54 protein-coding genes and 4 pseudogenes (1 of these 58 running past the window's edge) are annotated in these 56288 nt (G+C 62.1%); 37 read left to right on the forward strand and 21 right to left on the reverse strand.

The features are described from left to right. Positions 1–386: 386 nt before the first annotated feature. Complete coding sequence (locus P3T23_RS40270; protein ID WP_429321629.1) at positions 387–944, forward strand: BON domain-containing protein; 558 nt, start codon at positions 387–389, stop codon at positions 942–944. 957 nt (positions 945–1901) lie between these two features. On the opposite strand, the gene tnpA is transcribed toward P3T23_RS40270, so the two are convergent. From tnpA to uraH, 5 genes are all read right to left on the reverse strand, one after another. Further along, the gene (tnpA, locus tag P3T23_RS40275) at positions 1902–2294 is read right to left on the reverse strand and encodes an IS200/IS605 family transposase (protein ID WP_429321681.1); all 393 of its coding nucleotides are present in this window, start codon (positions 2292–2294) and stop codon (positions 1902–1904) included. A 634-nt stretch (positions 2295–2928) separates the two neighbouring features. Then, positions 2929–3201 carry a hypothetical protein gene (locus tag P3T23_RS40280; protein WP_429321630.1) on the reverse strand — a complete coding sequence of 91 codons (273 nt, stop codon included), beginning with the start codon at positions 3199–3201 and terminating at the stop codon, positions 2929–2931. A 512-nt stretch (positions 3202–3713) separates the two neighbouring features. Further along, positions 3714–4178 carry a septal ring lytic transglycosylase RlpA family protein gene (locus tag P3T23_RS40285; protein ID WP_429321631.1) on the reverse strand — a complete coding sequence of 155 codons (465 nt, stop codon included), beginning with the start codon at positions 4176–4178 and terminating at the stop codon, positions 3714–3716. Positions 4179–4898: 720 nt separating this feature from the next. Further along, positions 4899–6092 (reverse strand): urate hydroxylase PuuD, encoded by a 1194-nt coding sequence (locus tag P3T23_RS40290; protein WP_429321632.1) that lies wholly within the window; start codon positions 6090–6092, stop codon positions 4899–4901. 199 nt (positions 6093–6291) lie between these two features. After that, complete coding sequence (gene uraH / locus P3T23_RS40295) at positions 6292–6645, reverse strand: hydroxyisourate hydrolase (RefSeq protein ID WP_429321633.1); 354 nt, start codon at positions 6643–6645, stop codon at positions 6292–6294. Positions 6646–7254: 609 nt separating this feature from the next. On the opposite strand from uraH, the gene P3T23_RS40300 reads away from it, so the two are divergent. Beyond that, positions 7255–8604, forward strand: coding sequence for an 8-oxoguanine deaminase (locus P3T23_RS40300; RefSeq protein ID WP_429321682.1), 1350 nt, complete (start codon positions 7255–7257; stop codon positions 8602–8604). 125 nt (positions 8605–8729) lie between these two features. Here the strand turns inward: P3T23_RS40300 and P3T23_RS40305 are convergent, their stop codons facing one another. Continuing rightward, complete coding sequence (locus tag P3T23_RS40305; protein ID WP_429321634.1) at positions 8730–9662, reverse strand: LysR substrate-binding domain-containing protein; 933 nt, start codon at positions 9660–9662, stop codon at positions 8730–8732. A gap of 253 nt (positions 9663–9915) precedes the next feature. Between P3T23_RS40305 and P3T23_RS40310 the strand changes: the two genes are divergently transcribed. From P3T23_RS40310 to P3T23_RS40325, 4 genes are all read left to right on the forward strand, one after another. After that, complete coding sequence (locus P3T23_RS40310; protein ID WP_429321635.1) at positions 9916–11529, forward strand: ABC transporter ATP-binding protein; 1614 nt, start codon at positions 9916–9918, stop codon at positions 11527–11529. Between the two features lie 70 nt (positions 11530–11599). Then, entirely contained in the window at positions 11600–12703 is a 1104-nt protein-coding gene (locus tag P3T23_RS40315; protein WP_429321636.1) for an ABC transporter permease, read from the forward strand. Between the two features lie 14 nt (positions 12704–12717). Then, the gene (locus P3T23_RS40320) at positions 12718–13647 is read left to right on the forward strand and encodes an ABC transporter permease (RefSeq protein WP_429321637.1); all 930 of its coding nucleotides are present in this window, start codon (positions 12718–12720) and stop codon (positions 13645–13647) included. Between the two features lie 76 nt (positions 13648–13723). Further along, positions 13724–14815, forward strand: a complete 1092-nt coding sequence (locus tag P3T23_RS40325) for a BMP family ABC transporter substrate-binding protein (protein ID WP_429321638.1) — start codon at positions 13724–13726, stop codon at positions 14813–14815. A 130-nt stretch (positions 14816–14945) separates the two neighbouring features. Here P3T23_RS40325 and P3T23_RS40330 read toward each other — a convergent pair whose 3' ends face one another. Next, entirely contained in the window at positions 14946–15161 is a 216-nt protein-coding gene (locus tag P3T23_RS40330) for a dodecin (protein WP_429321639.1), read from the reverse strand. A gap of 168 nt (positions 15162–15329) precedes the next feature. Between P3T23_RS40330 and P3T23_RS40335 the strand changes: the two genes are divergently transcribed. Continuing rightward, the gene (locus P3T23_RS40335) at positions 15330–16238 is read left to right on the forward strand and encodes an NAD(P)-dependent oxidoreductase (RefSeq protein WP_429321640.1); all 909 of its coding nucleotides are present in this window, start codon (positions 15330–15332) and stop codon (positions 16236–16238) included. 114 nt (positions 16239–16352) lie between these two features. Further along, positions 16353–17945 (forward strand): ABC-F family ATPase, encoded by a 1593-nt coding sequence (locus P3T23_RS40340; RefSeq protein ID WP_429321641.1) that lies wholly within the window; start codon positions 16353–16355, stop codon positions 17943–17945. Between the two features lie 80 nt (positions 17946–18025). Here P3T23_RS40340 and P3T23_RS40345 read toward each other — a convergent pair whose 3' ends face one another. Continuing rightward, positions 18026–18121 carry an IS3 family transposase gene (locus P3T23_RS40345; protein ID WP_429321683.1) on the reverse strand — a complete coding sequence of 32 codons (96 nt, stop codon included), beginning with the start codon at positions 18119–18121 and terminating at the stop codon, positions 18026–18028. A 79-nt stretch (positions 18122–18200) separates the two neighbouring features. Next, entirely contained in the window at positions 18201–19904 is a 1704-nt protein-coding gene (locus tag P3T23_RS40350; protein WP_429321642.1) for a porin, read from the reverse strand. A gap of 556 nt (positions 19905–20460) precedes the next feature. Between P3T23_RS40350 and P3T23_RS40355 the strand changes: the two genes are divergently transcribed. Both P3T23_RS40355 and P3T23_RS40360 read left to right on the forward strand, forming a co-directional pair. Next, a complete protein-coding gene (locus P3T23_RS40355; RefSeq protein WP_429321643.1) occupies positions 20461–21651 on the forward strand; it encodes an NAD(P)H-dependent flavin oxidoreductase in 1191 nt (396 codons plus the stop codon). A 118-nt stretch (positions 21652–21769) separates the two neighbouring features. Continuing rightward, positions 21770–22366 carry an OmpW/AlkL family protein gene (locus P3T23_RS40360; RefSeq protein ID WP_429321684.1) on the forward strand — a complete coding sequence of 199 codons (597 nt, stop codon included), beginning with the start codon at positions 21770–21772 and terminating at the stop codon, positions 22364–22366. 86 nt (positions 22367–22452) lie between these two features. Here P3T23_RS40360 and P3T23_RS40365 read toward each other — a convergent pair whose 3' ends face one another. Together P3T23_RS40365 and P3T23_RS40370 are read right to left on the reverse strand one after the other, a co-directional pair. Beyond that, positions 22453–22656: a DUF1289 domain-containing protein gene (locus P3T23_RS40365; RefSeq protein ID WP_429321644.1), complete on the reverse strand. Its 204-nt coding sequence runs from the start codon at positions 22654–22656 to the stop codon at positions 22453–22455. A gap of 155 nt (positions 22657–22811) precedes the next feature. Further along, a pseudogene (locus tag P3T23_RS40370) lies at positions 22812–23344 on the reverse strand (divalent metal cation transporter); the annotation flags it as partial. Positions 23345–23672: 328 nt separating this feature from the next. On the opposite strand from P3T23_RS40370, the gene P3T23_RS40375 reads away from it, so the two are divergent. The 9 genes from P3T23_RS40375 to P3T23_RS40415 all read left to right on the forward strand — a co-directional run bounded on the left by P3T23_RS40375 (position 23673) and on the right by P3T23_RS40415 (position 29993). After that, the gene (locus P3T23_RS40375) at positions 23673–24773 is read left to right on the forward strand and encodes a polyamine ABC transporter substrate-binding protein (protein WP_429321645.1); all 1101 of its coding nucleotides are present in this window, start codon (positions 23673–23675) and stop codon (positions 24771–24773) included. A gap of 94 nt (positions 24774–24867) precedes the next feature. Next, positions 24868–26031: an ABC transporter ATP-binding protein gene (locus P3T23_RS40380; protein WP_429321646.1), complete on the forward strand. Its 1164-nt coding sequence runs from the start codon at positions 24868–24870 to the stop codon at positions 26029–26031. Further along, positions 26028–26960 carry an ABC transporter permease subunit gene (locus P3T23_RS40385; RefSeq protein WP_429321647.1) on the forward strand — a complete coding sequence of 311 codons (933 nt, stop codon included), beginning with the start codon at positions 26028–26030 and terminating at the stop codon, positions 26958–26960. Before P3T23_RS40380 ends, P3T23_RS40385 begins: the two co-directional genes overlap by 4 nt. Then, positions 26957–27775: an ABC transporter permease subunit gene (locus tag P3T23_RS40390; protein ID WP_429321648.1), complete on the forward strand. Its 819-nt coding sequence runs from the start codon at positions 26957–26959 to the stop codon at positions 27773–27775. The genes P3T23_RS40385 and P3T23_RS40390 overlap by 4 nt, the downstream gene beginning before the upstream one ends. A 151-nt stretch (positions 27776–27926) precedes the next feature. Then, a complete protein-coding gene (locus P3T23_RS40395; protein WP_429321685.1) occupies positions 27927–28160 on the forward strand; it encodes a hypothetical protein in 234 nt (77 codons plus the stop codon). A 69-nt stretch (positions 28161–28229) separates the two neighbouring features. After that, positions 28230–28487, forward strand: a complete 258-nt coding sequence (locus P3T23_RS40400) for a hypothetical protein (protein WP_429321649.1) — start codon at positions 28230–28232, stop codon at positions 28485–28487. Positions 28488–28744: 257 nt separating this feature from the next. Further along, positions 28745–29047 (forward strand): hypothetical protein, encoded by a 303-nt coding sequence (locus tag P3T23_RS40405; RefSeq protein WP_429321650.1) that lies wholly within the window; start codon positions 28745–28747, stop codon positions 29045–29047. Positions 29048–29053: 6 nt separating this feature from the next. After that, a complete protein-coding gene (locus P3T23_RS40410; protein WP_429321651.1) occupies positions 29054–29299 on the forward strand; it encodes a DUF6900 domain-containing protein in 246 nt (81 codons plus the stop codon). 301 nt (positions 29300–29600) lie between these two features. After that, positions 29601–29993, forward strand: a complete 393-nt coding sequence (locus P3T23_RS40415; RefSeq protein WP_429321652.1) for a hypothetical protein — start codon at positions 29601–29603, stop codon at positions 29991–29993. A 256-nt stretch (positions 29994–30249) separates the two neighbouring features. Here P3T23_RS40415 and P3T23_RS40420 read toward each other — a convergent pair. Further along, positions 30250–30375 (reverse strand): annotated as a pseudogene (locus P3T23_RS40420) (IS30 family transposase); the annotation flags it as partial. Positions 30376–30379: 4 nt separating this feature from the next. Between P3T23_RS40420 and P3T23_RS40425 the strand changes: the two are divergent. Continuing rightward, positions 30380–30779: pseudogene (locus P3T23_RS40425) on the forward strand (SDR family oxidoreductase); the annotation flags it as partial. A gap of 207 nt (positions 30780–30986) precedes the next feature. Here the strand turns inward: P3T23_RS40425 and wrbA are convergent. The 7 genes and pseudogenes from wrbA to opgC form a co-directional block, all read right to left on the reverse strand. Then, positions 30987–31589, reverse strand: a complete 603-nt coding sequence (wrbA, locus tag P3T23_RS40430; protein ID WP_429321653.1) for an NAD(P)H:quinone oxidoreductase — start codon at positions 31587–31589, stop codon at positions 30987–30989. An 860-nt stretch (positions 31590–32449) separates the two neighbouring features. Continuing rightward, positions 32450–33517 (reverse strand): annotated as a pseudogene (locus P3T23_RS40435) (cyclic nucleotide-binding domain-containing protein); the annotation flags it as partial. Positions 33518–33885: 368 nt separating this feature from the next. Further along, a complete protein-coding gene (locus tag P3T23_RS40440) occupies positions 33886–34206 on the reverse strand; it encodes a hypothetical protein (protein WP_429321654.1) in 321 nt (106 codons plus the stop codon). 116 nt (positions 34207–34322) lie between these two features. Next, a complete protein-coding gene (locus tag P3T23_RS40445) occupies positions 34323–35351 on the reverse strand; it encodes an alpha/beta hydrolase (RefSeq protein WP_429321655.1) in 1029 nt (342 codons plus the stop codon). A gap of 58 nt (positions 35352–35409) precedes the next feature. Further along, on the reverse strand, positions 35410–35835 hold the full coding sequence (locus P3T23_RS40450) for an organic hydroperoxide resistance protein (RefSeq protein WP_429321656.1): 426 nt from the start codon (positions 35833–35835) through the stop codon (positions 35410–35412). A gap of 224 nt (positions 35836–36059) precedes the next feature. Beyond that, a complete protein-coding gene (locus tag P3T23_RS40455) occupies positions 36060–36626 on the reverse strand; it encodes a TetR/AcrR family transcriptional regulator (protein ID WP_429321657.1) in 567 nt (188 codons plus the stop codon). A gap of 114 nt (positions 36627–36740) precedes the next feature. Beyond that, positions 36741–36992, reverse strand: a complete 252-nt coding sequence (gene opgC / locus P3T23_RS40460) for an OpgC domain-containing protein (protein WP_429321658.1) — start codon at positions 36990–36992, stop codon at positions 36741–36743. Positions 36993–37509: 517 nt separating this feature from the next. On the opposite strand from opgC, the gene P3T23_RS40465 reads away from it, so the two are divergent. The 8 genes from P3T23_RS40465 to P3T23_RS40500 all read left to right on the forward strand — a co-directional run bounded on the left by P3T23_RS40465 (position 37510) and on the right by P3T23_RS40500 (position 44194). Continuing rightward, a complete protein-coding gene (locus tag P3T23_RS40465; protein ID WP_429321659.1) occupies positions 37510–38682 on the forward strand; it encodes an alpha/beta hydrolase family protein in 1173 nt (390 codons plus the stop codon). Positions 38683–38901: 219 nt separating this feature from the next. Next, positions 38902–39237 (forward strand): hypothetical protein, encoded by a 336-nt coding sequence (locus P3T23_RS40470; RefSeq protein WP_429321660.1) that lies wholly within the window; start codon positions 38902–38904, stop codon positions 39235–39237. Between the two features lie 207 nt (positions 39238–39444). Next, entirely contained in the window at positions 39445–40359 is a 915-nt protein-coding gene (locus P3T23_RS40475) for a dioxygenase (RefSeq protein WP_429321661.1), read from the forward strand. A gap of 14 nt (positions 40360–40373) precedes the next feature. Next, the gene (locus tag P3T23_RS40480; protein WP_429321662.1) at positions 40374–41123 is read left to right on the forward strand and encodes an SDR family NAD(P)-dependent oxidoreductase; all 750 of its coding nucleotides are present in this window, start codon (positions 40374–40376) and stop codon (positions 41121–41123) included. Between the two features lie 16 nt (positions 41124–41139). Further along, a complete protein-coding gene (locus P3T23_RS40485) occupies positions 41140–42018 on the forward strand; it encodes a 3-keto-5-aminohexanoate cleavage protein (protein WP_429321663.1) in 879 nt (292 codons plus the stop codon). Between the two features lie 45 nt (positions 42019–42063). Then, positions 42064–43041 carry a quinone oxidoreductase family protein gene (locus P3T23_RS40490; RefSeq protein WP_429321664.1) on the forward strand — a complete coding sequence of 326 codons (978 nt, stop codon included), beginning with the start codon at positions 42064–42066 and terminating at the stop codon, positions 43039–43041. Further along, positions 43038–43388: a cupin domain-containing protein gene (locus tag P3T23_RS40495; RefSeq protein WP_429321665.1), complete on the forward strand. Its 351-nt coding sequence runs from the start codon at positions 43038–43040 to the stop codon at positions 43386–43388. Before P3T23_RS40490 ends, P3T23_RS40495 begins: the two co-directional genes overlap by 4 nt. Then, a complete protein-coding gene (locus P3T23_RS40500) occupies positions 43385–44194 on the forward strand; it encodes a helix-turn-helix domain-containing protein (RefSeq protein ID WP_429321666.1) in 810 nt (269 codons plus the stop codon). Before P3T23_RS40495 ends, P3T23_RS40500 begins: the two co-directional genes overlap by 4 nt. A 41-nt stretch (positions 44195–44235) precedes the next feature. Here P3T23_RS40500 and P3T23_RS40505 read toward each other — a convergent pair whose 3' ends face one another. Next, positions 44236–45309: a LacI family DNA-binding transcriptional regulator gene (locus P3T23_RS40505; protein WP_429321667.1), complete on the reverse strand. Its 1074-nt coding sequence runs from the start codon at positions 45307–45309 to the stop codon at positions 44236–44238. A 473-nt stretch (positions 45310–45782) separates the two neighbouring features. Between P3T23_RS40505 and P3T23_RS40510 the strand changes: the two genes are divergently transcribed. The 6 genes from P3T23_RS40510 to P3T23_RS40535 all read left to right on the forward strand — a co-directional run bounded on the left by P3T23_RS40510 (position 45783) and on the right by P3T23_RS40535 (position 53001). Continuing rightward, on the forward strand, positions 45783–46781 hold the full coding sequence (locus tag P3T23_RS40510; protein WP_429321668.1) for a sugar ABC transporter substrate-binding protein: 999 nt from the start codon (positions 45783–45785) through the stop codon (positions 46779–46781). 67 nt (positions 46782–46848) lie between these two features. Then, positions 46849–48363 (forward strand): sugar ABC transporter ATP-binding protein, encoded by a 1515-nt coding sequence (locus P3T23_RS40515; protein ID WP_429321669.1) that lies wholly within the window; start codon positions 46849–46851, stop codon positions 48361–48363. Beyond that, entirely contained in the window at positions 48363–49343 is a 981-nt protein-coding gene (locus P3T23_RS40520) for an ABC transporter permease (protein WP_429321670.1), read from the forward strand. Before P3T23_RS40515 ends, P3T23_RS40520 begins: the two co-directional genes overlap by 1 nt. Further along, a complete protein-coding gene (locus tag P3T23_RS40525; protein WP_429321671.1) occupies positions 49340–50347 on the forward strand; it encodes an ABC transporter permease in 1008 nt (335 codons plus the stop codon). Before P3T23_RS40520 ends, P3T23_RS40525 begins: the two co-directional genes overlap by 4 nt. A 353-nt stretch (positions 50348–50700) precedes the next feature. Further along, on the forward strand, positions 50701–51795 hold the full coding sequence (locus P3T23_RS40530; protein WP_429321672.1) for a porin: 1095 nt from the start codon (positions 50701–50703) through the stop codon (positions 51793–51795). Positions 51796–51870: 75 nt separating this feature from the next. Continuing rightward, complete coding sequence (locus P3T23_RS40535) at positions 51871–53001, forward strand: YncE family protein (protein ID WP_429321673.1); 1131 nt, start codon at positions 51871–51873, stop codon at positions 52999–53001. 102 nt (positions 53002–53103) lie between these two features. On the opposite strand, the gene P3T23_RS40540 is transcribed toward P3T23_RS40535, so the two are convergent. Further along, positions 53104–53328, reverse strand: coding sequence for a hypothetical protein (locus P3T23_RS40540; protein WP_429321674.1), 225 nt, complete (start codon positions 53326–53328; stop codon positions 53104–53106). A gap of 278 nt (positions 53329–53606) precedes the next feature. Here P3T23_RS40540 and P3T23_RS40545 point away from each other — a divergent pair, with 278 nt between their 5' ends. From P3T23_RS40545 to P3T23_RS40555, 3 genes are all read left to right on the forward strand, one after another. Next, entirely contained in the window at positions 53607–54152 is a 546-nt protein-coding gene (locus P3T23_RS40545) for a GlcG/HbpS family heme-binding protein (protein ID WP_429321675.1), read from the forward strand. Between the two features lie 37 nt (positions 54153–54189). Continuing rightward, a complete protein-coding gene (locus P3T23_RS40550) occupies positions 54190–55398 on the forward strand; it encodes an acetamidase/formamidase family protein (RefSeq protein ID WP_429321676.1) in 1209 nt (402 codons plus the stop codon). A 92-nt stretch (positions 55399–55490) separates the two neighbouring features. After that, a protein-coding gene (locus tag P3T23_RS40555) for an MFS transporter (RefSeq protein WP_429321677.1) crosses the window boundary here: on the forward strand, positions 55491–56288 show its 5' portion. It continues 486 nt past the right edge of the window; 798 of the gene's 1284 nt are visible here — the first part of the coding sequence; it begins with the start codon at positions 55491–55493; its stop codon lies off the right edge, out of view.

A 56288-nucleotide genomic window follows, 5' to 3' on the forward strand; every position in this document is an offset into this window, starting at 1 on the left:
GTTGAAAAACTGTCTGAGCGGGCTGCTCCTATGGCCGTTGTGCCTCCGAAACCTGTCGCCGAAGGCGCGCCGGGTCAAAGGGCGGGTGTGGGTCGATCTCGACCGTTCGGTCTGGGGCTCGACGAACTGGTCCGGCACGGTGGAGGGCTAATGCGAAAAAGCGCACAGACCAAAGGTCAGTGCGAAGTGGGGATGACCCGGCACCGTGGACGGTTAGGCAGTTGAGTCAGTTGGCCGGACCGGACAAGTCCGGTGATCGCGGTGGCGCCTGCCGGTGTGGATTTCGAGTAAAACCAGATATGGAGACATGGCAGGACTTGGCCCTTCGGGGGCGGAATGCTACGGGGGGGGGCTCCTCGCATCAAGCCGGGCTCAGGAGGACATCGATGACGATCGACTACCGCTGCATGCTGTGCGCGCTGATGCTGGTGACGCCCGGCACGCATGCCGAGGACGACCTGCAGAACCGCGGTCATGACCCGTTCTTCCAGGCCTCCTCTGCGATTCCCAACTGCCCGGAGCCCGCCGGCCCGCGCGTGAATGAAGCCGAGTGGATGCGCGAATCGCATCACCGCATCGAGCACGGCAACCACTGTTGGCTGGAAGGGCGCTGCCGCCTGCCGAACGCCTTCGCTTACGACGAGGAGATTGCCGACAGCACGCACCGCCGGCTGCAATGGCTGTCGGCCAACCTGCCGGGGTGGCGGCAGAGTACCTTGTGGGTGACGGTGTGGCAGCGTTGGGTGCTGGTCCAAGGCTGCGTGGCACCGGACTTTCCGGTGGCGCCGTTCATGGCCGCGCTACACGAGGTTCCCGATGTCGAGAGCGTCATCGATGAAACTACTGCGCATCCGGAGCGGGGTGTGCCTTATGCGCAATTCCGCAAGGGCCCGTCATCGCAAGGCAGCATGAAAGCGGGCGCGGTCCACAGCCCGGTGCCGTAGACCGGATAACGCATGTCCATGCCGGTTCAGCCTCGCGGAACAAGGGTTTCGAGACGCGAAATCATTGTGTCACCGGCGAAAACCGGTCGCGCAGGCTGGCAGGGACGCAGAGCAGCAAGGTCTCAGCCCGGCCATGAAGGGTCATTCGCCGGTGTCGCGAACCTGAGATTGAAGCGTCGGCTTTGCTCAGTCTCCGGTTGTTCGCACCATGCTCAGGCCGGGCCCGCTGCCCACCTGGGCCAGCGCTCGCCCTTCCCGATTCGCGTAACCCAATTGAATCAGCAATTAACCGGCATCCCCGAAAAGGATAGGCATCGCTATCCCTCCCTGGGATCAATATGATGAATAGGTGACTGCCATGAAGCGCGTGACTCATCCGGCGGGTTGGCGCGCTGGACCAGAAGAGTGTGCACCTCATCATGGAGTGCTGCCACCACCGTGGCATCCCACGACCAGCATGGTCATCAGAATCAGATGCTAATATTTACACATGCCGCGTCGTCCTCAGCTTGCCGCGACGCGCTACGTGTCGCAGATACAATTTTCGTGCACCTTTTCCTAGCCGGTATTCAAATGGCTCGGTGTCCATGTTCGAACGGGTGAGAATCGATGGAAAGAATCGACTCGTACAAAGGCTTTGAGATCACCGTGGAGCTTGAGTCTGTGCGGGCTGTGTCGAGCAAATTCACATTTGGGCCCCCGGTGGGGTACATCGCAGTTGTGAGTATCTGCACAGTGGACCCGAAAAGACCAGTAGGCGTTCCAGTTCGGCTCGTCACAGAGGGAAAGTGCGTCTTCGGTACGGTGGACGAAGCTTTGACTGCAGGATTTAGCGCCGCACAGCGTGTGATAGACGACAAGGTTGGCCGTTGAGTCAAATACCACCGGCAAAGCCGGTGGCTTGAAATTGTGAGCGCCTCAAAGGCGCCCATAAAACCGTGAGCCGCCGGTGGCGGCTTACTCCATGACCAGCTTCATCTGGTCGTATCGCTCATCCTCTTCCTCCTGATTGCGGATGTATGCTCGCACCACGTGCTCGTCCAGCCCCACCGTGGAAACGAAGTAGCCTCGGGCCCAAAAGTGCTCGCCGGTAAAATTTCGCTGCCGGGCTACGTACTTCCGGGCTATCTGAATTGCGCTCTTGCCCTTGATGTACCCGACCACATTCGATACCGCATACTTCGGCGGAATGCTCAAACACATGTGAACGTGATCCCCCATCAGGTGCCCTTCGACAATCTTCGATTCCTTAGAACGTAATCCAGCTTGATCCAACCGGCGCTCTGGCCCGGACATCGCCAATCGATGCGGCGCGGTGAGGCATGATCGCCGCCGTGCATCGATATTAATTCCGTGTGCTGGATTTCACGCTTACGTTGATCAGATGTCACACAGCAAGCGTAACTCCCATGGACCTACGCCAGCCAGCGCCGTGTGTGACGGCCTGACGCGCCAGGGCTTACCGTGCTGTTTCGTAGCGCATCGCAGCAAACCCCCACGCAATCAAACGCTTACAGCCGTTGCCCTATAAGTTGTCCACAGGCTCATCCACCTTTTCGGTGCATAACTTTCACATGACTGTCATGTGACAAGAAGAAATGACAACGGAAACAGGCAACTAAGCCGATACGAAAATGGTGGATAACTATCGACCCTCGGTTATCCCGCACCCGCCCGTGCACAACTGCGCTGTCCACACTGGCGTGTGGACAGTCCCGGCTCGCTGGCCGGGGTGCCGCAGTTGCACACAGTCTCCTCGCGGCGTTTTGCCAACGGCCTGGGACGCGATTTGCTTGCCGCGTTCTGATAGTCGCCGATCTATCAAGCGGGATAGCTCGGGCCGACTGCGAAGCGCACCGACCCAAAGGCTTTGCTTAGCAATAAAGTGAAACGATGCCTGTGAATCGGACATGTCATGCCACTGCCGCAGCCAATTTCCTGCAGCAAGTCCTCGCATGAGATGCCAGTGCGCAGCGAATACGTCTTACTGGCTCACGCCGCTGTGGGCGACTTCAACCGCAGCGTCGCGCTTCTTTTTGGCTTCCGCTTTCTTGTGGTCATAAACCTTTTTTGCAGCCGCGACTTCCCTGTTGTATTCGCGATTCGCCGCAGCAACCTGCTGGTGCATTCTCACGATCTCATCCGGATGTTCGGTGGCTGTCGATGGGCTCGCTCCAGGATTGCCTTGCGCCCAGACGCATGAAACGGGTACCAGTGCGAGGGAAGCGGTCATCACGGCCGCAATCGTGTTTTTCATGACGAACTCCCGATATTGTGCCTACGTCGTTGGTCTGCCGGTGGAAAGCTGGCGAGCTTCCAGCCTATACACGTAAAAATAATTGTTGTATTGGACTTTGGTCCAATGACTGGTCGCGTGCCTTCTGATGCTTTCAAAGGCCTGACAGGCGGGCAATCCATTTTCAGCGCAATCGATATGAGTTGCGTCTGGCCGATCGCGACGGATGGTTCGCTTTCATGAATCCGTATCCTTCGGTGATACGGCTCCCGTCTCGCGCGCGAACCAGGCCTGGGTGAGAGAGGATGTCGCGTCCCAAAAGGTTGGGGACATCATGATGGATCTGTTGCAGGCTTTTGTGGAAGTGGATCTGTTGGAAGAAACGCGCGCAGCCGCCATTCGCATCTTCCGCTCGCTGCCACGCGATGAGACGACGTTGGAACGTTTCGCCCAGACCGGTCGTGACGAACCTCTGCTACGCAGTCTTGCCGATGCCTTGAGCCAGCAACTTGCTCAGAGCACCGTCCAGGACTTCACCGCTCTGTCGTCAAGGTTCCGCCCTCGTCCGACCCCGTCTGTGTCTTCTCCACACGTTCAATCTGCACGCGCATCGACCGCGCGTCTGGCAAACCCAGGACTTCCGCCGCAGCGTAAGAGAGATCGATAATCCGGCCTTTGACGTATGGTCCGCGATCGTTGATGCGAACGACAACCGACTTTCCGGTAGCCGACGATCTGACGCGCACATAGCTGCCGAGCGGTAATGTTCGATGGGCGGCAGTCAAGGCGCCGCCATCGTAGCGTTCTCCGTTTGCGGTCAGATGTCCCTGGAACGTTGCCGAATACCATGACGCCTCGCCGGATTGCAACATCTCGTGCTCGTGCCGAGGGCGACAGGAATCAGCTCTGCACGCAGCATGCCTGGACGGAATCTGTCCGCAAGCAGTGAACAAAGCGCAGATTCCCAAGACTCCCAAATAGCGAAGTGATAGCACCATAGACCACCCGTCAGTCAATGTGACGTGGTTCTAACGGTCTCCAAAAGTTCGCGTTGGCGGCGTACACGACCGAAGCATCGCGTTCGGTCAGCCCGGAGGGTGCCTCCAAGAGAGTGCTGCTGCCACCACCGTGGCATCCCACCACCATGGTCAGCGGAATCAGGCAAACGCACAGGAGACTTTTTGTTCGCATGGCCAGGAACTCCTACCTGTCTCATCACAAGATAGGTCACGCGGTATCGGATCGCGAATGTCGCGCTAGCCGGCTTCGTGCCAGGATGGTGGCTACATCGGCATGGCGCGCCGCACAAAAATGATCAATGCGCCACGATCGTAACGGCAGAGCGTGTAACTTTATTGGCGCAGTCGGGACCGCCTTCAGAAACGGCCATTAACAATTCGTTCCAGATGTCGGAAACGGGTCTGACAATTTCGTCAGCGAGCGGCGAGACTGGTCATTGTGAACGGCTGTTATACGTTGGAAGCGGCCGCCGAAGCCGTGCCGGATCGAATGACGCAAACGGGTCGATCAGCGACGGTCGGCCCGACCACACATGTGGGTGGCCAATTGTTGCGATGCAGTATGCAACATGAGCGTTCAACCCACGTAATACGGATACCTGAAAAACGGACCTTCACGCAAGTGAAGGTCCGTCATCAGCCAGGACATCCAGAAGCCGGACAAAGACCACTGTCCGGCGATCAACCATCCCTATCCACCTACTTCACGGCTCCGCCCTGAAACCACGAAGCGATCTGTTGCCGTTCGCCATCGGTCATATGCGTGACGTTGCCAAGCGGCATCGCCTTCAGCGTCACGGCCTGCTGATAGATCCGCTGGGCGTTCTGCGAGATCTCGTCGGGCGTGTCGAGCAGGACGCCGGCAGGCGCGCTGCCCATCAACGTCGGATGCACAGAATGGCACGCGGCGCAACGTTGCTGCAACACGGGCGCAATGTCTGCAACCCTGACAACAGGCGCATTGGCCGCCTGCGCCTGAGCGACGACCGGCTTCGGCATCGTCCAGGCGAGCGCGACGAACATCAGCGCGACGCCCGCGAGCGGCAGATACCACAGCACCTGGCCACGATGGCGCATCACGAAGAACTGACGGATCAGCGCGCCGGCCAGCATGATCACGACCAGCACCGCCCAGTTATAGGGATGCGTATACGTCATCGCATAGTGGTTCGACAGCATCGCGAACACGACCGGCAGCGTGAAATACGTGTTGTGCACCGAGCGCTGCTTGCCGCGCTTGCCGTAGATCGGGTTCGGCACGTCGCCCTTGAGCATCGCGTCGACCATCTTGCGCTGGCCAGGAATGATCACGAAGAACACGTTCGCCGACATGATCGTCGCGAGCATGGCGCCCATGATCAGGTACGCGGCGCGGCCCGCGAAAATGTGGCAGGCGAGCCATGCGGCGATCAGCACGTAAACGCCGACGCAGATGCCGAGCACCTTGTCCTTGCTGCCGAGCAGGCGGCACAGCGAGTCATAGACGATCCAGCCGGCAGCGAGAAATCCGAGCGCCGAAAAGATCGCCACGACCGGACCCATGTCGAGCACGTTTTTGTCGATCAGATAGGTGTTCGGCGCGAACAGGTACAGCACCGTGAAGAGCCCGAAGCCGGACAGCCAGGTTGTGTAGGACGGCCACTTCGACCAGTGCAGGTCTTCGGGCATTTCAGGCGGTGCGACGGTGTACTTCTGCATGTTGTAGAAGCCGCCGCCGTGCACGTGCCACAGTTCGCCGAACACACCGCGGCGGCGCTGGTTCGGGTCCGTCGGCGGTTTCAGGCTGTTGTCCAGTGCGACGAAATAGAACGATTCGCCGATCCATGCGATTGCGGCGATGACGTGAAACCAGCGAATCGCGAGATTCAGCCAGTCGGTAATAAAGCCTTCCATGAAACTCCTCCACTTCCGATGCAATGTGCGCGTTGCGTCATGCTTTTAGAGTCGGCGTTTTGCAGGTGCGTCTCCTTCCATCTGCAAAACGCGGCGGGATCGCGCGTGACCTCTGATGGCTGTGCAGTTGCGGTGCAGTGCGGGGTCCGGCAGACATTCCGCTGTCCCTCAGCCATCCCTGCTGCCCCTCAGTTGCCCCTCAGCTGCCCCGGTAGGTGCTCCAGGACCACGGCGAGACCAGTAGCGGCACGTGCCAGTGCGCCCCCGCATTCGCGACGCCAAAGCGCAGCACGACGCGATCGACGAAACGCGGCTCGGGCACGTTCGCGCCGGCGGCGGCGAAATAGTCGCCGGCATGGAACACGAGTTCGTACTCGCCGGCGACGAGCGCGGCGCCTTCGAGCAGCGGCTCGTCGCAGCGGCCGTCGTTATTGGTGGTAGTGGTTTTGAGCGCCCGGCGCGAGTCGCCGGAGAGCGCGAAGAGTTCGACCTTGATGCCCGCGCCGGGACGGCCGTTTGCGGTGTCGAGCACATGGGTAGTGAGCTTTCCCATTCGCAGTTTTCCTTGTGTGAATTGCGAGGTTTCAGCGGCGGCCCGATCCAGAATACGTTGCGGCGGATCGAGGCTCCACGTCAGTGGCTACATACCCGTCGGCGAATTGAAGCGAGCGCCGTGACAGCCATTGTAAAAAGGATGCTCCCATCCGCGCGCGACCGATAGGAAAGATAATACCTGGCGCATGACCCTTGCCTGGCGGCCGTGTCCGGCGATGTGCGGCTTGCAGTTTGCCGACAGGGGATCCTGCACCGCGCGCCTTACTGAAACGGGGCTTGAGGCGCGCGCGAGATGGATCGCGTCCCGGTTTCGATGCTACTGGCGACAAAAAAGCCGGATATATTGGGTTTGTGAAGGTGGGTATGGCGGCTGGGTGAATTGCCAGCGCAATTTTGGCCCCTGAAGGTTACGTCCATGCGCAGCTCGTCTGCGCGTCCCGAAGACGGCGCAATACGCTGGGTAACCGGGCCAACGGCGTTCGAACGAACGCGGCGGCACCGGGAGCGTGCTGGCCGCAGCGCGTTCGGACGGTTTCATGTTCGTGAGAATCGTTGCAATCGGGAGAACAGGGTGACGACAGAACAACAGGGCCGGCGCGCGAAGACGATGCTGGTCAGGCACGCCGAGGTGCTCGTGACGATGGACGGCGCAAGGCGCGAACTACGCGACGGCGGCCTTTTCATCGAGGACAACCGCATCGTGGCCGTCGGTCCAACGGCCGAACTGCCGGAAACGGCCGACGAAGTGCTGGACATGCGTGGCCACCTGGTGATTCCGGGGCTCATCAACACGCATCATCATATGTACCAGAGCCTGACGCGCGCGATTCCCGCTGCGCAGGACGCTGAGCTCTTCGGCTGGCTGACGAATCTGTACAAGGTATGGGCGAACCTGACGCCCGAGATGATCGAGGTGTCGACGCTCACCGCGATGGCGGAGTTGCTGCTGTCGGGCTGCACGACGTCGAGCGACCATCTGTACATCTATCCGAACGGCAGCCGGCTGGACGACAGCATCGCGGCGGCCAGGCGGATCGGCATGCGCTTTCATGCGAGCCGCGGCAGCATGAGTGTGGGTCAGAAGGATGGCGGTCTGCCGCCGGATTCGGTGGTGGAGAACGAAGCCGACATTCTGCGCGACACGCAGCGGCTCATCGAGACGTATCACGATGACGGGCGTTACGCGATGCTGCGCGTGGTGGTCGCGCCGTGTTCGCCGTTTTCGGTGAGCCGGGATCTGATGCGCGAGTCGGCGACGCTCGCGCGGCAATATGGCGTTTCGCTGCACACGCATCTGGCCGAGAACGTCAACGATATCGCCTACAGCCGCGAGAAGTTCGGGATGACGCCGGCGCAGTACGCGGAAGATCTCGGCTGGGTGGGGCGCGACGTGTGGCACGCGCACTGCGTGCAGCTGGACGATGCGGGAATCGAGCTGTTTGCCCGCACAGGGACTGGCGTTGCGCATTGCCCCTGTTCGAACATGCGGCTCGCTTCGGGCATTGCGCCCGTGCGCAGGATGCGGCTGGCCGGCGTGCCGGTGGGGCTGGGCGTCGACGGATCGGCTTCGAACGACGGCGCGCAGATGGTGGCCGAGGTACGTCAGGCGCTGCTGTTGCAGCGCGTCGGCTTCGGACCCGATGCGATGACGGCTCGCGAAGCGCTCGAGATCGCCACGCTCGGCGGGGCGAAGGTGCTGAACCGGGACGATATCGGCGCCTTGGCGCCCGGCATGGCCGCAGACTTCGTCGCGTTCGATCTACGTCAGCCGCTGTTTGCAGGCGCGTTGCACGATCCGGTCGCGGCGCTGGTGTTCTGCGCGCCGTCGCAGGTGGCCTGCAGCGTGATCGGCGGGAAGGTGATCGTGAAAGACGGGGTGTTGACTACCGTCGAACTGGGAACGGTAGTCGAGCATCACAACCGGCTGTCCAGGACGCTTTTTGAAGCCGCGGGCTGAACGCGGTTATCGGCGGTTTTTTCGTGTCGGTTCCGCGAGCGAGCGGGCAGGTGGGCCGCTGCGAAAACCAGAAAAGACAATCTCAACGCCGACAGCCAGTGCTGCCGGCGCGTAGTGCGAAAGCCTCAGGGCTTGTCGATGAGCGTACGGGTTGCTTCAGCGACGAGGCTGCGCAGCCAGCGGACTTCGTCTGAGTAGTGACAGCGTTCGTGCCACAGCTGGTAGTACTGCATCGGCGGAAAGTCGAGCGGTGCGGGCACGACGGTCAGCGGCAGGAATTTGGCGTAGTGATCGGCGAAAAGCCGCGTAGTCGTGAAGATCAGATCCGACTTGATGAGCACGTAAGGCGCGAGATTGAAGTACGGCAAAGTGACGACGACATGCCGCTTCAACCGCTCACGTGCAAGATGGACATCGATCGCACCACGTTGGCCAACCGAATAAGGAGTCGGCGCAAGATGCGGGGCATTCAGATACTGATCGAGCGTCAACCCGCCGCGTTTGGCGAACGGATGCGCGTTGCTCATCAGGCAGACGATCTGGTCGACGAAAAGGTTCGACAGATGCAGTTGCTCAGGCGGCTCCGGCCAGTTGCCGACGACGATATCGAGCTTGCCGTCCTCGAGCGCGAGTTCGTAATCGAACGAGGGCCCAAGCGAGTGAAATTCGAGCGTCGCGTTCGGCGCGGCCAGCCGGAAGCGTTCGACGACCGTCGGCACGAACAGCACGTTGAGGTAGTCGGGGCAGCCGATGCGGTAGCAACGGATCGACGTCGCCGGGTCGAAGTTGTGCTGCTGGAACTTGATCCGCTCGATTTCGCGCAGCGCGTTCTGCACGGGTTCGAGCAGGCGCAGCCCGTACTCGGTCGGCACCATGCCGGATTTGCCGCGCACCAGAAGCGGGTCGCCGGTGATGTCGCGCAGACGCCGCAGCGCCGCGCTGATAGCCGGCTGGGACTGGTTGAGCTTGACCGCCGCGCGCGTCACGCTGCGCTCCATCAACAGCGTGTGCAAGACGCGTAGTAAATAGGTATCGATCGCCTCGCGTTGCTGACTCATGACTTCTCCGGGTTATATGTTCGGGCTGATCGACTGGGCTTGTGGGTATATGCGTTTTAATATGGACAGAAAGAGCCGTCAAGGGTGGCTTACCCGCAAGAGCTCGCTGTGGCGCGGGTTTGCGGGAATTTTGATGGCTCGACGGGCGGTAGCGAATTAGGTATTGTCACCCGGCTGCAACGCCACAGAACAAGGCGCTCGCGAGCCGACCGGCTTCATTGCAAAGTGCAGTCACTGCGTACTACGGAATCACATGGGCGACTCTTCTTCCTCTGGCGGCTCTGCCGCTACCTGGCCTGCGGCTGTTTCGTCCGCGGTGCCCCGTCTCGCGCTGTCGGGCATCAGCAAACAATATCCGGCGGTGCGCGCCAATGACGACGTCACACTCGTCGTCGCCCCTGGCGAGATTCATGCCGTGCTCGGTGAAAACGGCGCGGGCAAGAGCACGTTGATGAAGATCATCTACGGCTCGGTGCGCCCCGACGCGGGGGAGGTCCGCTGGGAAGGGCAGCCGGTCGAGATCGCGAGCCCGGCTGCGGCGCGCAAGCTTGGCATCGGCATGGTGTTCCAGCACTTCTCGCTGTTCGAGACGCTGACCGTCGGCGAGAACATTGCGCTCGCGCTCGACGAGCCATTCGATCTGAAGACCCTGTCGAAACGCATCCGCGAAGTGTCGGCCGACTACGGCCTCGACATCGACCCGCAGCGGCACGTGCACAGCCTGACCGTGGGCGAGCGGCAACGCGTCGAGATCGTGCGTTGCCTGCTGCAGAATCCGCGGCTGCTGATCATGGACGAGCCGACTTCGGTGCTCACGCCGCAGGCGGTCAGGAAGCTCTTCGAGACGCTCAGGCGGCTCGCATCCGAAGGCTGCAGCATTCTCTACATCAGTCACAAGCTCGACGAGATCCAGGAGCTGTGCGATACGGCGACCGTGATGCGCGGTGGGCGCGTCACCGGCAACGTGAAGCCGCGCGAAGAAACGCAGGCGTCGCTCGCGCAACTGATGGTCGGCCATTCGTTGCCCGACTATGAGCGCCGCGCCCACAATCCCGGCGACGTGCTGCTCGACGTGAAACATCTGTCGGTGGCAAGCGACGATCCGTTCGGCACCTCGCTCGACGATGTGTCGTTTTCGGTTCACGCGGGCGAGGTGTTCGGTATCGCGGGCGTGTCGGGCAACGGCCAGGCCGAGTTGCTGGCGGCGTTGTCCGGCGAACAGCGCGGTGGGCGCGCCGACGCGATCACGATCTGCGGCAAGGCGGCAGGGCGTCTCGGTGCGGGCGGCCGCCGTTCGCTGGGTTTCGCGTTCGTGCCCGAGGAGCGCCTTGGCCGCGGCGCGGTGCCGGCCATGTCGCTGGCCGACAACGCGTTGCTGACCGCGCATCGGCAGAACATGGTGCGCTCCGGCTGGATCAACGCGAAGGCGATGCGCGCCTTCGCCGAGCGCTGCATCGGCTCGTTCGACGTGCGCTGCGGCGGCCCTGACGCGCTTGCGCAGAGTCTGTCGGGCGGCAATCTGCAGAAATACATCGTCGGCCGGGAGATCCTGCAACAGCCGAAAGTGCTGGTCGTCGCGCAGCCCACGTGGGGCGTGGACGTCGGCGCGGCCTCGTTCATCCGTCAGCAGCTGCTCGATCTGTCGGCAGGCGGTGTAGCGATTCTGGTGATCTCCGAAGAGCTCGAAGAACTGTTCGATATCTGCGACCGCATTGCCGTGCTCGCGCGCGGCCGTCTTTCGCCGGTTCGGGCCACCGGCGACACCAACGCCGAAGAAATCGGCCGCTGGATGGCGGGCCTCTTCGGGGAGCGCGGCAGCGGCGCCGGAGGCACGCCGCCGTCGGCGGGACAGCCCGCGCACGCCTGAAAGCGCGCTCCGGGCGAATCGAAAACGCACTCAAAACACACTGACAACACCACGCAAACCACGCCTACCCATGATTTTTCCGTATCGACTCGAAGCGCGCACGACGCCCTCCCGCACGATGCAGCTGGCGGTCCCGCTGATCGCCGCGCTGCTGACGCTCGCGATCGGCTTCCTGATTTTCAGCCTGGTGGGCCGCGACCCGCTGCAGGCGATGCACGCGTTCTTCATCGAACCGCTGTCGAGCGTCAATGGCTGGTCGGAACTGCTGCTCAAGGCGTCGCCGCTATGCCTGATCGGCCTCGGCCTGGCGATCGGCTATCGTGCGAACGTCTGGAACATCGGCGCCGAAGGGCAGATGGTGCTCGGCGGGATCGGTGCGAGCGGCGTCGCGATCTACTTCGACCAGGCGAGCGGCTGGTGGATCCTGTTCCTGATGATGATCGCCGGCGTGCTGGCCGGCATGGCCTGGGCGGCGATTCCCGCATTCCTGAAAAGCCGCTTCAACACCAATGAAATCCTCACGAGCCTGATGCTCACCTACGTCGCCACGCAGTTGCTGATCTGGCTGGTCAGCGGCCCGTGGCGCGATCCGCAGGGGATGAACTTCCCGCTTTCGGAAATGTTCAGCGGCGACGCGCTCTATCCGACCTTCGGCGGCGACTGGCACTGGAAATTCCTGCGCGGCACGCGGCTGAACGCGTCGATCTTCGTCACGCTGGTCGCGATTCCGCTGGTGTGGGTATTCATGCGCAAGAGCTTCGCGGGCTACCGGATGAACGTCGGAGGCCTTGCGCCGCTCGCCGCGCGCTATGCCGGCTTCTCCGACAAGAAGACGATCTGGACGTCACTTCTCATCAGCGGTGGGCTTGCGGGACTCGCCGGCATGGGCGAGATCGCCGGGCCGATCGGTCAGCTGCAGGCCACCTGGTCGCCGGGCTACGGCTTTACCGCGATCATCGTCGTGTTCGTCGGGCGGCTGCATCCGGTTGGCATCGTGCTCGCCAGCCTGCTGATGGCGCTGCTGTATCTCGGCGGCGAGGCGGTGCAAACCTCGATGCAGTTGCCGCAGGCGCTGTCCGGCGTGTTCCAGGGGCTGTTGCTGTTCTGCCTGCTGGGCGCCGACCTGTTCGTGAACTACCGCGTGCGCCGCCATACGGTGGCAGCACATCACTGATTCCCTACAATCACATGGATATCCAGCAAGCCAGCGCGCTGACCTCGAGCGCCGTCGCCGCCGCCATTCCGCTGATGTATGCCGGCGCGGGCGAGCTCGTCACCGAGAAGTCGGGCGTCCTCAACCTCGGCGTCGAAGGCATGATGCTGATGGGGGCGGTCAGCGGGTACGCGGTCACTGCGATCACCGGCAGCCCGTGGCTCGGCGTGCTTGCCGCCATCGCTGCGGGCCTCGCGATGTCGCTGCTGTTCGCCTTCCTGACGCTGACCATGCTCGCCAACCAGGTCGCCACCGGCCTTTCGCTGACGATCTTCGGCATCGGTCTGTCGGCCTATGTCGGCAAGCCGTACACGTCGGCGGCGGTACGCGCGTCGATCGACGCGTGGGTGATTCCGGGCCTCTCCAAGATCCCTGTCATTGGGCCGGCGTTTTTCAGCCTGACGCCGCTCGACTATCTCGCCTTCGCGATGTTCGCTGTGATCGGCTGGTTCCTGTACCGCACACGCGCGGGACTGGTGCTGCGGTCGGTCGGCGAATCGCCGCAGGTCGCGCATTCGGTCGGCTTCCCGGTGATCGGCGTGCGCTACGGCGCGACCCTCTTCGGTGGTGGCATGGCGGGTCTGGCGGGTGGCTATTATTCGATCGTCAACCTGCATCTGTGGCAGGAGCAGCTGACTTCCGGCCGCGGCTGGATCGCGCTCGCGCTGGTCGTGTTCGCGACGTGGCGGCCCGGGCGCCTGTTGATCGGTGCGCTGCTGTTCGGCGCGGTGAGCGGCCTGCAGTTCTACGCCCAGGCGATCGGCGTGCCGGTTCCGACGCAGTTCCTTGCGATGACGCCGTACGTGGCGACGATCGTTGTGCTGGTGATCATTTCGCGCAATCCGAATACGATCCGCCTCAATGCGCCGGCCTCGCTCGGCAAGCCGTTCTTTGCGGCGGGTTGACCCGGCCCGATGCACCGAGCTCCCAGATGGTTTGAACAAGCTTGAACAATTCAGTTACACGACAGGAGAAGCAACGATGAGAAGAAAAATGCTGACCGCACTCGCGCTGGCCGCCGCCTCGCTGAGTCTGGGCGCGACCCTGACGCAGACCGCGCGCGCGGCCGACGCGCCGGGCGTCGCATTCGTCTACCTCGGCAACCCGGGCGACGCCGGCTGGACTTTCGCGCACGACCAGGGCTCGAAGGAAGCCGAGGCGCACTTCGGCAACAAGATCAGGATCACGCGAGTGGAAAACGTGCCGGAATCGGCCGACTCCGAACGCGTGTTCCGCGATCTCGCCAACAAGGGCAACAAGATCATCATCGGTTCGAGCTTCGGCTATCAGGACTTCATGTTGAAGGTGGCGAAGGACTTCCCGGATACGGTGTTCCTGCACGCCACCGGCTACAAGAAGGCCCCGAACTTCGGCACCTATGACGTGCGGATGTACCAGGGCGCCTATCTGGCCGGCGTCGCGGCGGGCTATGTGACGAAGACCAACACGCTCGGCTTCGTGGCGTCGGTGCCGATTCCCGAGGTGGTGCGCAATATCAATGCGTACACGCTCGGCGCGCGTTCGGTGAATCCGAAGATTCATACGAAGGTTATCTGGATCAACAGCTGGTTCGATCCGGGCAAGGAAAAGCAGGCCGCCGAAACGCTGATCGGGCAGGGCGCCGATGTGCTGCTGCAGAACACCGACTCCAGCGCGACGCTCGCGACGGCTTCGGAAAAGCACGTACACGCGTTCGGCTGGGATTCGGACATGAAGAAGTTCGGTCCTGACGCGCACCTAGGTTCGGTGGTCGCGCACTGGGGCGTGTATTACATCGCGGCGATCCAGCAGGTGCTGGATGGCAAGTGGAAGAACGACCCGGTGTGGTGGGGCATTCCGCAGAAAGCCGTCAACCTTGAAGATCTGAACACCGGCGCGATTCCCGCCAATGCGCAGAAGGAAGTCGAAGGCAAGCGCGAGCAGCTGGCGAGCGGCAAGTGGGATGTGTTCACCGGCCCGATCAAGGATCAGTCGGGCAGCGTGAAGGTGCCGGCCGGCAAGACGCTGACCGACCCGGAACTGCAGCGGCTCAACTGGTACGTCGAAGGTGTCGACGGCTCCTTGCCGAAATAGCGGGACTGTTCAAGGCACAGTCAGTCCGGCCACCATCGACCATGCAGCGGCCCGCGCCGCTGTTTTCAAGGGTTGCGCTCGATGCGGGCGCAACCCTTTTTTGTCGCCTTGCGCGGCCTGCTGCGATGCATCACTCCTCGATGCGCAGCCCGACCTTGATGGTCACCTGCCAGTGGACGACCTTATCGTCCTCGATCTGGCCTCGGGTCTCGGTCACTTCGAACCAGTGCAGGTTGCGCAATGTCTTCGAGGCTTTTTCTATCGCGGTGCGGATCGCATCGTCGCTCGATTTCGTCGACGAGCCGGTCAGCTCGATCTGCTTGTAGACGTGGTCTTTTTCTTTCATGAGCTCCTCCAGAGGTTGAAAAAAGTATAGGCAATGCCGCGACCATCGGCGGGCCGGCTTGCGCGATGCAAGTGGGTGACGCACGTCGCGTGCCCGGCATGGCGACTCGCATGGCGGCCGGTATGATGACGAAGACTGCCAACACCCTTCGAAAACGAGGTACCCAGAGTGGAAATCGGCTTTTGTGGACCGGGCCTGATGGGCGGGCCGATGATCCGGCACCTGCTGCGCGCAGGTCATGCCGTGCATGTGTGGAACCGCACGCGGGCGAAGGCCGAAGCGCTGCAGGAAGACGGCGCGAAGGTGGTCGACACGCCGCACGAACTTGCCGCCCACGCTGAGGCGGTGCTGCTGTGTGTCGCCGATGCGGCCGCCGTCGAAGATGTGATTTTCGGCGTGAATGGCCTGCTCGGGCCCGATGCTGGCGATGATGTCGGCGCGAGCGCGGCCGGCAAGGTTCGCTGGATCGTCGATCATTCGAGCATTCCACCGTCCGCGACCCGCGCGCTGGCGGAGCGGGCTGCTGCGGCTGGCGTCGGCTGGGTCGATGCGCCCGTATCAGGCGGTGTCGGAGGGGCGACGGCGGGCACGCTGGCGATCATGGCGGGCGGTGACGCGGCCCACGTCGCAGCGGTAACGCCGGTGATCAACGCTTATGCCTCGCGCGTCACCCACATGGGCGCGGTCGGCGCGGGTCAGACCACCAAGCTGTGCAACCAGGCAATCGTCACATCGACGGTGGCCGCGATCGCCGAAGCGGTCACGCTCGCGCAAAGGAGCGGCATCGACGCCGCGCGTCTGACGGAAGCGCTGGCCGGCGGCTGGGCGGATTCGGTGCTGTTGCAAACCTTCGTCCCACGCATGACGCAAGCCGGTCTGCCGCCGCTCGGTGCGCTGAAGACCTTTCAGAAGGACGTCGATACGGTCGCCGCGACGGCGTTCGAGACCGGCACGCCGATGCCGGTTTCGGGCACGGTCCAGCAACTGCTGAGGCTCGCCGCAGCGATGGGGCTCTCGAATGCCGACTTTGCCGCGTTCGTCGACGTGCTCCAGCCTGATCGCCGTTCGGCGCAGTAATCAAACCGGGCCGGATCAGGTGGGGAGAGCCCGCGGTCTCCAGTCAGAAAAGACCGGCGATAACCTGCTAAAATACTGGGTTTTTCGCCGATATATCATTCAAAGGGACGCGCCGTGCTGTCTACCGCCAACATCACCATGCAATTCGGGCCTAAGCCCCTCTTCGAGAACATCTCGGTCAAATTCGGGGAAGGCAACCGCTATGGCCTGATCGGAGCGAACGGTTGCGGCAAGTCGACCTTCATGAAGATCCTCGGCAGCGACCTCGAACCGAGCTCGGGCCAGGTCATGCTCGAACCTGACATCCGCCTCGGCAAGCTGCGCCAGGACCAGTTTGCGTACGAAGACGTGCGCGTGCTCGACGTCGTCATGATGGGTCACACCGAAATGTGGGCCGCGATGACCGAGCGCGACGCGATCTATGCGAACCCCGACGCCACCGACGACGACTACATGCACGCCGCGGAGCTCGAAGCGAAGTTCGCCGAGTACGACGGCTACACGGCCGAAGCGCGCGCAGGCGAACTGCTGCTCGGCATCGGCATCGCGATCGATCTGCATGACGGTCCGATGAGCAATGTCGCGCCCGGCTGGAAGCTGCGCGTGCTGCTGGCGCAGGCACTCTTCTCGAAGCCCGACGTGCTGCTGCTCGACGAGCCGACCAACAACCTGGACATCAACTCGATCCGCTGGCTGGAAGACGTCCTCAACCAGTACAACTCGACGATGATCATCATCTCGCACGATCGACACTTCCTGAACCAGGTCTGCACGCACATGGCGGACATGGACTACGGCACGCTGAAGGTCTACCCGGGCAACTACGACGACTACATGCTGGCCAGCACGCAGGCCCGCGAGCGTCAGCAGGCGGCGAACGCGAAGGCGAAAGAGCGCGTCGCCGACCTGCAGGACTTCGTGCGCCGCTTCTCGGCGAACAAGTCGAAGGCGCGTCAGGCAACCAGCCGCGCGAAGCAGATCGAAAAGATCAAGATCGAGGAATTCAAGCCGTCGTCGCGGCAGAATCCGTTCATCCGCTTCGAGTACGAGAAGAAGCTGCACAACATCGCGGTGGTCGCGGACACGATCACGAAGAAGTACGACCGCACGATCTTCCAGAATTTCAATCTGAGCGTGCAACCCGGCGAGCGTATCGCGATCATCGGCGAGAACGGCGCGGGCAAAACCACGCTGCTGCGCTCGCTGCGCGGCAACGTCGAGCTGGATCACGGCACGGTCAAGTGGGCGGAAAACGCGAACGTCGGCTACATGCCGCAGGACACGTACGAAGAGTTTCCGGACGACGTCACGCTGATGGACTGGATCGACAACTACCGCAAGGAAGGCGACGACGAGCAGTCGGTGCGTGGCACGCTCGGCCGGCTGCTGTTCAATGCGGACGATATCCGCAAGTCGGTGAAGGTGCTCTCCGGTGGTGAGAAGGGCCGCATGATCTGGGGCAAGCTGATGCTGGGCCGTCACAACGTGCTGCTGATGGACGAGCCGACCAACCACATGGACATGGAGTCGATCGAATCGCTGCAGATCGCGCTCGAAAAGTATGAAGGTACGCTGATTTTCGTGTCGCACGACCGTGAGTTCGTGAGCGGCCTGGCTAACCGGATCATCGAAGTGAAGACCGACGGCACGCTGAACGACTTCGGCGGCAATTACGAGGACTTCCTCGGGAGCCAGGGCGTGCAGTAAGCTTCTTTGCTGCGCGTTGATTCGCTGCAAAAGCCCGCTTCGTTCGATGAAGTGACCCCGCAAAATTGGACAGTTTTCGGCTAGGGCCGAGGGGGCTGGGTTCTGTACATCACAGGACTCAGCCCGTTTAACTTCAGCCTGATGCGTTTGTAGTTGTAGTTGCTGACCCTCGCGATTCACCACTGATTCATGATGAGAGGCGCGATAGCCCAGTGGCAGGCTGCCGCGTCTCTCATCCGTGCAACCCTGTCTTGCTCAGAACTTGTAATTCAGGCCAACGGAGAAACCCATTGGTCTGCCTCCCGCGTAGCAGAACGGCGCACCATTCGAGATCGAACTGCCGTCATGGCAATCAATGGAGACGGCTCGCCCACCTGCGCCCAAGGCATAGTGGCCAAGCTGCTGATTGAATGCCACCGCATAAACTGCATAAAGCGTGGCGTGTTTGTCGACAGAATGTCTGTACATCGCGGTGAGCATATTGGCGCCGTTGGAAGGATTCGGGATACCAATAGCGTTCGGGTCGGCCGGAGCCGTGTTGTGTTGCCCCGGGTCGCCCGGCGTGCGACCGGCGTGTGCCCAACCCACGCTCGCGGTATCTTTAGGGGTGAATTCCTGTGTCACGGCAAGCCAGAAGCCATTACGGCTCCGCTCGTTCTGTGATTGCAGGTAGGCCGGAATGTTTCTGCGCATCACTTCAAAAATTGCGCTCACGGTGGTAAGCGTGGGAAGCTTGTATTGCGCACCGACCTTGAATGCCCATTCGTTGCCGATATCGTTGGGGTCCGTCCCATCAGGCGAAGCCAGCGCCGCGGGACTGTTCGTCACATCGCTTGAGCGATTCACGTCGCGGTGCAACTCATAGGCTGTCGTAAAGTACAGCGGCCCGTTGGTATAGGCGAGGTTCGCGCTGTAGGCCGACCCATAGCTGCCATCGTTACACGCGATCGGGTTCCCGCCGCTACCGGGCACGTTGCCGCCCGTGCAGTTAGACTCGCCGGCGGCCTGCACCGAATTTTCAAAACCGCGGTTTTGACCCGGCGAGACGAGGGCGTTGAAAGACCAGCCGTGAAAACTGGGCGACTCATACCAGATCGCGTGGTCCAGCCGCGTGCCGAATTCAACGCGATTGTCGCCGCCCGTATTACCCATGATGATGGAGTAATCGCCCCACGTGCCGGAAAATGGATTCATGCGTGCAGTCGACGTTTTGTAGGGAGCATCGGTCTTGCCGATCTTCAGTGCTCCCCACTTCGACGAATCCACGCCAATGAAGCTGTTACGTGACGTAAGAGCGCCCTTGACGGTGGAGTCCTGCGCGGAGTTCGAATTGGAAGTTCCGGCGGTCGCTGAGATATCAAGTTGAGTTTCCAGTTGATAGACGAACGAGAGCCCGCTTGAACCGAATGGTCGCTTGCCGCGAATCCCGACATAGGAAAGATTGGTCGATATGTCTGGCTGCCAGCCCATATGGCCTTGAGGCGAGACGACAGTCCCGCCTGGCGTGACGTATGAGGAACTGAGGCCTTTGGTCGCGTAGTCCACAGAGAGATCAAGGTTTCCGTAGAATTCCATATCGCCTAGCGCAGCCAGCAACGACTTCAGCCGGGGCGGCATGCCGGCACCCCATCCGGAGGATGCGTCCGCATCGGACGTCTGTTGCACGCCTGACGATGCGCTTGTGCCTGGGCCTGCGCTTGCGTTTGTGTTCGTGCTTGCGCTTACGACGCCTGGATTCGCTACTTGCTGACTGCTCGCCGATTGAGCTTGCCTGGCAGTCAGCGCATCGAGCTTTTTATTGAGCACTTCCATTTGCTGTTTCAACAGCTGGATCTCTTGCGCCTGATCATTCGAAGTAGTTGCCTGACCAAATGCTCCGCCTGAACAGGCAACACTGCCGGCCGCCAAAAACAACAGCCGGAGTGACCCGCAAAGCGGCTTCAGCTTCGTTGCTTTCAATGCTATCTCCTATATAATTAGTTTTACTTATTATTAATAATAGTTAAAGCGACTTCTGGCATCTTTCTCTTATAACAAAGAGATCATATTTTTGATTGACCTTCCGGGTGAGCCGCTGTCTCCTTGATGCGGCTCATATTGAAAATCTTGTTGCCATGATGCGTGCGCTATCTCAGGTAACAAATCCCCCGAGATAGATGGTCAATTTGTCTATTGAAGTAATGTATTTGTAACTTGTTGCGATCGAAGTGCGCCCCTAATTTGAGGCCATCTGATCGTTTAAGACAGTTAAATTTTTTTATGATATCCATTACCTGCAGCCTGGGCAGACACTGATTCAGCCGTTGTGCGTGCATTGCCGGGCGTTGGAGCATTCTGTCTCAGCACGGTTGTTCGTCTGCAGATGGTCAGGCGGCAACGCTATATCAGCAGCAGATGACGCAGATCAACAAAGCGTGCGCTTCATCCCGCGCACGCTCCGTTCTTTGACCTGCCGCAATACGCGGCGCGCCCCATTCGCGACCATCGACGTTTTTCTGTCGACGAGGTCGCCATCATGTTTCCATCCCACTCCTTTGCGCCGCTCGTCATCCGTGGCCGAACCCTGTTGCCTGTTGTGCAGGGCGGCATGGGGGTTGGCGTGTCGGCGCATCGTCTGGCTGGCAGCGTTGCACGTGAGGGCGCGCTCGGCACGATCGCGAGTATCGACCTGCGCCATCATCATGCTGATCTGGTCGAGCTGTGCCGTGTGAATCCGGAACGCGCGACGCTCGAACGCGCGAACCTCACCGCGCTCGCGCGCGAAATTGCGTCCGCTCGCGCGTTGAGCGAAGGGCGGGGGATGATCGCGGTCAATGTGATGAAAGCGGTCAATGCGCACGCGGACTATGTGCGGGTCGCATGCGAGAGCGGCGCCGATGCGATCGTGATGGGCGCGGGCTTGCCACTCGATCTGCCCGATCTCACGCAGGGCCATGACATCGCGCTGATCCCGATTCTCTCCGATAGTCGCGGTGTTGCCCTCGTGCTGAAGAAGTGGATGAAGAAGGGCCGACTGCCCGACGCGATTGTGATCGAGCATCCTGGGCACGCTGGCGGCCATCTCGGCGTGACGAATCTCGCGGACATGCAGGATGAACGTTTCTCTTTTTCCCGCGTGCTGGAAGAACTCGCATCCACCTTTGCTTCACTCGGATTGCGTCGCGAAGACGTGCCATTGATTGTCGCGGGCGGCATCAACAGTCACGAGGTCGTTCGTGCGTGTCTTGCAGCCGGAGCAAACGGCGTACAACTCGGCACGCCATTCGCAGTCACCGAGGAAGGCGACGCGCATCCGAACTTCAAGCGCGTCCTCGTCGACGCGGCGCCGGAAGACATCGTCGAGTTCGTCAGTGTCACCGGCTTGCCCGCACGAGCGGTCAGGACTCCGTGGCTTGCGCGCTATCTGCGCAACGAGACCAGCATACGAGCGAAGATCGGCGCGGTGAGGCACGCGTGCCCGACTGCGCTCGAGTGCCTGAGCGCATGCGGTCTGCGCGACGGTATCGCGAAGTTCGGGCATTTCTGTATCGATACGCGCCTTGCCGCCGCGCTGCGTGGCGATGTCACTAATGGACTCTTCTTTCGCGGCCGCGAGACGTTGCCGTTCGGCAATGCGATCCGCAGCGTGCGAGATCTGCTCGAACTGCTGCTGACGGGCGTGGCGCGACCTCCTGTCGCACGGCGCTGTGCGTTCTCCCTGGGTTGATCGGGGTCAACGCGGCATGTCGCGAGGCCTTTGAAAATGCGAAGGCTTGACGACAACGGGGAAACACAACATGAAGAACTGGATCAACGGGGTGGCTGCGGCCTCGTGCGCCCTTGCCATGTGTCTGGCTGCAACGCCGGCGAGTGCGGCAGACGATGTAACGATGGGGGGCATTCACGCCGGCGACGTACTCGTCCGCCTGCGGGCGATCAGCATCATGCCGCAGGTCGGCACGAACAACACGCTGTCCGCGCTGAATGTCGGCGTGAACAACGCGATCGTTCCGGAACTGGACTTCACCTACATGATTCGCGACAACATCGGTGTCGAGCTGATTCTCGGCACGTCGCGACATCAGCTGACATCGAATCCCGGCAACCTTGGCGGCGTGAACGTGTTGCCGCCGACGCTACTGCTGCAATATCACTTCAATCATCAAGGGCGCGTGCGGCCCTACGTAGGCACGGGTTTGAACTACACGTATTTTTATAACAACGGTCTGAACGTCGGCGGTCAGCCGATCTCGATCAGCAATCACAGTTTCGGACCGGCGCTGCAGGCGGGCGTCGACGTGCAGGTCGCGAAGAACCTCTTCATCAACGCCGACATCAAGAAGATCTGGATGCGGACCGATGCATCGCTCGGTGGCTCATCGCTGGGCACGCTGCATATCGATCCGCTCGTGGTCGGGCTGGGTGTCGGGATGAAGTTCTGAGGCCCGCCGACGCGTATCCGTGCAGCGTGTCCATGGAAACGAAACGCCGGCAGGCCGGCGTTTTTTTCGTCGGGGAAGAAGAGGCGTCAGAGGTGGTCGTTCTGGAACCGCATCGCCGTGCCTTCACGCTTGATGCGCTCCCAGACGAGGCGCTTTTCGTCGTCGCTGAGAAAGACCCAGTTCGACACTTCGGTGGCGGTGCGTCCGCAGCCCTTGCAGATTTCGTCGAAGAGCGTGGAGCAGACGCCGATGCAGGGGCTGTCGGGCAGGTCGTGAAGGTTTGAAGCCATTGAAAACCTTGGGCGGAAAGCGGAAGCGGTCCGATATGTTAACCGATCCGGGTTATGCGCCCGGTGAACCCATGCGGCGCGCACGGCTGGCTTTCCGGACGAGCGCGGAACCCGCGGGCCGCTCAGGATCGCCGCGCGGCGCCGGAGCGGATGCTTCATTGCGCCATGGCCACCTGCCAGAGCAGCGCGCCGTTGAGCGTCAGGACGCATCCCACGGCGCGCCACGGCAGCACGAGCGGGACGCCGCGCACGCACCAGCTTCCCACCAGGCGCGAGTCCGACACGAATCGGACGAGCGGCAGGACGGCGAGGGGCAATTGCAGGCAGAGCACCACCTGGCCTGCAACCAGCAGCTGATTGGAGCCGCGCGGCCCGAACAGCGAGACGGCGAGACGGCGAGAAGCGCCGCGTTGATCACGAACGCAAATGACAGCGAGCCGAAAGTATCGTAATTGACCCTGCGCAGCGCGTTCGCGATGCTGGCGTCGTCGCCATCGGGCGCATGGCGATTGACCAGCTTCGAATGCAGATACAGATTGTGCGGCATGACCGTCGCGCCGAGAATCCCCGCCGCAAGCCATACCATCCCGGCATCGCGCAGCAGGTCGCCATCCGGGGCCACGCCCCCAAGCATCGCCTGCCAGTTGGGCCGCGCGAGTGCCAGTTCGACGACGAAACACAAGCCGACGAGGGGCGCCGTCGGCGGCGATCGGGGCCGTCCAGAACCACCTGACCGTCATGCGCTGAAACTTGCAGGTCCCTTGCGAGACCCGGTAGCCGGTTTTTTTACGGGTAGACACGCGCCGATAACCCGATAAAATTGCGCCGGTTTGTTCAATGGTGTCAGATGGACAGGTCGCGTGCCGTGTACCGTTTGCGCGACATCACGGCGATTTTTTTTAAAGCGTGCAATATTTAGTGGTAGCTTTCGGGTTTTTCAGGGGAGCCGTGCGCCAGGCGCGTTGCGGCGTGAAGGGGTAGTGGTCCGCGAGGGCCGATCCGGATGGGAGAACGGGATGAAAAAACTGATGGCGCGCCGGCTGGCGGCGCTCGTATTGTGTGCGGCTCCGTGGGTGACGGCCGCAGCGAAGGATACGCAGCTCAATGTGTACAACTGGTCGGATTACATCGCCAAGGACACGATCCCCAACTTCTCGAAGCAGACCGGCGTCAAGGTCAAGTACGACAACTACGATAGCGACGACACGCTGCAGGCCAAGCTCCTCACGGGCAATTCCGGCTATGACATCGTCGTGCCGACCAGCAATTACGCGGGCAAGCAGATCGCAGCGGGCATCTTCGCACCGCTCGACAAGTCGAAGCTCCCCAATCTCAAGTATCTGGACCCGTCGCTGATGGCGCTCGTCGCGGGCGCCGATCCGGGCAACAAGTTCTCGGTGCCCTGGGCATACGGCACGACAGGTCTTGGCTACAACGTCACCAAGGTCCAGCAGATTCTCGGCAAGGACGTCCCGCTCAACAACTGGGACATCCTTTTCAAGCCGGAATATATTTCGAAGCTGAAAGCCTGCGGCGTGTCGGTGCTCGACGCGCCGGACCAGATGTTTGCGGCCGCGCTGCACTATATCGGCAAGGATCCGATGAGCACGAATCCGGACGACTATCGCGCCGCGCTCGCGATGATGAAGAAGATCCGTCCGTACATCACGCAGTTCAACTCGTCGGGTTACATTAACGATCTGGTGGGCGGCGACATCTGCTTCGCATACGGCTGGTCCGGCGACGTGGTGATCGCGAAGCATCGTGCGGTCGAGGCGAAGAAGCCGTACAAGATCGAGTATTACATTCCGAAGGGCGGCGCTCCGGTCTGGTTCGACGTGATGGCGATTCCGAAGGACGCGAAGAACAAGGAAGCCGCGCTCGAGTGGATCAACTACATCGAAACGCCGCAGGTCCACGCAGCGATCACGAACGAGGTCTACTACCCGAGCGCGAACGTCGAGGCGCGCAAGTACGTGGATAAGGACGTCGCCAACGATCCAGCCGTCTATCCGCCGGCCGACGTCATCAAGACGCTGTTCCTGTTGAAGCCGCTGCCGCCGGAAATCCAGCGTCTGCAGACGCGGTTGTGGACCGAGTTCAAGTCCGGCCGCTGATGCCCGCGTCGGCAGGGCAATAACCCATCATCATGAAGCCCCCGGTGTTCACCGGGGGCTTTGTTCGTCAAACGCAGGAGTGAAGCAGGAAATCATGAGTGACCAGTCGGGCGCGCTGACAGGGGCCGGTACGCTGTCCCCAGGCAATTCCTTCGCTGCGGACCACGCAGCGGAAAACTTCGTGCAGATCGTCGATGTCGTCAAGAAGTTTGGCGAGACATTCGCAGTCAAGGGCGTGAGCCTGTCGGTCAAGAAGGGCGAGCTGTTTGCGCTGCTCGGCAGCTCCGGTTGTGGCAAGTCGACGTTGTTGCGCATGCTCGCGGGGCTCGAATCCGTGACCTCGGGCAAGATTCTGATCGACGGTGAAGACCTCGCGCAGATGCCGCCGTATCGCCGGCCGGTGAACATGATGTTCCAGTCGTACGCGCTCTTTCCCCACATGACGGTCGAGGCGAATGTGGCGTTCGGCCTCAAGCAGGAAGGCGCCGCCAAGGCAGAGATCAAGGACCGCGTCCACAGCGTGCTCGAACTCGTACAGATGGGGCGCTATGCGAAGCGCAAGCCGCACCAGCTGTCCGGCGGGCAGCAGCAGCGCGTCGCGCTCGCACGCAGTCTCGTCAAGCGGCCCAAGCTGCTGCTGCTCGACGAACCGATGTCCGCGCTCGACAAGCAGATCCGCCAGCGCACGCAGATCGAACTCGTCAATATTCTCGACAAGGTCGGTGTCACCTGCATGATGGTCACGCACGATCAGGAAGAAGCGATGACGATGGCTGCGCGCCTCGCGGTGATGAGCGAAGGCGAAATCGTCCAGCTCGGCACGCCGCACGAAGTCTACGAATATCCGAACAGCCGCTTCTCGGCGGAATTCATCGGCTCGACCAATCTGTTCGACGGCAACGTCGTCGAAGACGAGCCGGACCACGTCTTCATCGAAACGCCCGATCTGCCGTCGCGCCTGTACGTGAGCCACGGGATCACCGGGCCGCTCGGCATGCCTGTCACGATCTCGGTGCGGCCGGAGCGCATGGCGCTCACCCGCAAGCCGCCCGAAGGCGCCTACAACTGGGGCAAGGGCATCATCACAAATGTCGCTTACATGGGCGGCTATTCGCTGTATCACGTCAAACTCGATGGCGGCAAAACCGTCATCGCGAATGTGTCGAGCCTTGCGCTGTCGGAAATCGAAACGCCGACATGGGGCGACGAGATCTATGTGCGCTGGAGCGCCAATGCCGGCGTGGTGCTGACGTCATGAAGAAGTGGCTGAATTCGTTCCTGTCGTGGCCCGTGCGGCGCTTTGGCCTCACGGGACTCACGGCCGTGGTGGCGGGGCCGTTCGTCTGGCTGCTGCTGTTTTTCCTCGTGCCGTTCCTGCTGGTGGTGAAGATCAGCTTCGCCGACCTGCAACTGGGCATTCCGCCGTACACCGGGCTGACGTCGTTCGCGGATGGCGTCCTGCACATTTCGCTCGACCTGTCGCATTACGCGTTTCTGCTAACCGACAGCCTGTATTTTGCGACCTATGTGAATTCGGTGGTGGTGGCGGCAATTTCGACGCTCCTGTGCCTGCTGCTGGGCTATCCGATGGCGTACTACATCGCCCGCTCGAATCCGGCGACGCGCAACCTGTTGATGATGGCCGTGATGCTGCCGTTCTGGACGTCGTTCCTGATGCGCGTGTATGCGTGGATCGGGATTCTGAAGAACAACGGCCTGCTGAATAATTTCCTGATGTCGATCGGGATCATCCATGCGCCGATCGAGCTGTATCACACGAATACGGCCGTCTATATCGGCATGGTGTATTCGTATCTGCCGTTTCTCGTGATGCCGTTGTATGCGCACCTTGTGAAGATGGACCTGACGCTGCTCGAGGCCGCGTACGATCTCGGCGCCAGGCCGTGGAAGGCGTTCATGCAGATTACGCTGCCGCTGTCGAAGAATGGCGTGATCGCCGGCTGTCTGCTGGTTTTCATTCCGGCGGTGGGCGAGTACGTGATTCCAGAACTGCTGGGTGGCGCGAACACGTTGATGATCGGCCGCGTGATGTGGAATGAGTTCTTCGATAACGCCGACTGGCCAATGGCTTCGGCGGTGACCTGCGCGATGGTCGTGCTGCTGCTGGTGCCGATGGCGCTGTTTCAGTATGCGCAGGCGAAGGAACTGGAGGAAAAGCGCCGATGAAGCCGAATCGCTTTCTGCAAATCGTTGCGCTTGGCATCGGTTTTTTGTTTCTCTATGTGCCGATCGTCAGTCTGGTTGTGTACTCGTTCAATGAGTCGCAACTGGTCACGGTATGGACACGGTTTTCGACGAGATGGTACGCGGCGTTGCTCGATGACGACGAGTTGATCCATGCTGCGTGGCTGTCGTTGCAGATCGGCTTGCTGACGGCGTTTGCGTCGGTGTTCATCGGTACGTGGGCGGGGTTTGTGCTGGCGCGGATGGGGCGATTTCGCGGTTTCACCCTTTACACGGGGATGATCAATGCGCCGCTTGTGATTCCCGAGGTGATCCAGGGGATTTCGCTGCTGCTGCTCTTTATCGAAATGGGGAAGTGGCTGGGGTGGCCCGCCGGGCGGGGGATATTCACGATCTGGATCGGGCATGTGATGCTGTGCATTTCCTACGTCGCGATCATCGTGCAGTCCCGGGTTCGGGAGTTGAATCCCTCGCTCGAGGAGGCCGCGCTTGATCTTGGCGCGACGCCTTTCCGGGTGTTTTTTGCCATTACGTTGCCGTTGATTTCTCAGGCGCTGGTTGCCGGCTGGCTGCTGTCGTTCACGCTTTCCATCGATGATCTCGTGCTGTCGGCGTTTCTTTCCGGGCCTGGGTCGACGACGTTGCCGCTGGTCGTTTTTTCTCGGGTGAGGTTGGGGTTGAATCCTGAGATGAATGCTTTGGCGACGTTGTTCATTGCTGTTGTTACCGTTGGCGTTGTGGTTGCCAATCTTTATATGCAACGGGCCGAGAAGAAGCGGATGGCGATGGCGGTTTGACGGGTTTGGGTTCTTTGGTTCTGGCCGATGGCCTTTCCCTGTTTTGTTAGTGGTTTATTGGCGTCGCCCCTGTACGGGGTGATGCTCTGAACCTAAGCCCCGTTCCGTCAAGCGAGCTTGTCTGCGCGATGGAGACGGGGCCTGAGAGGGTGTGTACGGCACCGAGGTGTCGCCCACGCTCATCTCGATCACCGGCACGCAGTACGCCGTCTTCCAGGTACGCGATCGATCGCCGGGATCGCGGCACATCCAGACCAATGATGCGCATAACCGTTCTCCCATGGAAAAACACAGGGAGCCGGTGGGACAGCACGACAACTACGAATTCGCGCTCACAGCGCAACCGGGCGGGGTCGCACGGGCGGCCAGAGCCTGCGCGAGGTGATCAAGACCCGCAGCTCGTTCCCGACCGACGAGGCCGTGACCAGGCTGTTCTATCTGGCACTGAGCAATCATGGTGCGTGGATCGATCGTCGGGACGCGGCTGGATCTTCAGGAGTGGCTGATGTTCGCCGATGAGGGCAGGGGCAAGGGGGCGGTCGCCACAGAGCGCCTGGACAACATCAACCACGTCGCATCCGCCGCACCAAAAACGCCGCTCACTGGCGGCTATCCGCGGCAAATGACAGATTCATCAGACCATTCATCCCCAGCGGATCGCCACGCATTCACCCTTCGCACCGCCGTGCGTGGCGCGGCCGTCCGACGCTAGCTAGCCGCCCTCCGATCGTGCGGCGGCGAACTGGACGAGGCTCTACACGGCCGGGCCGCGCTCGCCGCGCGCCAGCCGGGCTTTTGTAAGGAAACGCTTCATGTACCGAGGGTCAGCCGCCTTTCGCGGTTGTCTACAAGGACCAGGCGTTTTGGAGTAGAGCCTCGACTTGCGTCATCTCACCACGTACTGCACAGGCCCAACCTTTCTATATTGAAAGAAATGGGGTGTGTATGCCCCGTCAACTGAGATCCGTCGTGAAAGTCCGCCTTCAATATTGCCCGGTGTGCCAGAGAAAATCGCCGCATACCCTTCAGCCCGTTTCGCAGGTCGTCTTTACGGTCCTGTTTTGCCTGATGGTCTGGCCGGGACTCCTTTACCTCTGGTACGCCGCTCGCCGCGCCGACCGCACTGCCCGTTGCGTGGTCGACCACGACTCGCTGCAGGCCGCGCGCGAGTACGACAGCGCCCGTGAGCTGGTCAAGGCGATAAGGACCGCCAACCGCCGGATTGACGCGTCTCTCAGGACGCCGACTTCAGAAACCATCGTTAAGGAATAGAAAACCATGAGTGATGCACACATCGAGTTACTGCTCGCCATTGCCAGAGAAAACCTTGGCATCGAAACGTTCGAACTGACCGGAAAGCCCAGCGCCGACTTCCGCATCGTTAGCGTTGACGACATTTACCGCGCTCTTGAAGCGGCCTATGACGCCGGTCTGGTGGTGGGGCATAGTGTGACTCGTTGCCTCCCGGAAGGCGCTGACGCCACGAATCATGCGGCGGAAAAGTGCGATGCTGGCGGACGGTAAAACACGACGTCGCCGAATAACAGTGAAGTCAATGATCGTGAGCTTCACGTGCAACACACGTTCGGTATCCTGACCGTGTTGTCTTCGAGCCATGAAACGTTCTTATCTACCTGAAATTTCATTTCAAGCCTGAACCCTGGCGACGTTTATCTGCCGCAAAGACAGACGGTACAGGCTGCCGGATCGCTTCGCCGATCACCAGGAAGCCGGCCCCCGAACAGCCATGACCCACGTAACCGGCAGGCGCCGGATAAAACCGCTCCTCCCATGTCTGCACGGCTGCGTGCAACCGCCTAAAGCCATGACGACCGCAATCAGCGCGGCACCCAGCAGGGCCATGGCGAATCCGGTACGCGAAGGCCGCGTGTGCCCTGCGAATCGGCCGCGCGAGATGCCTGCCAGGAACAGCATCGCCAGGCTGATCACGCGCGATACGCGCATGACGAGTGCCACGCTGTCGTCAGGAAAAACGGAACAACGACCGGAAGCGGACCAGGCCAAACAATATCTGCGAGATCCGGTCGATTGGATCGAACAACCGCTCGCGCTCTTTGCCCGCAATGTTCATTCTGTTCTGTCGTCGGAAATGGACTGCCTTCTCGCGTGGTGCTTATTTCGACGACGGGTGAATGACATGCAGACACCACCAGGATCGGGACGCAAAAACACGGCTCTTTTTCTCCATGAACATTAAAGTCAAGGTCCGAACCCTATCCACAAATGCATGGGTCCGGTCCGAGGCAACCCTGGCGGGGATCACAGGTTGGGCCGCACAGTGACATGAGTCTAAAACCCTATTGCCAGCCGAGGCGGTGCTGACAATAGTCTATAGAGGGTGCATTTTCCCACTCGCTTGCCGGAGCTTTCTGTCATCGAAGCGGCGTAGTGGATGTGCGCCGACCGGCCAATCGCAGCAGGAGATCGAGCATGCACCGCTTGTCAGTGCGGATTCAACCGGTGGACGCAATAGTTTGCTGAAATCGCTCGGCTGGGGTTTCGAAGTTCAGGGTCTTCCTCGGACGCTCATTCAATCGCCTCGCCACAGCATTGAGTTTGGCCTGTGAATACACGGACAGGTGTGCATTTCAGGGCGCGAAGCACCAGATTCCGGAGATGGTGAAGCAGGGCGGCGGATCAATCATCTTCACATCGACGTTTGTCGGGTACACGTTTGCGTTTCCAGGAACGGCGGCGTACGCAGCGAGCAAATCCGGGCTGATCGGCCTGACTCAAGCGCTCGCAGCCGAATACGGGCCACAGAACATACGCGTGAACGCAGTGTTGCCCGGCGCCGTGGATGTATCGCGATATGAACAATACGGCCGAGTCGCAGGCATTCATCACTAACCTGCATGCGCTCAAGCGCGTGGCCAAACCGGAAGAACTGGCCCGTTCGGTGCTTTACCTCGCGTTCGACGATTCATCGTTCGTGACCGGCACAGCTTCGCTGATTGACGGCAGGGCTTCGATTTCCCGTACCAGATTCGCTGGGCGTCAGCGCCCGATGTTCATGCGGCGCGGTGGCTGTCGTAAGCCGGTCGCTCGAACCTGTATGCGCCGGCAAGCCGCCCGGTGTGTCGGACGAGCGCCCAGGATAGACGCCCTTGCGCCGTCATACTGACCAGGCAAAAGGAGGGCGACACCCGATCACCCTCCCGTTCTACGTTAGGCTTGCACCGGTTAGACGCTAACCAGCGAGCTTCGAAGCAAGTTCGGCAACGTGTTTGCCCTGGTACCGCGCGACATCCAGTTCATTCCCCGAGGGTTGCCGTTTGCCGTCGGTGCCTGCCAGCGTGGTTGCACCGTAGGGTGATCCACCCGTGATCTCGACCATGTTGGTGAGGCCGGCGCACGCATACGGCACGCCCACGATAACCATGCCTTGATGCAGCAGCGTGCTGTGAAACGACGTGATGGTGGTCTCCTGGCCGCCATGCTGGGTACCAGTCGACGCGAACACGCTCCCGATCTTCCCGATGAGCGCGCCTTTCATCCAGAGTCCGCCGGTCTGGTCGAGGAAGGTGCGCATCTGACCGGCCATATTGCCGAACCGCGTTGGCGTCCCGAAAATGATGGCATCGTAACTGGCGAGTTCGTCCGGTGTCGCCACAGGCGCTTTCTGGTCGAGTTTGACTCCGTAGGCTGCGGCCTGGTCCGCCGGAATCGTCTCCGCGACACGTTTGATCGTCACCTCGGTGCCGGTGACCGACCGTGCGCCCTCGGCCACCGCTTCAGCCATCGTTTCGATATGACCGTACATCGAGTAGTAAAGCACGAGTACTTTTGCCATGATTTCTCCTGGGTTGAGGAGTGTGCGATTGATTGAGATTACGATTTGATGTCACCTCTGGCAGAGAATGACGGAGACAGCCGAAACGCCTGCTTCGACACGCTTGCTGCGGCCGATGTCAGGTGGCCATGCGAGTGCCTCGGCGGCCCGGATGTAAAGATAGCACCGGTTCGCCCTGTCAACCTGTTGATCCGCGGCCGAAGGCAAGCGGGGCGCTCGATCACGGTGGCACAAGTAAATTCGTAGTCCTTGAAACTGGCTGACTTCGTATTGTGCTGGTTGTGTACGCCCTCGGGAAATTTGAGTGATGGCCAATATGCCTAACTTATTGATTTTTCTAATTATCGTTGCTTCAACTGGACAAGAATGTCGGTGGGAACCGCTAGATAAACCTGATGAAATGACGTCAGTTTCCTGCAATGGCGATTGGGTTCCGCCTTCTTCCGGCAAACGTGTTTGAATGGTGTCGGGGTTCTTGACTTGTAGTCGTTTGATCGGTGTTACCTGCTCTCGATTCCCGAGACCGAACGGCGTCACTGACATCGGTGCGCGGGGGCGACGGTACATAGGGAATTCGATGGTTATTGGTTTTTATAATATCGTCGGCAAGCCAGGAAGTTTCCCAAAGTGGTTTTCGGATTTCGAGGCAATACCAAAGTGGCCAGCTCAAAACCGATTCAAAGAGAGAATCGAGTTCCTCCACTTTGTTAAGCCCCAAGCTGGTTGAAAGCTTTCTTTCGCTTCTGCCTGGTTCTGCCAAGAGGCGGTATTGCCCCTTCTCCATCCGCGCAAATAACCGCTCGCGCGTCAGCGAAGAGTACGCAGGACCTTTGATCACCCGTTCGAGCAATGTCGGATTCGACAGACCGCGCCGTGATACGGCGTGCGTCGGAAAGCTCGATTTCGAGCGGATAGCGCTCGCAATGCAGGGTCTTCACCTCCGTCGGAATCGAAATGTGCGCGCCGAATTTCTGCGGTTGAGTGAACGCCCTGGCGGCAAGCGCGTGCCCCGAAATTCCGGTAGGAAAGCCGAGGTAATTCTCAATACGCGCGCTCTTGCCCGCCTGGCCACCCGGCGCCCGGCAATCGAAAGCGGCTACCGATAACCCTTCTGACGCGGCATAGACGGCTGCTGCGAGTCCGGCCGGACCAACGCCGACTATGGCGACTTCGTAGATGTGTGACGGATCAGATTCAAGCAGGACGCCTAAGCATGATGCGAGTTGCCGCTCGTCAGGGTTGCGTAACACGGTGCCGTCAGGACAAACGACGAGCGGTAGATCATCGCTTCTGGGACTCAGGCGCTCGAGCAAGGTGATGGCATCGGCGTCTTCGACGTCGAGCGCCATGTGCGGGTAACCGTTACGCCGCAAAAAGTACTGCAACGCAAGCAACCGGGCGCTATCAGGCGCGGCTACTAGTACGACACCCTTCCCGTGCTCGATCAACGCAACGCGCCTCAGGATCAGGGTGCGCATGATTCTTTCGCCGAGGTCGGCCTCGGCAATCATCAAGGCACGTAGCCTCTCGGGTGGGATGACGAGCGCCTCGGCGGTTTCGATCGCCTGCGCATCGACGAGGGCAGGCTTGCCCAAGAGCATGCCGATATCAGAGGTGAACTCACCGCGTTGCACGCGAGCGCGGAGCAAGCGGCGGCGGCCTGGTCCATCGCGTGCCACGTAACATATCGCACCCGACAACAGCACGAACATGCCGGGGCTCAAACCGCCCACGCTGTAGAGCATCTGGCCCGCGGCATAGCAGCAGGGCGCACCAAATCGACTCACCCGCACTATCTCGACATCGGTCAGTGTTGGAAACATTTGGAAGTATCGCGGGTTGCTGCCTGGTGTCTGAACCTCCTCGCCCAAGGCAGCTTCGTTCTCGTGGGCCCCGCCTCGCGAAAAAACGTCAGTGATCGTCGCGATCCTCTCAACCGCGTGCTGCCTGAACCCGACTGAGACTGCCAGGTGGGCGTCGCCGCGGCGTTCGAAGCCCCACGAGCAGCTTAAACCATCGCGACGAAGCGCAGTTCTGCGTTTGCTTAAGCCGCACCTCAAGAGCTCTTCGGCAACGCTATTCCACGCGGGAATCATGGCCATTGAGCAACGTCCTCTTCGGGCGAGCATCGCACGCCCAATCTCCGTCCCATCTCAACTTTCTCTTGAGGTCAGTGAATGAGCAGTGCGGGCAACGCGTCTCGATCAATTGTTGATGTGCCAAGAGGTGACCTTCATCCTCAATCTGATGCACCATGCCAGATGAAGTTCTGAATCGCAGCGCAGACTACATCGCGTCAGTTGGATGCATCGTCCGAAGTCTTGCTGCTGACGCTGTTGACGTCTGGTTGACTACGCTTGCCTGAGTTCGACCGCGTACCGCTTCCATTGCCGAATGCGCCAAAGCTGACGCTTTGCTGCATTGTTGCCACCGTCTGCGCATTCGGACCGCGCTGCGACGACGGAGCGCCGATTTTGGGGTTATACGACGGGGCCGGCCCGAAGCCGCTCGCTACAGCGGGTGCCGAGAGGGCGGCTGTGGCGATCACCAGCGCGGTGGCGGTCAGGTTTGCGCTCATGATGAGCAACGTAGGAAGGAGGGGACGAGTCTGTTTCATGATGTTTGCCTTGAGACTCCAAGGAGTCTGGAAATACGGATGGTATGAGGTTCTACTCGTCCGCTGCATGACGATAAGACGACATCGCATCGCCACGCAGCGGACAGGCCCTGGACTTACCTCAGGCGCGTCTTGAGCTCGTCGGCGAGCTGCTTCGTCGCGGCTTTGGTCGGCGCATCGTCGGCCAGCGCGTTCAGCAGGCCGAAGTCGTGGATCGTGCCGTTGTAACGCGTCGTCGTCACGTCGTTGCCGGCTGCATCGAGCTTCTTGCCGTACGCTTCGCCTTCGTCACGCAGCACGTCGAACTGCGCGACCTGGATCAGCGCGGGCGGCAGGCCCTTCAGCTCGCTCTCCGACGCGCGCAGCGGCGACGCGTAGATCTGGTTGCGCTGTGCCGTGTCCTTTGTATAGGCGTCCCAGAACCATTGCATCATCGGTCGCGTCAAGAAGTGATCCTTCCGATACGCGATATACGATCCGTTGTTGAAGTTCGCATTGGTAACGGGCCACATCAGGCCCTGAAAGCGGATTTGCGGCCCTTGCTTGTCCTTCGCCATCAGGCTGACGACGGCCGCCATATTTCCGCCGACGCTATTGCCCACCACCGCCAGACGGCTGCCGTCGACGCCGATTTCGCCGCCATGCGCAGCAACCCACTTCGTCGCCGCGTACGCCTGGTTGATCGCCACCGGGTAGTGCGCCTCAGGCGACGGCGTGTAATTGACGAACACCGCAACCACGCCGGACTGCACCACCAGGTCACGAACGAGGCGCTCATGCGTCTGGAAGTCGCCGAGAATCCAGCCGCCGCCGTGGAAGAACATGAACACGGGCAGCGTACCCGTCACGCCTTGCGGACGCACGATCGTGATGGGCACGCTGAGACCGTCCTGCTCGATTGTGCGGTTCGACACGTCGATACCCGACAGATCGACCTTCACGCCGTTCTGTGCATCGATCAGCACCTGGCGCGCCTTCTCCGGCGGCAGCGTGTTGATGGCCGGGCCCGTGCCGCTATTGAGTACGTGCAAAAACGCTGTAGTGTCGCGATTCGGCGTGGCGGAAGCCACCGGGACGGCAGCGGCAGCGAAGCTGGCGTGGGCCGCGAGAACCGTGACGGCCAGCAGCGTTTTGAGCGATTTCATGTTCGACTCCTGAGGTGTCTATGCGTAGGGGTTCAATGCAATCAATGCGTCGGGGGCGTTAAACGATCGTCAGCGTGACGTCGATGTTGCCGCGCGTCGCATTCGAATACGGGCACACGATGTGCGCCTTGTCGACGAGCGCCTGCGCTGCATCGCGCGCCATATCAGGCAACGAGATCTTCAGTTCGACTTCGATGCCAAAGCCGTTTGGGATCGCGCCGATGCCGACGCTGCCGTCGATCGACACGTCGGCAGGAATCGCGATCTTGTCGCGCATCGCGACGAACTTCATCGCGCCGAGGAAGCATGCGCTGTAGCCGGCCGCGAACAGTTGCTCGGGGTTCGCGCCTTCGCCGCCTGCGCCGCCCAGTTCGCGCGGGGTGGTCAGCTTGAAGTCGAGCTTGCCTGCGGGCACGACCGCACGGCCGTCACGGCCACCCGTTGCGTGGGCATGAGCGCGGTAGAGGACTTGTTCGATCGACATGGTGAGACTCCTTTGGAAAGGGTAGAACTTCAATGTAATGAGCTATCTATTCATAGATAGACAAGACGTCCAAAAAAATTGCTTCGTTCGCTGCTTTGGTTGCTACATGACTGCTTGACTACGTTATCGTTGCTTTATTCAATATCTATCTACTACAAGATAGACAGATGAACCAAAAAAAAGGGCGGCATTCCCCGTCATTGCGCGCCCGGCTGCCCGCCGGGTTATCGCGCGATTTTCACCGAAGCTTCGACATCTTCGAGTCTCGCTTTCGTGTGGAACAGCCGGCTCGCCAGCACGCTGCCCTGATACGACGCGAAGAGCGCACGCGCCGCGTTTTCCGGTTTGCCGTTGACGGCCAGCGTGCCCTCTTTCGCGCCTTGCGCGAGCACTCTTGTCAGCCATTTCTCGTTGGCCTTGAAGAACGCCTGCACCGCCTGGCGAATGTTGTCCGGCAACGATTCGATGTCGGCCGCCAGCATGCCGCACAGGCAGATCTGATGGCCATCACCCAAGGTCCTGCCGAACAGCTTCGTATACCTGGCGAGCTTCGCATCGGCGGGCAACGACTCGTCAATCGCGTTCAGCGCGCCCAAGACGTCGCTGCTATAGACGTTGACCGCTTCCAGTATTAGATCGTCCTTCGACGGGAAATAGTAGTGGATGCTGGACGTCTTCACACCGACCAGAGTGGACAGGTCGCGATAGCTGAAACCGTTGTAGCCGCGCAGCATGATCTGCGTGACCGCATGGTCGAGAATCTGATCGCGTACTGATGTTGTTGTTTCCATGACTTGTACTTTATCTACGCATAGATAGATTGTCAAGCACTCAATTTTCGATAGCTGGCGGGAAGCTGTGGACGGGAATCGGGGACGCTTCTTGTGGCTCGTCTCAGAGGCCACTTATTCGCCGACCGCGCAAGGCCCGGTGCCGGCCCGCAGCGCGAGAATCGACAGCAAAGCCACCGAGGCGAGCAGCGCCCAGAAGGCGGCGCCGCCCAGGAAAACGAACACTTCTGCTGCATCGCAGTATGTGTAAGTATGCAGCGTGAGGTGGGCCAAAGCGCTTTGCGGAACATGATCCACGGCGATAATAATAAGTGCGAGACCGCGGAAAAAATCAACGCTGGTTGAGCGGGCGACAGCTCGATCCACGACACCTCCAGATTCGCCAGTACACGGGTGATGCCTTCGAGGTCACTCTAGACGGGAAGGTAGTCAGGCCCTTAGCCGGCCTTTCCCGTTGTTTACCGGATTGTCCGGTTTTTCCTCTATGCGAATGCGGCGTTGGCTCGTTGCATTGCTCACCAACGCGACGAAGCGAGGCGGCGCGACGTCATTGTTCATCGAGTACATTGCACCGATCCGTTCCACGTACCGCCCTGAACGCCCAAACGATCGCACAACGCAACACAATCGCACTTGAATACCTGCGGTCAGACTGGGTCGGGGTGCGCCGTCTTTCGACCTCTTCGATGACCGTGCAAAAGTCAATTTTCTCAAGTGGGGCGTTGCACCAGGCCGCGCTTCATTTATAAACAGCTCTTCGGGGGTGCGCCCCGGAAATCCGAAAAGATCGGACTCGCTGGTAAATGGCGGGGCGATTCGGCTAGGACTGGTCACGCCTCAGGACTTAAGGTGTCGGCTCGAATTGGCTTTCCCGGAGTATTGAATGTTCCAGTATTTCCCCGGCAACTATATGTGGTCGCTTGCCGTGATGCGTGCGCTCGCTAGTGGCGCTAATTTCGGCGAAGTGGATTGGGCGTGCAACGGACTGCAAGAAGCAGCAGTCATGGACCCGGATGGAGACGTCGCGGCGTGGTACCGGGCGTGGATGAGTCTTGGGGAGTACGTGCAAGCGCAGGCGACGCAGGCCGCGCAGCGCGGTCACGCAGTGAGTGCCCGCAATGCTTTCATGCGCGCGGCGATTTACTACCAGTGGGCGGAAGCGTTTCTCGACCCCGACGACTTTCGTGCGCCTCACGCATTCGATTGCCACCTGGCCACCTTCGCACAGGGTGCAGCACTGATGCATCCGCGTGTCGAAGTGTTCGAATTGCCGTTCGAAGGGGCATCGCTCACCGTCTACTTCGTTCCTGCGTGTGGCTCGCGCGGCAAGGCGCCTGTCGTCATCCTCACGGACGGACTCGACGGCACCAAGGAAGAGATGTTCTACGTCGCAAAGGCGCTCTCAGAGCGCGGAATCGCTTGTCTCGCTTTCGACGGACCGGGACAGGGCGCAACGCTGCGCTTGCGCGGGCTCTCCGCACGTCACGATTCCGAAGCGGCGGTGGGCAAGGTGTGCGACTACCTCGAAACGCGCGACGACATTGATGCGAGCCGGATCGGTCTGATCGGCGTGAGTCTCGGTGGCTATTACGCGCCGCGGGCGGCGGCGTTCGAGAAGCGCATCCAGGCTTGTGTGGCCTGGTCGGCAATTTACGACTATCACGCGTGCTGGGTGCGGCGCACGGGCTATACGCCCGAGGCCGGTGTGCAGCAGGCCGGACGGAGCGCGGCACGTGGCACGACCGGCAAACATTTCTTGCGCATCATGGGTGTGGATGACTGGGACGCGGCCTTTCGCAAGCTCGAATCGTTCAGGTTATCGGGCGTGGCATCGCAAATCACCTGCGACATCCTGCTGGTTCAAGGCGAGCGCGACATGCAGACACCCGTTGCTGAGGCCAATCAGGTGCTGGAAGAGATCGGCTCGAAGGACAAGACCCTACGCGTCTGGCTGGCGTCTGAAGGCGGCGCGGCGCACGTTCAACTCGACCGGCAGGAGCCCGCGCTGAGCGAGATCTGCGACTGGTTCGTCGATCGCTTGACGCCGCAGCGTTAGCGTGGCGCGAGGTGTTCAGTCGCGCTATCCGGACGACCGCGCAATCAGGAGATTTAAGGCCGCATTCAGGACACGCGCCCGACGATTGCATAGCCTGTCGACGCGATGCTGGCACGCACATGATGTCCGTCGCCGTACGCTGCCATCGTGCCCGTGCGCGCTCAACCGACAATCAACATTCAACAACCAACATTTAACAATCTGGAAGGAGATCTGAACATGACCCGAATTCGCGTGCTCTCGGCAGTGGTGGCGATGGCGACATCGGTTGGTTTAACGCTGGTCGGCCCGCAGGTCGCCGTAGCGCAGGACGCGACGCAAGCCGCGCCCGTGCCGATGGGGGCGTCGACGGCCAAGCAGATCAGCAAGGCCCAACGCAAGGCGGCGCGCAAGGTCGCGCGGGAAAAGCGCAACGCGGATCTCGCCGCGCTCGAGAAGAACGGCTATCGGATGACCGGTGGCGACCAGAACAATTATCCGGAAAATCTCCAGAACGCCGAGCGCAAGGCGCAGGCGAGCAAGGCGGCCGCCGGCGCCTCGTCGTCCGGGCAGTGACGCCCGAGCCCTGCGGCGTCGTACATTGCGTCCGAGTACCGAGATCCGGCGACAAATTGCCATGCTGAGATGCATACGTTTGCTCGCCTGATCCGCTGTTCAAACGATCACGTCGCCGGATATTCAGGGTTAACGATTGGCCTGTAGAGCCGAAACGGCGTGTATATTTGCGCCATGTTATGCAAACGATTGCATAGGAGACGTCTCATGACAAAATTGGATTGGCCAGGCGGCGTCATCGACGACGCGACATCGGTCACTGCGATCGTGAAGGCTGCGATGGCCGGCACGCAGGACGCGCGACTGAAGGAAATCGTCGACGCGCTCATCGAACACGGCCATGCGTTCCTGAAGCAGGTGCGGCTGACCGACGCGGAATTCGAGCAGGGACTCGCGTTCCTGCGCGCGGTCGGACAAGCTTGCAACGACCGGCACAACGAGGTTGTCCTGCTCGCCGACGTGCTCGGGTTTTCAACCCTGGTCGCCTTGCTGAACAACGCGGACGCAAGCGGGCGGACACCGGGCGCATTGCTCGGGCCGTTCTATCGCGGCGGTTCGCCGGAATACGAGAACCACCAGTGCATCGCATGCGAGGGTTCGCCCGGTGCGCCACTGTTCGTCCATGCGCGGGTGCTCGCCACGAGCGGCCAACCCGTGCCGAACGCCATGGTCGACGTCTGGCAGGCGTCGCCGGTGGGCCTGTACGAAAACCAGGACGACAGCCAGCCCGACCGCAATCTGCGCGGCCGCTTCCGCACGGGTGTCGACGGCGCGTTCAGCTTCCGCAGCGTGCGCCCGGCCGGCTACCCGGTACCGACGGACGGCCCGGTCGGCGCGTTGCTCGCGGCCCAGCAGCGTCACCCCTATCGTCCCGCGCACCTGCATTTTGCGATCTTCGCCGAAGGTTACGCCACGCTCGTGTCGCAGGTTTTCGCCGACGACTCCGACCATCTGGAGACCGATGTCGTGTTCGGCGTGAACCGCCGCCTCATCGGCAGGTTCGAGCATCACGCAGCCGGCACCGGCCCGCACGGGGACCAGCGCGACGCGTACTACACGCTCGATTTCGATTTCATTCTGGCCGAGGGGACGCCGACGTACCCGACGCCTCCCATCCAGTGACAAGGGGTGTGACCGTGTCCAGATTGCTGCAGGGAAAAGTGGCCGTCGTGCTGGGCGGCACCGGAGGAATTGGGGCCGCGACCGCGACGCGCCTCGCGAGTGCCGGCGCGCGCGTGGTGGTGGTCGGCCAGCGCGACGAAGACAAGGCACTGCGTGTCGCGGCGGCATTGCCGGGTGACGGGCATCGCGGCGCAGTTGGGTCGATCACGGACAGCGTCATGCTGCATGCGCTTGCGAGCGACGTCCGCGCACGCGAAGGGCGCGCGGACATCCTGGTGAACGCGGCGGGCTTCACGAAAGCGGTCAGGCACGCCGATCTGGATGCGCTGACCGACGAGCTGATCGACGACATCATGAAGGTCAACTGGCGCGGCCAGTTTGCGGCGATCCGCGCATTTCGCGAACTGCTCGAAGCGTCCGGCGACGGCCTCGTGGTCAACGTGTCGTCGATCTCGGCGACGACGGGCGTCGGCAGCAACATCGCGTACTGCGCGGCAAAGGCGGGTCTCGACGTGATGGCGACCGCGCTGGGCCGGGCGCTCGCGCCGCGCATCCGCGTGCTCAACGTGTCGCCGGGCGTGGTCGACACCGGCTTCGTGCCGGGACGCAGCGACGATTTCAATGCCAGGGCGGCCGCAACCACGCCACTCGGCCGCATCGGCGCGCCGGATGATATCGCGGCGGCCATCGAGGCGTGCGCGACGCAGCTGACGTTCAGCACCGGCGTGACGATCGTCGTCGACGGTGGTCGGCGACTGAATTGACGCGAGGGAGATTGAGATGCATACACGCAAGACCCTGATTACTTGTGCGATTACCGGCAACATCACGCGGCCGGACCAGCATCCGCACCTGCCGATCACGCCAGAGCAGATCGCCGGCGCGTCGCTCGAGGCCGCGCAGGCTGGAGCCGCCGCCGTGCATATCCATGTGCGCGATCCGCAAAGCGGGCGCCCGTCGATGGACGTGAGCCTGTACCGCGAAGTCATCGAGCGCATTCGCGCCGTCGACGAGGCGCTGATCATCAATTTGACGACCGGCCCCGGCGGACGTTTCATTCCGGGCGACGACGATCCGAAGATCGCCGCGCCTGGCACGACGCTGCTGCCGCCCGAAAGGCGCGTCGAGCACATTCTCGAGCTTAAGCCGGATGTGTGCAGCCTCGACCTGAACACGATGAATTCCGGGGCGGAGGTCGTCATCAACACGCCGAAGAACGTCGCGCGCATGGCGAATGTGATTCGCGAGGCAGGTGTCAAGCCGGAGCTCGAGATCTTCGATTCTGGCGATATTCATCTGGCGCATGATCTGATCGCGTCGGGCGCGCTCGACGGCCCTGGTCTCTGGACCTTCGTGACGGGCGTGAAGTACGGCTTCGCGGCGTCGCCCGAGACGCTGCTGTATGCGCGCGATCTGCTGCCGCCTGGGGCGATCTGGTCCGCGTTCGGAATTGGCCGCTTCGAGTTTCCGATGGTGGCGCAGGCCTGGCTGGCCGGCGGGCATGTGCGGGTCGGGTTCGAGGACAACCTGTACATCGAGAAGGGCGTGCTTGCTGAGAACAATGCGGCACTCGTCGCGCGCGCGAAAGAGATCGTGACGATGCTAGGCGGCGAGGTGGCCACCAGCCGCGAGGCGCGCGACATGCTCGGGCTCGCGTGAAGGGCGGCGGATCCGCTTGCCGACATGATCAGGGGAGACATCAGGATGAAGAGCGTTCGCGTTCTGGAAAAAAGTAAAGATATCGATTCATTGGCGTTGCAGTTCGATACGCAATCCGTGCCCGCATTCGGCGAAGCGGAGTGCCTCGTCGAAGTTGCGAGTGCCGCAGTCAATCCGAGCGACGTGAAGGCCGTGCTCGGTTTCATGCCGCACGCGGTGTGGCCACGCACGCCGGGCCGCGATTACGCGGGCCGCGTGGTCGACGGGCCGGCGGCGCTCGTGGATAAGGCCGTGTGGGGCAGCGGCGGCGAGTTGGGGATCCGGCGCGACGGCACGCATGCGCGCTACCTCGTCGTGCCCGCGCAGAGCGTACGCGAGAAGCCGTCCAGCCTGACGATGGACGAGGCCGGCGCGGTGGGCGTGCCGTTCATCACGGCGTATGAGGGGCTGCGGCGCGCCGGAGGCGCGGGAGAGGGCGACGTCGTGCTGGTGCTCGGTGCGAACGGCAAGGTTGGGCAGGCGGCTATCCAGTTGGCGACGCTGGCGGGCGCGACGGTCATCGGCGTCGGGCGTACTGGGGAGCCGTACATCGGCCACGCGAGCGGCAAGGTGCGGATGATCGATGCGTCGTCGTCCGCCCTCGACGAAGTCGTGCGCGACGTGACGAATGGACACGGCGCCGACATTGTCTACAACACGGTCGGCAGTCCTTATTTCGAGCGCGCGAATCGCGCGATGGCGGTGCGCGGCACGCAGATCTTCATTTCGACGATCGAGCGACCAGTGCCGTTCGACATCTTCGCGTTCTATCGCGGCCAGCACACATACGTCGGGATCGATACGCTCGCGCTCGACGCCCAGGAAGGCGCGGCGATTCTCGATGCGTTGCTGCCCGCGTTCGAGCGCGGCGCGCTGAAACCGTTCCCGATCGAAGAGGACTATGTGTTCGAGCTCGACGATGCAGCGCACGCGTATCAGGCGGTGTATCGCGGCGCGACTCATCGCGTGCTGCTCAAGCCATGAACGTGACCCGCTTCGACGACGCGCCGCAGTACTTTCCCAGCCAGCACTTCCTGATGCGATGCGTACGGCTGCAGGGGCACGAGGCCGGGCCCGCCGAATCGCTGTGGCTCGGCGTGTCGACGATCGAGCCAGGCGGGCATACGTCGATGGACGCATCGCCCGTCGAGAAGCATTACGTGGTGCTTGACGGGGAGGTCTGGGTGGAGACGAACGAGGGCGAAGTCGCGCTGCGCAGCTTCGATTCGTGCCGTCTTGCGCCCGGCGAGCCGCGCGCGTTGCACAACCGCGCTGACCGGCCCGCGATGCTCCTGCTGGCGATGCCCCTGTTGCGGCCCGAGCCGCGGTGACGCCGGCAGATGGCATGCTCGCGATTCGCGCTTCGTCGCCCATGAGCGACGACGTTTGCCGGATTTCGGTCGTCCAGCTCGGATCGGACACACGGCAGGACGTCCCACCCGACGCCGGCGGCCGGTTCGTGCAGGTGCAAAGCGGCGGCGTCTGGATCACATGCGCGCGGCGCGCGCATTGCGTGACGCGCGGCGGCGGCATCTGGCTGCCGCCCTCGGTCACCCATCGGCTTTACGTGCCTTACGGCGCGGCACTGCGTGAACTGCGCATCTCGCCGGCACTGAGCGATTGGCGCGTGCAGCCTGCGAGAATCGGCCGCTGTTCGGCTGTGCTGACGTCGCTGCTGTCCGAGAGCGCGAGCCATGCGCTCGCGCATTCGCCCGGGGCTGTGGCAGTTTTGTTGTTCGACGAGCTCGACGCGGCGGCGCGGGAGGGCGTATGGGAACTCGCGATCGACATGCCGTCGCCACTGAGCCGCATCGCGGCGCTGTGCGACGCCATGATTCTGGATCCCGGCCGCGACTCGCGGCTCGACGCAATGGCCGCCCGCGCGAGCGTCAGCGTGCGCACACTGCATCGGCTCTTCGTCGACGAACTGGGCGTTGGGGCCGGCCGTTGGCGCCGCACCGCACAGGCCGGCGCGGCGATGTGCGCGCTGGCGCTCGGCATGCCGGTTGCGGCTATTGCGCGCGAGCTTGGCTTCACACCGAGCGCGTTCTCCATCTTCTTCAAGTCGCACGTCGGCTCGGCGCCCAATCGATGGCTGGCGAAGCAGGCCGCGCGGGCGAACGGATGCAACGAATGAAAGCCGCTCACATGCGGGCCGGAGGCCGGCGTGAGCCGTTCTCAGGCCGCGCAGGTGCCGGCGGACTTGCGGGGGGCGGCGCGCGGCGCCGCTGTCGAGCCGCGGACCATCAGTTCCGGAGGGAGCGTGATGCGCAGCGGCGCGGCGCCAGGCGTCGCGATCCGCCCGAGCAGAAGTCTGGCGGCCTGACGGCCCATCTCGCGATGCTGGATCCGCAGCGTGGTCAGCGGTGGGTTCAGCATGTCGACGAGCGGCATGTCGTTGTGGCCAATCACGGAAATGGCGCCAGGGCACACAATCCGGCGTGCCGCGAACACGTCATAACAACCGAGTGCGATCAGGTCGTTCGCCGCGATGATTGCAGTGACGTCGCAATGCGCGTCGAGCAGTTGCTCGCACGCGGCACGTCCGGCCTCGCGTGTGAAATCGGCGCTTTCCACGACGACGCTTCCGGGCACGCCATGCTGCTGCGTCGCGATCTGGAAGCCCTGCAGGCGCGACAGGCCAGTCGCGAGCCGTTCCGGACCAGCCAGATGAGCGATGCGTTTGTGGCCGAGTTCGACGAGATGCCCGACGGCGAGCCGCATCGACAGGAAATCGTCGTTGACGACTTCCGGCACCTGCCCGCCATCCTCGCCGCGATTGACGAGCACGACCGGGACCCCGTCGAGGATGCAGCGGCGCACGAGCGGATCCTGGCGCGCCGCCGTTGCAAGCACGAACCCGTCGACGCGGCGCTCGAGCATCTGCTCGATCATGCGCTCCTGGTCCTTGGGCTTGCCGACGACATTCGCGATCAGCACGCCGTAGCCCTCGGCCGCGAGCGCTTCCGTGATGCCGCAGACAATCGGCGGAAACACCGGGTTTTCAATGTCCGGAAGGCACACGCCGATCACGCGTGATTGCCCGCCGCGCAGCGCCGCCGCGAGGCGGTTCTGCCGATAGCCGAGCGCTTTGGCCGCGGCCAGCACGCGACGCACGACCTCGTCGCCGATCAGGTGGCGCGTCTCGGGGTTCAGCACGCGCGAGACTGTCGAAGCGTTGACGGAGGCAGCGGCCGCCACTTCGCGGATGGTGACGCGGCCCGCGGCGCGCGTATCGGAGCTTGTAGTCATGGATTGGGGCAGTGGGTCTGTGCCGATTGTAGTGATGCAAAGGGTTGCGATCAATGTTGCAGTGAAAACCCTTAGTGCCTTCAGCGGCAAGTACGCATTGACAATGAATCGTGTCGCAGTAGTATATGCATACGTTTGCATAGAGTGCAGGCCGTAACATCGCGCCGGGCACGAACGAGCCAGAGCACAGCGCAAGGCGGAACGATGAGTTCGTCAGGACGCGAAAGTTCGGATGGGTGTTTGAAAAACACGCTTGGATTCCGTGTAGTTGCGAACGCTTGACAGTTGCGGGACGCACGATCGGCTGGCAGCACACGGTCGTGATCCGCAGTGCTGCCAGGATCTCGTGTAGGAATGCAAACGGTTGCATTGACATCGGGCTACCCGACAAGCCGACGGCGCCGCGCATGACGCTCGACGGCGGACGCTGGGCGGCATGGACACAGCCTAAGCAAAGGCAGAAGGAGACGAACTTGAAACTGAAACAGGCATCGTCAGGCGGGTGGAGCGGCGTGCGCACGGTGGCCGCATGCGCCGTCGCACTGGGCTTGAGCAGCGGCAACGGCGCATTCGCGGCAAACGAGACCCTCGCCGCGTTCTACAAAAACCAGGTGGATCCGCATTTCGCGCTCGTGCACGCGGGCGTCGACGCGGCCGCGAAGCAGCTTGGCGCATCCGTCACGCACTACGCGCCCACGCGTCCGAACGATCTGGGCGAGCAGTTGAGCGAACTCGAGGACGTGAGCGTCAAGAAGCCCGGCGCGGTGCTGTTCATGGGCGTCAATCCGCGCGGAGTCGTGCCGGAAATCGAGAAGCTCAACGCGATCGGTATCCCGATCGTCAACTACAACGATCGCGTCGCCGGCGGCAAGTTCGCGTCAGTGGTCGTCGCGGACGATTTCGACCTCGGTTACGACGTGGCCCGCTATCTCCTCACGGGAATAGGGGGCAAGGGCAACGTTGTGATCCTCGAAGGGGTGCGGGGCTCAACGACGAGCGACGAACGCGTACGGGGCTTCAAGAAGGCGCTCGAGGAATTCCCGAACGCGCACCTGCTCGCGTCACAACCGGCGAACTACCAGCGTTTGCAGGCGTTGCAGGTGACGGAAAACCTGATCCAGGCGAATCCGAAGATCGACGGTGTACTTGCCGCGGCGGACGTGATGGCGATGGGTGCGATAGAGGCGCTCGAAGCGGCCGGCCGCAAGGACACGAAAGTCGTCGGCATCGGCGGCGTGCCGGAATCGGTGAAGGCGATCAAGGACGGGCGCCTGCTCGCGACCGCCGAATTCAACGGCTTCAAGATGGGCTGCATCGCGACGATGGCCGCGGTGCGCACACTGCGCAAGGAGCCCGTGCCGTCGACGGTTCTGATCAAGGGCATCGTGATCGACAAGACGAATTACGCGCCGTTCGAGGTGCCGGGCGACCAGCGACAGTGCCCGAAATGGGACGAAGTAGTCAGCAACTGACCTGACGACGTGCGGGCGATGCCGCGTCGCGCATCGCCCCCGTATCATTCGCACTGCAGAGGTAGGTATGGAAACCATGACTTCGAGCAGCCCGGTGCCACGGCTCGAACTACGCAAGATCTGCAAGAGCTTCCCTGGCGTCCGCGCGCTTTCGGACGTCGACTTGCAACTGTATCCCGGCGAAGTGCACATGCTGCTCGGCGAAAACGGCGCGGGTAAGTCGTCGCTGATGAAGGTGCTATTCGGCGCATACCGCGCCGATGCCGGCGAATTTTTCTTCGACGGCGAACCGGTCGCGATCGGGTCGCCCGCCGATGCGAAGCGGCTCGGCATCGCGGTGATTTTCCAGGAATTCTCACTCGTCCCGCATCTTTCGATTGCGCAGAACATCTATCTCGGACGCGAACCGCGCAACCGGTTCGGCCTCGTCGATCATCGCCGCATGCACGCGGATGCTGCGGCCGTGCTCGGCGAACTCGGGCTCGCGTACGACACGCGCATGCAGGCCGCCGAGCTTGGCGTCGCGCAGCAGCAGATGATCGAGATCGCGAAGGCGCTGTCGCACGACGCTCGCGTGCTCGTGATGGACGAGCCGACCGCCGCGATCTCGGACCGCGAGGCCGAGGCGTTGTTCGCAGTCGTGCACAGGCTTCGCGATGCGGGTGTCGCGATCGTCTACATCTCGCACCGGATGAAGGAGGTGTTCGACCTCGGCGACCGCGTGACCGTGCTGCGCGACGGACGCCTCGTGAAATCGATGACGGCCGCCGACACGACGCCCGACGAGCTGATCGCGCTGATGGTCGGCCGATCGGTCGGCACCGTCTATCAGCGCCGCTACGTCAGCAAGCCGGGCGACATGGCGCTGGACGTGAAGCAGTTGAGGACTGCCACCGGCGTGAACGGCGTCGATCTCCACGTGCGCTGTGGCGAGATTGTCGGGCTGTCGGGCCTCGTGGGAGCGGGGCGTTCGGAAGTCGTCAGGGCGGTGTTCGGTGCGGATCCAATCCAGAGCGGCCGGGTCGAGATCTTCGGCCAGCAGGTGACAGGCGGGCCGCACAGGGTGGCGGCGCGCGGCGTTGGCCTGATTCCGGAGAACCGCAAGCAGCAAGGGCTCGCGCTCACGCGCTCGGTGCACGAAAACCTGCTTGCCGCCAGTCTGTGGCGGATGTTCCCGAAGGGCTGGTACCGCGCGGAGCAAGCGAGGTGCGCGACGCGCGAGTTGATCGATTCGCTGCGAATTGCGCCCGGCGATCCGGGCAAGCGCGCGCAGTTCCTGAGCGGCGGCAACCAGCAAAAGATTGTGATCGGCAAATGGCTGAGCGCCGGCTGCCGGCTGTTCATCTTCGACGAACCGACGCGCGGCATCGACATCGGCGCAAAGACCGAGATCTTTGCGCTGATCGAACGCCTCGTCGAAGAGGGGGCGGCTGTGCTGCTGATCAGCTCGGAGCTCTCGGAGATCGTGCACGTGTGCGACCGCGCGTACGTCATGCGCGAAGGCACGATTTCGGGCGAACTGCCAAAAGACAGGCTGAGTGAGCGAAACATTCTGGCGTTGGCCATGCATGAGGAGGCGTGATGACAACAGGTCAACTACAGCAGGCCCCGCGATTCGCCGCGCGCCGGCGGCGGCCGCTGCCGTCCATCGTATGGGTGAGCGTCGCGCTTGCGGCGATCGCGGCGATCGGGGTTCCGGGGTTCGCATCAAGCGGCAACCTGGCGGACATTGGCTCGCAAATCGCCATGCTCGTCGTGATCGCGATGCCGATGACACTTGTGATCCTTAGCGAAGGGCTCGACCTGTCCGCGGGCGCGGTGCTGAGCCTCGGTGGCGTCGTGTTCGCGCAGGCTCTCGCGGCGGGCGCTGGCATCGTGCCCGCGCTGCTCGTGGCGGCGGCAGTGGGTACGCTGGCCGGCGGCTTGAACGGCACGCTCATCGCGCAACTGCGCTTGCCGCCCTTCGTCGTCACGCTCGCGATGCTCGGCATCGCCCGCGGCATGGCGCTGGTGCTGACCGACGGCAATGCAGTCGTGGTTGCGACGCCCGCGCTCTCGCACCTCTATGCGATGACGGTCCTTGGCATGCCGTTTCCGATCGTTTGTGCGCTCGCGGCCTGGGCGGTGACATACGTATTGCTCTATCACACGAAGTTCGGCACCTACGTGTTCGCGATCGGCGGCAATCGCGACGCGCTGACGCTCGCCGGCGTCAAGGCGAAGGTCTTCCATGTCGCGATCTATGCGCTGAGCGGGTTGTTCGCCGGGCTCGCCGCGCTGCTGCTCGTCGGCCGGATGAATGCGGCCGAGCCCAACGCCGCGATCGGCATCGAGTTCGATGCGATCGCCGCCGTCGTGCTCGGCGGTACGTCGTTCGAGCGCGGTGATGGCTGGCTCACGGGCACGGTGTTGGGCGTCGTGACGATCGGCATGCTGCGCAATGCGCTCAACCTGCTTGGCGTCGAGTCGTCGCTACAGGTGGTGTCCGTCGGCGTGCTGGTCCTGCTCGTCATTCTCGTCGACAGCCTTCGCAAATCCCGTTTCCTCGGAGCCCATGCATGAGTATCCAGAATCCTTCCCGGTTCTTGCTGAACCGTGTCGGGCGCCTCGACGTCCGCCGTCACATTCGCGACGAAAGCGCAGCACTGGTCTACCGGATGTTTCTGGTCGCCGCGATAGCGCTGGCGCTCACGATCGCGACCGACGGCTTCGCGACATCGGCGAATCTGCTCAACGTCCTGCGGCAGGCGAGCCTGATGTTCCTGCTGGCATCCGGACTCACGCTCGTGATCCTGTCGGGCGGTTTCGACCTGTCGATCGCAGCTAACCTGACACTGTCCGCCTGTCTCGCCGCGGGGACCATGAAGTCCGGCGGTTCGCCCGTGCTGGCGGTTGCGACCGCGTTGGCGTGCGGTGGGTCGATCGGCCTCTTGAACGGCCTTGCCGTCACGCTGCTGCGCCTGCCGCCGTTTCTCGCGACATACGGCATGTTGTGGATCGTCCAGGGCCTGGCGTTCCACTACATGGGGGGCAACGAAATATTCGGTTTTCCAGAAGGTTTTCGCGCGCTCGGCACTGGCTTCTGGCTAGGCGTGCCGCTACCGGTCTACATGATGCTGATCGTGTTGATCGGCGGCTCGATTATCACCGCGTGCCTCAATTTCGGCCGCGAAATCTATGCGATCGGTGCGAACGCCGAGGCGGCGCGATTGTCCGGTATCCCCGTGCGCGGCCGGCGAATCGCGGTCTACACGATCAGCGGTCTGATGGCGGGCATCGCGGCGATCGTCTATCTGGCGCGTGTCAATGCGGCAGATTCCGCAATGGGCGAGCCGATCCTGCTGCCGGCGATCGCCGCGATCCTGATCGGCGGCGCGTCGCTGTTCGGCGGAACGGGCACTTTGCTCGGCACGTTGTTCGGATGCGTGATCCTGTCCCTCGTGATCGACGGCATGAACCTGCTGAACCTCGACGCAAACTGGCAGCCCATGATGGTCGGCGCGATCCTGTTGCTCGCCGTGCTGGCCGACGCGCTCGCGCGGCGTCAGGGCGGCCGCACACGCTGAATGTGCCGATTGCGCGGCGTGTCCGGTGACGCCCGAACATTCATTCGGACGTTTCGCGGTTTCGATAGTGGGTGCAATAACGAGACGATTTGACAAGCGGTGAGACTGATCGACGAAGTGCTCTCGCCCGATCTCGCCTAACATTGATTCAACGATGTAGGGCTCGGGTTACCCGGACTTGATGCGCCGAAGGGATCGAACGGGTAGCGGTGTGCCTGGCCTGATTCAAGCATCTATGCGGAATGGAAAATACACAAAACAATTCGTAGTACGAATGTATTCGAGTTCGATTGAGATCAACATCCGGTCCACGGACGGAAAAATGGAGGGGAAAGGTGGAGATGAGGAGAAGGATGATCACCGCGCTGCTAGGTGCCGCAATGAGCAGCGGCGCGCTGGCACAGAGCAGCGTCACGCTGTCGGGCAAGCTCGACGAGGGTATTACTTACGTCACGAACGAGGGTGGGCACTCCAATACGAAGATGGACAGCGGGGTGTTGTTTCCGAACCTGTGGATCCTCTCAGGTCGTGAGGATCTCGGAGGCGGCTACGCGACACTGTTCAAGCTGTCGTCGCTCTTTAACCTGAGCAACGGCGAACTGAACCAGCCGAACACACTGTTCGGGCAACAATCCTGGGTCGGCGTCCAGACGCCGTACGGCACGATCTCGCTCGGCAACCAGTTCGATTTCAGCGCCGACTATTTCGGTCAGTTCAACGTCAGCACGGCGGGCAGTGGCTATGCAATCCACCAGGGTGACTTCGATCGCACGAACAACGATCGCCTGAAGAATTCGATCAAGTACGTGAGCCCGACGCTGTTTGGCGGCCTGACGTTCGGCGCGATGTATGGATTCAGCAATACAGCGGGCAGCTTCCACGACAACAGTGGCTGGAGTGCCGGCGCGCAGTACGCGAACGGCCCGTTGACAGTCGCCGCCGCCTACACGTATGTGGCAACGCCCACGCTCGACCCGTACGCGCTGATCGGCGTGCACACGTTCTTCGGACAGCAGGTTGCCAGTGTGTCGGACAACGTTGCAACCGATCTCGCGCCGGAATTCCAGATCCGGTCGCTCGGGACGCTGGGCATCGGCGCGTCCTATGCGATCGGCGACGTCACGCTGTACGGCAACTTCAGCAACACGGTCCTGAAGTATCTCGATGAGGACTCGGTGATGCATGTCTACGAAGGCGGCGCGACGTGGCAGGTGACGCCGGCGCTCCAGCTCGTCGGCGGCTATCAGCACACGGGATTCGAGGGCCACACGTGGAACCAGGTGACGGCGGCCGCGCTGTATGCGTTGTCCAAGCGCACCCAGGTCTACGTATCCGGCGATTACCTCAAGGCATCGGCCGGCGTGAACGCGGTGATCGGCGCGAGTTTCCAGCCGTCACTGGCGGGCCAGCAGGCGGACGTGCGCGTCGGCGTCTATCACAGCTTCTGATCGCACGCCAAAGAAAGCGGTATTCCATCCCGGCACTGGCCGGACATATCAACATGAGGTTGGAGGAGCGGAAACATGAACAAAGCCATTTGCGCGACTGTACTGACGGGCGTCGTCGCCGCAGGAGCGATTGCGTGGGCGAGCGATGCGCCCGGCAACGGTCCGAAGCTGATCACCAACATTGCCGTGACGAGCGCGAAGCCGTTTGGCTTCGACATCAGTGCGTCATCGGACGGCACCTACTACCTGGCCGACGGATCGAATGCGACGGTCGATGTATTCGACTCGAAGACCATGACGCTGCGTGACCGGATCTCCGCGGACTTCGCGGGTATCGGTCCGACCCATGACAAATCGGGGCCGTCCGGCGTGATCCCGATCCCGGGATCGTCGCTGATATACGTCGGCGACGTGAATGCGGTCAAGGTGATCGACGTTTCGTCGAAGCAGCTCGTCAAGCGTATCGAGGTCAGCACCTCGGGCATTCGTGCCGACGAAGGCTGCCTCGATCCCGATCACCACGTGGTGATGTTCTCGAGCGGTGCGGAAGAGCCGCCGTTCGCGACGTTCATCGACACCAATTCGCAAGCCGTCATCGCGAAGCTGCCGCTCAAGGATTCGACCGGGCTCGAAGCGTGCGCCTACGATCGCAAAGCGCAGAACTTCGTGCTGAACAACGATGGCACGAAGGCGAACCCGAAGGGCGAGGTCGACCTCATTCCGGTGAAGACGGTGCTCGAAGGCAAGCCGGAAGTCGCTGCGGTGTTCAAGCTGAAGGGCTGCGAAGGGCCGACCGGTGTCGCGCTTGGGCCGGGCAATGACGCATTGATCGGCTGCGATCCGGACGAGGGCGGCAAGCAGTCTACCGTGATCATCGATCGCACCAACGGCACGCCGCTGGCTGAGCTGCCGTTCGGTGGCACCGACGAGGCGGTCTACGACCCGGTCTCGAACCGCTACTTCCTCGCCGCCGGCCATCATTCGGCGGACAACGTGTCACAGGTCGGCAACAAGGCGGCGAAGTTCGAGCCGGCACTGGGTATCGTCGACGCAAGCACGCGCAGCCTCGTCGCCATCGTGCCGACGGGCACCGGCGCGCACTCGGTGGCAGTCGACGGCGAGTCGCATCACGTGTTCGTGCCGTTCGCAAAGGGACCGTCTCCGGATTTCGCAGGGACCGGCGTATCGGTGTTCGGCACGGAATAAAGGCTGTTCTCTCCAGTGAGTAGTGCGGCTTGTCCGCGAGGCGTATGAGCGACCGCCTCGCGGGCTTTTTCGCCGCACCCGTACGGCGTCGGAGAGTTGGGCTCAGCCCGATTGCGCGGCGCTCGAGTCGGGTGATGGACGCGAGTCGGGCGATGGACGCGAGTCGGGCGATGGACGCGAGGCATTCCCCGTGTCCTGCTGCTGCGTTGGCGGATGGTATCGCGGGTACGTGTGTTCGTGACGGAGGTGAAAGTGCTCGTGCGCACTGGACGTTGCCGTCGTGAACGCACCGAGCGCGAGTGCTGCACCCAGCATCCAGGTCTTCATGGCGATTCTCCCAGGTGCCGGATCGCGGGCACCTGAATCCAGCTTAGACAGCATAGATGGGCTGCATTTATACGTGAATACCCTGGATCGTGACCGGAATTGAAAAGGCGGCATTCGTTCGTTCGATTGCCGGCCGCGGCGGACATGAACGAGGCACCGCGCACGCCGACTTTTTTCGGACTTACCGGTAAGCGCCCGGGCTCTGCGGTCACCGGAATTCGGCTGGTCGCCCGTACGCTGGTGCAAAGCAAACGGTTGGTGAGAAGGAGGAAAAGAAGTTGAACGTCAGGTTCTGGGTTAATCGAGCGGCATGCGCGGCCATCGTGGCGGCCGGTTGCGTGGCCGTCGTGTCGGGAGCGGCGCAGCAGGAGACGGTGCCGCCCGCGCCTACGACAAGCTACGCGCTCAGCTATGCGCAAACGCAGAAGCTGCTCGGCATCGCGGTAGCGGCCGCCAATGCACGCCATCTCGCGATGAGTTTCGCAGTGGTCGATCCGGGCGGCCATCTGCTCGCGGCGGTGCGCATGGACGGCGCGCCGTTCGCGACGCTCGATTTCGCGCGCGGCAAGGCTTTCGCGTCCGTCGCGCTCGGCGGCCAGTCGGGCGCCACGCTCGAGCAGCGCTATCGCGACGATCCATCGGAGTACAGCAACGTTTCCAGCGCCGGCTATTACGCACCGTTCCTGCCGGCGCGCGGCGTGTTTCCGGTTTTCCAGAACGGACAGCTACTGGGGGCGGTCGGAGCGGGCGGCGCGCCGTCCGCGGTCGACGACGAAGTGCTCAAGGAAGCCATCGAGGCTTTTGGTGCGCGGACCTCGAGATGACGACACCTCTTTAATTGAAATCATGTCAGGACGACTTATGAAAAACACATCCGATACATTCAAACCGGGTGACGTGGCGGCAAACGACACGGAGTCAACCCGCGCGACGACGCAGGACGCGACGGTGCTTTGCCGGCGCACGATGCTCAAGCTCGGTTTCGGCGCGCTCGCGGCGGGCGCGGCAGGATTCGCAGGGGCCGCGCGTGCGGCAACAGGCACTGCCCCGGCGGGTAACAACGCGATGCAGTCCTTGCCGGGCGGCAAGGTCGTGCGTCTCGTGCCGTCGTGGGACACCGTTCAGGTCGGCCAGATGGCTCCGGGCACGCCCGCCGCCGTCACCGTCCGCTCCGGCGACACGGTCTGGTACGACGGCACGTGGACCAATTGGGGCAACGAAGCGAAATACGGCATGACGTTCAAGGAGCGCGAGCCGATCCGCAAGAAGTATCCGAACGGCGCGTTCTCGCTGATCGGTCCGGTGGCGATCGACGACGCGGAGCCTGGCGATCTCGTCGAGTGCCGGCTGCTGAAGATGAAGCCAATCGATTGGGGCTGGAACTCGGCGCCGCCCGGAGTGGGGGCGTTGCCGCACGACTTTGCGCCGTACCTGCGCTACCTGAAGTTCGACGAAGCGCGAGCCTACGCGTCCTATGTGCCTGGCGTCAACATTCCGCTGAAGCCATTCCAGGCCTATCTCGGTACGCAGCCGCCCGGCGACCGGCCGACCAGCGCGAACCTCGCGGGCAGCTACGGCGGCAACCTCGATTGCGCGGTACTGAACGTGGGCAGCTCGGTATTCCTGCCGGTGCAGTCGAGCGGCGGCCGCGTGTGGACAGGCGGTTCGATGGGCGCATCCGGCGAAGGGAACATCGACCAGACGTCGATCGAGACTGCGTTCGAGGAGATGCGCATCCAGTTCGTGCTGCACAAGCACAAGGGGCTCGACGGCCCGATGGCGGAAACGCCCGAACACTGGATCGGCTTCGGTTTTTCCGACAGCCTCGAAAGCTCGCTCGTCGCGTGCCTGCGGCAGATGATCGGCTGGCTGTCGGCCGCGACTGGCATCGCACCCGAAGATTGCTACGGCATCTACAGCGTGGCGGGCAGCTTCCGCGTGACGCAATACGCGAACCAGACCCACACGGTCTATGCGACCGTTCCGCCAAAGGGCATTCACTGCATGCTGCCGAAGCGCATTTTCTCGGCTGAGCTGCAGCGTCGCATTTCCGCTTACGTGCGCGCGTGAGCCGCACGGGGTTTTGTTGTCAGGTATGCATGCGCCGCGCCGGTGTTCGTGCGCCGGACACTTGCGCGTCGCAAGGAGGCAAGGAAATGAACATGGAAGACCTGAAAGACTCCAGACCGGTTGCGGCTCGTGCCGCGACCCCGGAGGCCGGCCGCACTGGCTGGTGTTTCGCGCTGTTCGTCTGTTTTCTCGTCGTGGTGCTCGACGGTTTCAATACCACATCGATTTCGTTCGTAGTCCCGACTCTCGCTCGCGACTGGCAACTCAGCGCCGCGGCGTTCACGCCGGTGTTCGTCGCGACGAACCTCGGCGCCGCGATCGGATTCATCGTGACGGGACCGCTCGCCCAGCGTTTTGGGCATCGGCTCGTTGGCTTTGCAAGTGTTGTGCTGTTCGGCGCCACGACGTGGCTCACGATGTATGCGGGCAATGTCGCCGTGCTCTCGGCAATGCGCGTGCTCGCGGCAATCGGCCTGGGCGCTGCGCTGCCGATCGCGATTGCCGCGTCGGCGTCGATCATCGGCGCGCGGCACAAGGTGGCGGCGTCGCTGCTCGTGACGACAGGCATGTCGGTTGGCGCGGTGATCGGCGGTGTCGTCGGCGGTCCATTGATGCACCGGTTCGGCTGGCAGGCGGTGTTTATGCTCGGCGGCGCGCTGCCTTTTGTCGTCGTGCCGGCGTTTTACCGCATCCTGCCGGCAGGCGCGCCTCGACGCGCCGAGCCTGCGCAGCACAAGCGCACGAACCCGGTAAGGGCGCTATTCGGCAACGGATTCGCCGCCTATACGTGCCTGCTGTGGCTGTTTTCGTTCCTGATCTTCATGGACGTCTACGCGCTGCTGCTCTGGCTGCCGACCCTGCTGCTCTCGTTCGGCTTCTCGCTCGAGCAT

This window comes from Paraburkholderia sp. GAS448 (assembly GCF_050435685.1).
In the GTDB taxonomy this organism is placed as follows: domain Bacteria; phylum Pseudomonadota; class Gammaproteobacteria; order Burkholderiales; family Burkholderiaceae; genus Paraburkholderia.

What these genes read in the sequence shown, in the direction of transcription:
- P3T23_RS40380 (WP_429321646.1), top strand. Translation starts at nt 24,868, where the DNA reads ATGAGTGACCAGTCGGGCGCGCTGACAGGGGCCGGTACGCTGTCCCCA.
- uraH (WP_429321633.1), bottom strand. Translation starts at nt 6,645, where the DNA reads ATGGGAAAGCTCACTACCCATGTGCTCGACACCGCAAACGGCCGTCCC.
- P3T23_RS40465 (WP_429321659.1), top strand. Translation starts at nt 37,510, where the DNA reads ATGTTCCAGTATTTCCCCGGCAACTATATGTGGTCGCTTGCCGTGATG.
- P3T23_RS40355 (WP_429321643.1), top strand. Translation starts at nt 20,461, where the DNA reads ATGTTTCCATCCCACTCCTTTGCGCCGCTCGTCATCCGTGGCCGAACC.
- P3T23_RS40360 (WP_429321684.1), top strand. Translation starts at nt 21,770, where the DNA reads ATGTGTCTGGCTGCAACGCCGGCGAGTGCGGCAGACGATGTAACGATG.
- P3T23_RS40300 (WP_429321682.1), top strand. Translation starts at nt 7,255, where the DNA reads ATGCTGGTCAGGCACGCCGAGGTGCTCGTGACGATGGACGGCGCAAGG.
- P3T23_RS40470 (WP_429321660.1), top strand. Translation starts at nt 38,902, where the DNA reads ATGACCCGAATTCGCGTGCTCTCGGCAGTGGTGGCGATGGCGACATCG.
- P3T23_RS40525 (WP_429321671.1), top strand. Translation starts at nt 49,340, where the DNA reads ATGAGTATCCAGAATCCTTCCCGGTTCTTGCTGAACCGTGTCGGGCGC.
- P3T23_RS40280 (WP_429321630.1), bottom strand. Translation starts at nt 3,201, where the DNA reads ATGAAAAACACGATTGCGGCCGTGATGACCGCTTCCCTCGCACTGGTA.
- P3T23_RS40310 (WP_429321635.1), top strand. Translation starts at nt 9,916, where the DNA reads ATGGGCGACTCTTCTTCCTCTGGCGGCTCTGCCGCTACCTGGCCTGCG.
- P3T23_RS40505 (WP_429321667.1), bottom strand. Translation starts at nt 45,309, where the DNA reads ATGACTACAAGCTCCGATACGCGCGCCGCGGGCCGCGTCACCATCCGC.
- P3T23_RS40365 (WP_429321644.1), bottom strand. Translation starts at nt 22,656, where the DNA reads ATGGCTTCAAACCTTCACGACCTGCCCGACAGCCCCTGCATCGGCGTC.
- P3T23_RS40325 (WP_429321638.1), top strand. Translation starts at nt 13,724, where the DNA reads ATGAGAAGAAAAATGCTGACCGCACTCGCGCTGGCCGCCGCCTCGCTG.
- P3T23_RS40290 (WP_429321632.1), bottom strand. Translation starts at nt 6,092, where the DNA reads ATGGAAGGCTTTATTACCGACTGGCTGAATCTCGCGATTCGCTGGTTT.
- P3T23_RS40270 (WP_429321629.1), top strand. Translation starts at nt 387, where the DNA reads ATGACGATCGACTACCGCTGCATGCTGTGCGCGCTGATGCTGGTGACG.
- P3T23_RS40390 (WP_429321648.1), top strand. Translation starts at nt 26,957, where the DNA reads ATGAAGCCGAATCGCTTTCTGCAAATCGTTGCGCTTGGCATCGGTTTT.
- P3T23_RS40530 (WP_429321672.1), top strand. Translation starts at nt 50,701, where the DNA reads ATGATCACCGCGCTGCTAGGTGCCGCAATGAGCAGCGGCGCGCTGGCA.
- P3T23_RS40550 (WP_429321676.1), top strand. Translation starts at nt 54,190, where the DNA reads ATGAAAAACACATCCGATACATTCAAACCGGGTGACGTGGCGGCAAAC.
- P3T23_RS40535 (WP_429321673.1), top strand. Translation starts at nt 51,871, where the DNA reads ATGAACAAAGCCATTTGCGCGACTGTACTGACGGGCGTCGTCGCCGCA.
- P3T23_RS40520 (WP_429321670.1), top strand. Translation starts at nt 48,363, where the DNA reads ATGACAACAGGTCAACTACAGCAGGCCCCGCGATTCGCCGCGCGCCGG.
- P3T23_RS40540 (WP_429321674.1), bottom strand. Translation starts at nt 53,328, where the DNA reads ATGAAGACCTGGATGCTGGGTGCAGCACTCGCGCTCGGTGCGTTCACG.
- P3T23_RS40440 (WP_429321654.1), bottom strand. Translation starts at nt 34,206, where the DNA reads ATGAAACAGACTCGTCCCCTCCTTCCTACGTTGCTCATCATGAGCGCA.
- P3T23_RS40415 (WP_429321652.1), top strand. Translation starts at nt 29,601, where the DNA reads ATGACGACCGCAATCAGCGCGGCACCCAGCAGGGCCATGGCGAATCCG.
- P3T23_RS40315 (WP_429321636.1), top strand. Translation starts at nt 11,600, where the DNA reads ATGATTTTTCCGTATCGACTCGAAGCGCGCACGACGCCCTCCCGCACG.
- P3T23_RS40330 (WP_429321639.1), bottom strand. Translation starts at nt 15,161, where the DNA reads ATGAAAGAAAAAGACCACGTCTACAAGCAGATCGAGCTGACCGGCTCG.
- P3T23_RS40475 (WP_429321661.1), top strand. Translation starts at nt 39,445, where the DNA reads ATGACAAAATTGGATTGGCCAGGCGGCGTCATCGACGACGCGACATCG.
- P3T23_RS40515 (WP_429321669.1), top strand. Translation starts at nt 46,849, where the DNA reads ATGGAAACCATGACTTCGAGCAGCCCGGTGCCACGGCTCGAACTACGC.
- P3T23_RS40385 (WP_429321647.1), top strand. Translation starts at nt 26,028, where the DNA reads ATGAAGAAGTGGCTGAATTCGTTCCTGTCGTGGCCCGTGCGGCGCTTT.
- P3T23_RS40320 (WP_429321637.1), top strand. Translation starts at nt 12,718, where the DNA reads ATGGATATCCAGCAAGCCAGCGCGCTGACCTCGAGCGCCGTCGCCGCC.
- P3T23_RS40410 (WP_429321651.1), top strand. Translation starts at nt 29,054, where the DNA reads ATGAGTGATGCACACATCGAGTTACTGCTCGCCATTGCCAGAGAAAAC.
- P3T23_RS40285 (WP_429321631.1), bottom strand. Translation starts at nt 4,178, where the DNA reads ATGGTGCTATCACTTCGCTATTTGGGAGTCTTGGGAATCTGCGCTTTG.
- P3T23_RS40495 (WP_429321665.1), top strand. Translation starts at nt 43,038, where the DNA reads ATGAACGTGACCCGCTTCGACGACGCGCCGCAGTACTTTCCCAGCCAG.
- P3T23_RS40375 (WP_429321645.1), top strand. Translation starts at nt 23,673, where the DNA reads ATGAAAAAACTGATGGCGCGCCGGCTGGCGGCGCTCGTATTGTGTGCG.
- P3T23_RS40455 (WP_429321657.1), bottom strand. Translation starts at nt 36,626, where the DNA reads ATGGAAACAACAACATCAGTACGCGATCAGATTCTCGACCATGCGGTC.
- P3T23_RS40490 (WP_429321664.1), top strand. Translation starts at nt 42,064, where the DNA reads ATGAAGAGCGTTCGCGTTCTGGAAAAAAGTAAAGATATCGATTCATTG.
- P3T23_RS40450 (WP_429321656.1), bottom strand. Translation starts at nt 35,835, where the DNA reads ATGTCGATCGAACAAGTCCTCTACCGCGCTCATGCCCACGCAACGGGT.
- P3T23_RS40445 (WP_429321655.1), bottom strand. Translation starts at nt 35,351, where the DNA reads ATGAAATCGCTCAAAACGCTGCTGGCCGTCACGGTTCTCGCGGCCCAC.
- P3T23_RS40400 (WP_429321649.1), top strand. Translation starts at nt 28,230, where the DNA reads ATGGTGCGTGGATCGATCGTCGGGACGCGGCTGGATCTTCAGGAGTGG.
- P3T23_RS40485 (WP_429321663.1), top strand. Translation starts at nt 41,140, where the DNA reads ATGCATACACGCAAGACCCTGATTACTTGTGCGATTACCGGCAACATC.
- wrbA (WP_429321653.1), bottom strand. Translation starts at nt 31,589, where the DNA reads ATGGCAAAAGTACTCGTGCTTTACTACTCGATGTACGGTCATATCGAA.
- P3T23_RS40305 (WP_429321634.1), bottom strand. Translation starts at nt 9,662, where the DNA reads ATGAGTCAGCAACGCGAGGCGATCGATACCTATTTACTACGCGTCTTG.